The 55,841-nt window shown below is 66.3% G+C and carries 52 protein-coding genes, 4 tRNA genes and 1 pseudogene (1 of these 57 only partly in view); 34 read left to right on the top strand and 23 right to left on the bottom strand.

Annotated features, from left to right (window positions below; translation table 11 throughout):
* Positions 1–368: 368 nt before the first annotated feature.
* Entirely contained in the window at positions 369–620 is a 252-nt protein-coding gene (locus tag ACFULV_RS20290; protein WP_378658711.1) for a hypothetical protein, read from the bottom strand.
* Positions 621–1,062: 442 nt separating this feature from the next.
* Here ACFULV_RS20290 and ACFULV_RS20285 point away from each other — a divergent pair, with 442 nt between their 5' ends.
* The 3 genes from ACFULV_RS20285 (at position 1,063) to ACFULV_RS20275 (ending at position 4,028) form a co-directional block, all read left to right on the top strand.
* Positions 1,063–1,992, top strand: a complete 930-nt coding sequence (locus tag ACFULV_RS20285; RefSeq protein ID WP_378658709.1) for a hypothetical protein — start codon at positions 1,063–1,065, stop codon at positions 1,990–1,992.
* 39 nt (positions 1,993–2,031) lie between these two features.
* On the top strand, positions 2,032–2,751 hold the full coding sequence (locus ACFULV_RS20280) for an abortive infection system antitoxin AbiGi family protein (protein ID WP_378658707.1): 720 nt from the start codon (positions 2,032–2,034) through the stop codon (positions 2,749–2,751).
* Positions 2,752–3,167: 416 nt separating this feature from the next.
* Positions 3,168–4,028 carry a tetratricopeptide repeat protein gene (locus ACFULV_RS20275; RefSeq protein ID WP_378658705.1) on the top strand — a complete coding sequence of 287 codons (861 nt, stop codon included), beginning with the start codon at positions 3,168–3,170 and terminating at the stop codon, positions 4,026–4,028.
* A 9-nt stretch (positions 4,029–4,037) separates the two neighbouring features.
* On the opposite strand, the gene ACFULV_RS20270 is transcribed toward ACFULV_RS20275, so the two are convergent.
* The 3 genes from ACFULV_RS20270 to ACFULV_RS20260 form a co-directional block, all read right to left on the bottom strand.
* Positions 4,038–4,688 (bottom strand): hypothetical protein, encoded by a 651-nt coding sequence (locus ACFULV_RS20270; RefSeq protein WP_378634197.1) that lies wholly within the window; start codon positions 4,686–4,688, stop codon positions 4,038–4,040.
* A gap of 80 nt (positions 4,689–4,768) precedes the next feature.
* Positions 4,769–4,960 carry a hypothetical protein gene (locus ACFULV_RS20265; protein WP_378634199.1) on the bottom strand — a complete coding sequence of 64 codons (192 nt, stop codon included), beginning with the start codon at positions 4,958–4,960 and terminating at the stop codon, positions 4,769–4,771.
* A 114-nt stretch (positions 4,961–5,074) separates the two neighbouring features.
* A complete protein-coding gene (locus ACFULV_RS20260; protein WP_056814442.1) occupies positions 5,075–5,284 on the bottom strand; it encodes a BldC family transcriptional regulator in 210 nt (69 codons plus the stop codon).
* A 163-nt stretch (positions 5,285–5,447) separates the two neighbouring features.
* Between ACFULV_RS20260 and ACFULV_RS20255 the strand changes: the two genes are divergently transcribed.
* The 5 genes from ACFULV_RS20255 to ACFULV_RS20235 all read left to right on the top strand — a co-directional run bounded on the left by ACFULV_RS20255 (position 5,448) and on the right by ACFULV_RS20235 (position 8,204).
* Positions 5,448–5,774, top strand: a complete 327-nt coding sequence (locus tag ACFULV_RS20255) for a DUF4229 domain-containing protein (RefSeq protein ID WP_358061030.1) — start codon at positions 5,448–5,450, stop codon at positions 5,772–5,774.
* Positions 5,771–6,856 carry a PLP-dependent cysteine synthase family protein gene (locus tag ACFULV_RS20250; RefSeq protein WP_378658704.1) on the top strand — a complete coding sequence of 362 codons (1,086 nt, stop codon included), beginning with the start codon at positions 5,771–5,773 and terminating at the stop codon, positions 6,854–6,856. Before ACFULV_RS20255 ends, ACFULV_RS20250 begins: the two co-directional genes overlap by 4 nt.
* Positions 6,857–6,948: 92 nt before the next feature.
* Positions 6,949–7,170 (top strand): hypothetical protein, encoded by a 222-nt coding sequence (locus ACFULV_RS20245; protein WP_019049431.1) that lies wholly within the window; start codon positions 6,949–6,951, stop codon positions 7,168–7,170.
* Positions 7,170–7,745 (top strand): Clp protease N-terminal domain-containing protein, encoded by a 576-nt coding sequence (locus tag ACFULV_RS20240; RefSeq protein ID WP_378658702.1) that lies wholly within the window; start codon positions 7,170–7,172, stop codon positions 7,743–7,745. The genes ACFULV_RS20245 and ACFULV_RS20240 overlap by 1 nt, the downstream gene beginning before the upstream one ends.
* Before the next feature lie 63 nt (positions 7,746–7,808).
* Positions 7,809–8,204 (top strand): phage holin family protein, encoded by a 396-nt coding sequence (locus ACFULV_RS20235; protein ID WP_378634206.1) that lies wholly within the window; start codon positions 7,809–7,811, stop codon positions 8,202–8,204.
* Here ACFULV_RS20235 and ACFULV_RS20230 read toward each other — a convergent pair.
* A complete protein-coding gene (locus ACFULV_RS20230) occupies positions 8,201–9,073 on the bottom strand; it encodes a 1,4-dihydroxy-2-naphthoate polyprenyltransferase (RefSeq protein ID WP_378634208.1) in 873 nt (290 codons plus the stop codon). The two genes, ACFULV_RS20235 and ACFULV_RS20230, sit on opposite strands and share 4 nt — an antisense overlap.
* 78 nt (positions 9,074–9,151) lie before the next feature.
* On the bottom strand, positions 9,152–9,616 hold the full coding sequence (locus tag ACFULV_RS20225) for an SRPBCC family protein (RefSeq protein WP_378634211.1): 465 nt from the start codon (positions 9,614–9,616) through the stop codon (positions 9,152–9,154).
* A gap of 114 nt (positions 9,617–9,730) precedes the next feature.
* Between ACFULV_RS20225 and ACFULV_RS20220 the strand changes: the two genes are divergently transcribed.
* On the top strand, positions 9,731–13,318 hold the full coding sequence (locus ACFULV_RS20220) for a BTAD domain-containing putative transcriptional regulator (protein ID WP_378658699.1): 3,588 nt from the start codon (positions 9,731–9,733) through the stop codon (positions 13,316–13,318).
* Positions 13,319–13,372: 54 nt separating this feature from the next.
* Here the strand turns inward: ACFULV_RS20220 and ACFULV_RS20215 are convergent, their stop codons facing one another.
* The 5 genes from ACFULV_RS20215 to ACFULV_RS20195 form a co-directional block, all read right to left on the bottom strand.
* Complete coding sequence (locus ACFULV_RS20215; protein ID WP_378634216.1) at positions 13,373–14,197, bottom strand: ABC transporter permease; 825 nt, start codon at positions 14,195–14,197, stop codon at positions 13,373–13,375.
* The gene (locus ACFULV_RS20210; RefSeq protein ID WP_378634218.1) at positions 14,194–15,180 is read right to left on the bottom strand and encodes an ATP-binding cassette domain-containing protein; all 987 of its coding nucleotides are present in this window, start codon (positions 15,178–15,180) and stop codon (positions 14,194–14,196) included. The genes ACFULV_RS20215 and ACFULV_RS20210 overlap by 4 nt, the downstream gene beginning before the upstream one ends.
* Positions 15,181–15,238: 58 nt before the next feature.
* Complete coding sequence (gene menE, locus ACFULV_RS20205; RefSeq protein WP_378658719.1) at positions 15,239–16,363, bottom strand: o-succinylbenzoate--CoA ligase; 1,125 nt, start codon at positions 16,361–16,363, stop codon at positions 15,239–15,241.
* Between the two features lie 355 nt (positions 16,364–16,718).
* Positions 16,719–17,111 (bottom strand): VOC family protein, encoded by a 393-nt coding sequence (locus tag ACFULV_RS20200; protein ID WP_378634221.1) that lies wholly within the window; start codon positions 17,109–17,111, stop codon positions 16,719–16,721.
* A 13-nt stretch (positions 17,112–17,124) separates the two neighbouring features.
* Complete coding sequence (locus tag ACFULV_RS20195; protein ID WP_194826848.1) at positions 17,125–18,018, bottom strand: 1,4-dihydroxy-2-naphthoyl-CoA synthase; 894 nt, start codon at positions 18,016–18,018, stop codon at positions 17,125–17,127.
* Positions 18,019–18,159: 141 nt separating this feature from the next.
* Here ACFULV_RS20195 and ACFULV_RS20190 point away from each other — a divergent pair, with 141 nt between their 5' ends.
* The 3 genes from ACFULV_RS20190 (at position 18,160) to menD (ending at position 21,116) form a co-directional block, all read left to right on the top strand.
* A complete protein-coding gene (locus tag ACFULV_RS20190; RefSeq protein ID WP_056814402.1) occupies positions 18,160–18,606 on the top strand; it encodes a DUF6918 family protein in 447 nt (148 codons plus the stop codon).
* A 363-nt stretch (positions 18,607–18,969) separates the two neighbouring features.
* Positions 18,970–19,227 carry a hypothetical protein gene (locus tag ACFULV_RS20185; protein WP_378634224.1) on the top strand — a complete coding sequence of 86 codons (258 nt, stop codon included), beginning with the start codon at positions 18,970–18,972 and terminating at the stop codon, positions 19,225–19,227.
* Positions 19,228–19,484: 257 nt separating this feature from the next.
* Positions 19,485–21,116, top strand: a complete 1,632-nt coding sequence (menD, locus tag ACFULV_RS20180; RefSeq protein WP_378658696.1) for a 2-succinyl-5-enolpyruvyl-6-hydroxy-3-cyclohexene-1-carboxylic-acid synthase — start codon at positions 19,485–19,487, stop codon at positions 21,114–21,116.
* A gap of 59 nt (positions 21,117–21,175) precedes the next feature.
* Here menD and ACFULV_RS20175 read toward each other — a convergent pair whose 3' ends face one another.
* A complete protein-coding gene (locus tag ACFULV_RS20175) occupies positions 21,176–21,427 on the bottom strand; it encodes a hypothetical protein (RefSeq protein WP_378658693.1) in 252 nt (83 codons plus the stop codon).
* A gap of 179 nt (positions 21,428–21,606) precedes the next feature.
* Between ACFULV_RS20175 and ACFULV_RS20170 the strand changes: the two genes are divergently transcribed.
* On the top strand, positions 21,607–22,197 hold the full coding sequence (locus tag ACFULV_RS20170; RefSeq protein WP_378658690.1) for a TIGR03086 family metal-binding protein: 591 nt from the start codon (positions 21,607–21,609) through the stop codon (positions 22,195–22,197).
* Positions 22,198–22,222: 25 nt separating this feature from the next.
* Here the strand turns inward: ACFULV_RS20170 and ACFULV_RS20165 are convergent, their stop codons facing one another.
* Positions 22,223–22,852 (bottom strand): TetR/AcrR family transcriptional regulator C-terminal ligand-binding domain-containing protein, encoded by a 630-nt coding sequence (locus ACFULV_RS20165; protein WP_378634232.1) that lies wholly within the window; start codon positions 22,850–22,852, stop codon positions 22,223–22,225.
* An 82-nt stretch (positions 22,853–22,934) separates the two neighbouring features.
* Between ACFULV_RS20165 and ACFULV_RS20160 the strand changes: the two genes are divergently transcribed.
* Complete coding sequence (locus ACFULV_RS20160; protein WP_378658688.1) at positions 22,935–23,981, top strand: aldo/keto reductase; 1,047 nt, start codon at positions 22,935–22,937, stop codon at positions 23,979–23,981.
* A gap of 5 nt (positions 23,982–23,986) precedes the next feature.
* Here ACFULV_RS20160 and ACFULV_RS20155 read toward each other — a convergent pair whose 3' ends face one another.
* From ACFULV_RS20155 to ACFULV_RS20140, 4 genes are all read right to left on the bottom strand, one after another.
* Positions 23,987–28,240 (bottom strand): molybdopterin-dependent oxidoreductase, encoded by a 4,254-nt coding sequence (locus tag ACFULV_RS20155; protein WP_378658685.1) that lies wholly within the window; start codon positions 28,238–28,240, stop codon positions 23,987–23,989.
* A 198-nt stretch (positions 28,241–28,438) separates the two neighbouring features.
* Positions 28,439–29,152, bottom strand: coding sequence for a demethylmenaquinone methyltransferase (locus ACFULV_RS20150; protein WP_101465554.1), 714 nt, complete (start codon positions 29,150–29,152; stop codon positions 28,439–28,441).
* Positions 29,153–29,203: 51 nt separating this feature from the next.
* Positions 29,204–30,346 carry a glycosyltransferase family 4 protein gene (locus ACFULV_RS20145; RefSeq protein ID WP_378658683.1) on the bottom strand — a complete coding sequence of 381 codons (1,143 nt, stop codon included), beginning with the start codon at positions 30,344–30,346 and terminating at the stop codon, positions 29,204–29,206.
* A gap of 72 nt (positions 30,347–30,418) precedes the next feature.
* Positions 30,419–30,859 carry a DUF3592 domain-containing protein gene (locus ACFULV_RS20140; protein WP_378634244.1) on the bottom strand — a complete coding sequence of 147 codons (441 nt, stop codon included), beginning with the start codon at positions 30,857–30,859 and terminating at the stop codon, positions 30,419–30,421.
* 85 nt (positions 30,860–30,944) lie between these two features.
* On the opposite strand from ACFULV_RS20140, the gene ACFULV_RS20135 reads away from it, so the two are divergent.
* Positions 30,945–31,442, top strand: a complete 498-nt coding sequence (locus ACFULV_RS20135) for a DUF2505 domain-containing protein (RefSeq protein ID WP_378658681.1) — start codon at positions 30,945–30,947, stop codon at positions 31,440–31,442.
* A 43-nt stretch (positions 31,443–31,485) separates the two neighbouring features.
* Here the strand turns inward: ACFULV_RS20135 and ACFULV_RS20130 are convergent.
* Positions 31,486–31,794 (bottom strand): annotated as a pseudogene (locus tag ACFULV_RS20130) (VOC family protein); the annotation flags it as partial.
* Between the two features lie 157 nt (positions 31,795–31,951).
* Positions 31,952–33,217, bottom strand: a complete 1,266-nt coding sequence (locus tag ACFULV_RS20125) for a geranylgeranyl reductase family protein (RefSeq protein ID WP_378634248.1) — start codon at positions 33,215–33,217, stop codon at positions 31,952–31,954.
* Between the two features lie 145 nt (positions 33,218–33,362).
* On the opposite strand from ACFULV_RS20125, the gene ACFULV_RS20120 reads away from it, so the two are divergent.
* Both ACFULV_RS20120 and htpX read left to right on the top strand, forming a co-directional pair.
* Complete coding sequence (locus ACFULV_RS20120) at positions 33,363–34,385, top strand: polyprenyl synthetase family protein (RefSeq protein WP_378634250.1); 1,023 nt, start codon at positions 33,363–33,365, stop codon at positions 34,383–34,385.
* A 173-nt stretch (positions 34,386–34,558) separates the two neighbouring features.
* Entirely contained in the window at positions 34,559–35,422 is an 864-nt protein-coding gene (htpX, locus tag ACFULV_RS20115; RefSeq protein WP_378634252.1) for a zinc metalloprotease HtpX, read from the top strand.
* 18 nt (positions 35,423–35,440) lie between these two features.
* Here htpX and ACFULV_RS20110 read toward each other — a convergent pair whose 3' ends face one another.
* Positions 35,441–35,932, bottom strand: a complete 492-nt coding sequence (locus tag ACFULV_RS20110; RefSeq protein WP_378634254.1) for a YajQ family cyclic di-GMP-binding protein — start codon at positions 35,930–35,932, stop codon at positions 35,441–35,443.
* 176 nt (positions 35,933–36,108) lie between these two features.
* On the opposite strand from ACFULV_RS20110, the gene ACFULV_RS20105 reads away from it, so the two are divergent.
* The 11 genes from ACFULV_RS20105 (at position 36,109) to ACFULV_RS20055 (ending at position 41,766) form a co-directional block, all read left to right on the top strand.
* Positions 36,109–36,191: transfer RNA gene (locus ACFULV_RS20105), tRNA-Tyr, on the top strand.
* A gap of 243 nt (positions 36,192–36,434) precedes the next feature.
* Positions 36,435–36,507 (top strand) — tRNA-Thr (locus ACFULV_RS20100).
* Positions 36,508–36,566: 59 nt separating this feature from the next.
* A tRNA-Met gene (locus ACFULV_RS20095) sits at positions 36,567–36,642 on the top strand.
* Between the two features lie 36 nt (positions 36,643–36,678).
* Positions 36,679–36,849, top strand: a complete 171-nt coding sequence (rpmG, locus tag ACFULV_RS20090; protein ID WP_056814348.1) for a 50S ribosomal protein L33 — start codon at positions 36,679–36,681, stop codon at positions 36,847–36,849.
* A gap of 163 nt (positions 36,850–37,012) precedes the next feature.
* Positions 37,013–38,086 carry a fused (3R)-hydroxyacyl-ACP dehydratase subunits HadA/HadB gene (locus tag ACFULV_RS20085; RefSeq protein WP_378634504.1) on the top strand — a complete coding sequence of 358 codons (1,074 nt, stop codon included), beginning with the start codon at positions 37,013–37,015 and terminating at the stop codon, positions 38,084–38,086.
* 194 nt (positions 38,087–38,280) lie between these two features.
* Positions 38,281–38,353, top strand: a tRNA-Trp gene (locus tag ACFULV_RS20080).
* Positions 38,354–38,384: 31 nt separating this feature from the next.
* Positions 38,385–38,765 (top strand): preprotein translocase subunit SecE, encoded by a 381-nt coding sequence (secE, locus tag ACFULV_RS20075; protein WP_378634257.1) that lies wholly within the window; start codon positions 38,385–38,387, stop codon positions 38,763–38,765.
* A 112-nt stretch (positions 38,766–38,877) separates the two neighbouring features.
* Complete coding sequence (nusG, locus tag ACFULV_RS20070; RefSeq protein WP_378658716.1) at positions 38,878–39,669, top strand: transcription termination/antitermination protein NusG; 792 nt, start codon at positions 38,878–38,880, stop codon at positions 39,667–39,669.
* Between the two features lie 215 nt (positions 39,670–39,884).
* Positions 39,885–40,319 carry a 50S ribosomal protein L11 gene (rplK, locus tag ACFULV_RS20065; RefSeq protein WP_019049397.1) on the top strand — a complete coding sequence of 145 codons (435 nt, stop codon included), beginning with the start codon at positions 39,885–39,887 and terminating at the stop codon, positions 40,317–40,319.
* Between the two features lie 79 nt (positions 40,320–40,398).
* Positions 40,399–41,112, top strand: a complete 714-nt coding sequence (gene rplA / locus ACFULV_RS20060; RefSeq protein ID WP_301903705.1) for a 50S ribosomal protein L1 — start codon at positions 40,399–40,401, stop codon at positions 41,110–41,112.
* 114 nt (positions 41,113–41,226) lie between these two features.
* The gene (locus tag ACFULV_RS20055; protein ID WP_378658678.1) at positions 41,227–41,766 is read left to right on the top strand and encodes an NADPH-dependent FMN reductase; all 540 of its coding nucleotides are present in this window, start codon (positions 41,227–41,229) and stop codon (positions 41,764–41,766) included.
* A 40-nt stretch (positions 41,767–41,806) separates the two neighbouring features.
* Here ACFULV_RS20055 and ACFULV_RS20050 read toward each other — a convergent pair whose 3' ends face one another.
* On the bottom strand, positions 41,807–43,423 hold the full coding sequence (locus ACFULV_RS20050; protein ID WP_378634262.1) for an MFS transporter: 1,617 nt from the start codon (positions 43,421–43,423) through the stop codon (positions 41,807–41,809).
* Between the two features lie 416 nt (positions 43,424–43,839).
* Between ACFULV_RS20050 and rplJ the strand changes: the two genes are divergently transcribed.
* The 5 genes from rplJ to ACFULV_RS20025 all read left to right on the top strand — a co-directional run bounded on the left by rplJ (position 43,840) and on the right by ACFULV_RS20025 (position 54,367).
* The gene (gene rplJ, locus ACFULV_RS20045; RefSeq protein ID WP_062988862.1) at positions 43,840–44,403 is read left to right on the top strand and encodes a 50S ribosomal protein L10; all 564 of its coding nucleotides are present in this window, start codon (positions 43,840–43,842) and stop codon (positions 44,401–44,403) included.
* A gap of 62 nt (positions 44,404–44,465) precedes the next feature.
* Positions 44,466–44,852 (top strand): 50S ribosomal protein L7/L12, encoded by a 387-nt coding sequence (rplL, locus tag ACFULV_RS20040; protein WP_056814330.1) that lies wholly within the window; start codon positions 44,466–44,468, stop codon positions 44,850–44,852.
* A gap of 231 nt (positions 44,853–45,083) precedes the next feature.
* Positions 45,084–46,163: an ABC transporter ATP-binding protein gene (locus ACFULV_RS20035; protein ID WP_378634266.1), complete on the top strand. Its 1,080-nt coding sequence runs from the start codon at positions 45,084–45,086 to the stop codon at positions 46,161–46,163.
* 644 nt (positions 46,164–46,807) lie between these two features.
* On the top strand, positions 46,808–50,308 hold the full coding sequence (locus ACFULV_RS20030; protein ID WP_358060948.1) for a DNA-directed RNA polymerase subunit beta: 3,501 nt from the start codon (positions 46,808–46,810) through the stop codon (positions 50,306–50,308).
* Positions 50,309–50,413: 105 nt separating this feature from the next.
* Positions 50,414–54,367, top strand: coding sequence for a DNA-directed RNA polymerase subunit beta' (locus ACFULV_RS20025; RefSeq protein WP_378658675.1), 3,954 nt, complete (start codon positions 50,414–50,416; stop codon positions 54,365–54,367).
* 55 nt (positions 54,368–54,422) lie between these two features.
* Here the strand turns inward: ACFULV_RS20025 and ACFULV_RS20020 are convergent, their stop codons facing one another.
* Entirely contained in the window at positions 54,423–55,226 is an 804-nt protein-coding gene (locus ACFULV_RS20020) for a hypothetical protein (RefSeq protein ID WP_378658673.1), read from the bottom strand.
* A gap of 194 nt (positions 55,227–55,420) precedes the next feature.
* Between ACFULV_RS20020 and ACFULV_RS20015 the strand changes: the two genes are divergently transcribed.
* Entirely contained in the window at positions 55,421–55,765 is a 345-nt protein-coding gene (locus ACFULV_RS20015) for a hypothetical protein (protein ID WP_378658670.1), read from the top strand.
* Between the two features lie 21 nt (positions 55,766–55,786).
* On the opposite strand, the gene ACFULV_RS20010 is transcribed toward ACFULV_RS20015, so the two are convergent.
* Positions 55,787–55,841 carry the end of a formate/nitrite transporter family protein gene (locus ACFULV_RS20010; RefSeq protein WP_378658668.1) on the bottom strand. The gene runs 785 nt beyond the window's last position, so only the last 55 of its 840 coding nucleotides appear in the window; its start codon lies off the right edge, out of view; it ends in the stop codon at positions 55,787–55,789.

Raw genomic sequence — 55,841 nt, 5'->3', positions numbered from 1 at the left:
CGCTGTCAGAGAATCAGGAACAGGGAGGGGGTGGTTCAAGGTGGGTGGGTGGTTGGGTTTGTTAGAAAGTAACTGTGAGTGAAGAAGTGAGAAGAGAAGAAGTGAAGGGAGGACCATAAGAGATAGGCCAGGTTGGGGGAGCGGTTGCGCTGGGGAGCGCCGGTCGTATCGACGAGCTTGGGTGATGGGTGGCGTGCGTCGCGGCGGCTGCGGTGTGGGACGCGGTTTGCGAGTTGGTCGGAGTGCAACGCGGCGGCAGTAAGTTGCCGCTTAAGAGGTGACCACAAATTGTGGGTCCGCCGGGTTGACGCGTAAGCGTCAAGCTCGATGAGCAGCAAGATGGCACGCCGTTTGTTGATGCATAGGCGTCAACTTCGGGCGCTAGGGCGACGCCTGCGACGTGGGCGATGCTCGGACTCCTTGGCGACGCTTTCTAGGCGTGTGCCGTCGGGGTAGTCGATCACTTCCTGGTAGATGTCATCGGTCTTGTTCACAAATCGGTGGACAACGAACCATTCCCGCCAACGACGATTGAAGCTGTCGCCGGTGCTGACCTTTACGAGGATCTTGCCGCCGTCCTCATCGAGGACGGCGTGCCCTGCAGAGTCCCGCGGCTCCATCGGCTCATTGTCTGGAACGATCCTGTTCAGCGATCCGCACCGTGGGCAAGCCGGTCGGTCTCTGATGACTGTGCGTCCGCAATCTCTACAGCGAGGGGTTGCGGACTCCTCTCGGGGTTGTTTCGCGACCCTCCGCCGCGAAGCGGCGACGGAGACTTTGATTTCACCTTCGTGTTGATCGCACAGGTACCAGGTGCTAGTAGGTTCCGGCGGCGCTTCAACCCGGACCATGTGTGTCGCGCGATTGGGGCATCCAGGTTCCTGGCAGGCACAGTCCGGCAAGTCCATACGTCGTAGTCTGGCGCCGTAGGCGGTCGCACCACGGCAGGCATCGCGATGGGTACACAATCGGTACGCGGCGAGGTCCAAGGGCGACGTTGTTGGCCGAACGCCGACTACCGGACGCCACTCGAGACAGGTTCGACTCTGGGATGATCGCTTCGTGCGGATGCAAGTAATCGAGATCGTTCAGAACTCGCCTGCCTGGTGGCAGGCATGGCTGCCTCTCCTCGGCTCGATAGTGGTGGCATCAGCGGCATTCACGGGGGTGCTGGTGAGCAATCGAACAAATCGGAAGGCGATTGCGGCTGCGGATGCGAGAGATGCCCGACAGTGGCAGAAAGAGAAGTGTCACGAAGCGGCTGTTTCTCTGATCGAGCATTCGGCATTCCTGCTCCGCAATTTGCAAAGATTTCATGGCGACTTGATACTCGATATTCGGCATTTCGGCGACCTGAATCAGCTGGATAACGCTACCAGTTTCGACTTCTTCTTCAAAGACTCGCATTCTGCTCTGAAGACTATCGCTGACCGGATGATGTCGATTTATGACGCGGAGGCATCGCTGCAGGTTGTGGCGCCTGACCCCGTTGTAGAGGCTGCGGGTGACTTGGTGGCCATAATTCGTCGCGCCGAGGCGTCTCAGCGTGCGGGGATGAGACACTACTATTTGTTGTTGGTGTCGGACGCAAAGGGCAAATCTGATATCAAGCATAAGGATAAATGGCTATTCCATGAGGGTAAGTACCTTGAAATGATCAAGCAGGGGTTCTTGGCCTGTCAGGAATTCGTTACTATTTTTCGAGAGGCTGTCTCCGATGTTGAAGCGCTGAAACGTGCGGCTTCTCTGGTGGAAGACCCTCGTAAGCTTGTCGATGAATTGGAAGCGTCGTATGTGTTCAATCATGGATTCATTCATAGCGTGCGGGTGAGCGGTCCTTCCGGGAGGCCTGCGGAGGCGGAAGGTGCTGCAGGGGTCGGGCCTGCGGAGGCGGAAGGTGCTGCAGGGGTCGGGCCTGCGGAGGCGGAAGGTGCTGCAGAGGTCGAGCCTGCGGAGGCGGAAACTGCTGCAGGAGCCACGCCCAAGGGATAGCGCATCATGAATTGGCCAGGCAGGCACTAGAATCAACAGATGGCCGACCGTATCCAGGATCTGCTCTATCGCCGATCTGATTTGAGCACGTTCCTCGTGCATTTCACCCGAGGCACGGACTACGAGGCCTTCACCAACCTGTTCAACATGCTCCGAGACCAAGTAATCGAGGCCCGTACCTCCTACGGCATGGCGACGATGCTCGACGATCGGACGAGGGCCGACCCGAGCGTCACACAACGGACGGTCTGCTTCACGGACACACCGCTTGAGCATTGCTGGATGATGGTCCGCGAGATTGACCGGCGCGGCTGGCAGTTCAGACCTTACGGGATTGCGTTCACGAAGGGGTACGCGCGAAGTCGGGGATGTAACCCGGTTTGGTACATGGATCAAACCCCCGGATACACCTGGCTAACAGGAGCCGTGAACCAAATGGTTGAAGCTGCGCGAAGGCAATGTGACAATCCGTTTCAGGATGCTGCCGAGCTGGAAATCCTCAAGATCACGCCGTTCTTTGAACAAAGCGGCCGGGGCAAAGACTTCGCCTGGGAGCGTGAGTGGCGCCACCGGGGTAACTTTCGCTTCCAGAGCCCCTACAACGTCATGGCTGTGTTCGCTCCAGACAGCTTGCATCCAGCCTTGAGGGACGTCATCGCTAGCATCTCGCCAGTCTGGAAGGAGCGAAGGGTTCCTGTCCTCGACCCAGAATGGGGTCTGGAGCGGATGTTGGTTGCTATGTCAGGGGTCGCTGGCTAGGACTCGGGCAAACGAGCGAGTACGCAGCCGATACGCAGCACGGTCAGGGCGGTTCAACAGAATCAACCCAAACAACATCACTACCTGCGGTTATCTATCTTCTCCAGCCAGAGTCAATCTTGGCAAACAGCTGGATAGGTGTTCATCATCAACATGGTGATCAGCGGTCTGCACAGCTACGCGGGTCTGAACTGAGCGGCTGCTACATCCGATATAGCATGTCTGCATAGCTTCGAGATGAGACCATAGGTCTTGTGGCGCAAGATCTTCGGCTGTCCGGTGTGACCTACAGCGCGCGGGATCGCTCCGGGGGATCGGCTGGGCATGCGGGGAAGTTGAGTTTCTCGCGTTCGGGAATCCGGTGGCGACGATCGGTGCGCTCGGCGTTCGCGGTCGGCTGGCGTGAGGTGACGGGCGTGGATGTACGCACGCCGGATCTTCTCGAAGTGATCGGTGCCGGAGTCGGGTGGGCCGACGGCTCCGTGATTCGCCTGGATGTGGCGGGGGCTACCCACCGATTCCACGTTGCGGGCACGCAGCCCGAGCAGCTGCGAGAAATGCTGATGGCATGGGTCGTTCGTGAGGCGCCGCCGTCGAAACCGTGGCCCGTCGCGCCTGCCCATCCAGCGGTGGCGGGGGGACCGGTCGATGTCGCGTACGCGGCGGCGGCGATCTGGCGAGCCGACGGCCTGGGACGCGCACCGTTTTCCGAGATCACTACGGTGTCGTATCGGGTGGCGGTCGCGGAGAATCATCGCGACAGCGGGCGCTACCGGGAAGCTATCGCGGTGTTGGAGCCGCTCGCGCAACAGTGCGCGGAGAAGTTCGGTGCCGACCAGCGCATCACGTTGCAGGTGCGAAATGCCCTCGGCCGGTCGTACTGCGATGCGGGCTACGTCTCCGAAGGACTGGAGGTGCTCGACGATATCGTGTCGATCGCCGAGCATGTTCTCGGCGTCGACGACGAAATGACGCTCACCCTCCGCAACAATCTGGCATTGGGATATTCCGCTGCCGGTGAGTATCTTCAGGCCCTCGACCTACTCGACCTGAACGTCGATTACAGCGAACGGAAACTCGGCGACGACAGTCTCGAAACTCTCGGGCGTCGCAACAACTTGGCGGCGACCCAGGCGCTGGCCGGGTTTCGGCAACGGGCTGCGGCCTCGTACTGGAGCATCCTCGATCGGATGTATCCCGACAGTGATGTGCACAGCCTCGCGGTCACCGCACGCCAGAACCTGGCCATCTTGCACAACCCGCGGTGGCAGCCCTGAGGCGCCTGATCAGCAGTAGTAGCAGATCTTGTTGGCGGGAAGCTCTACGTGGCAGTTGAGGCAGACCGGCTTGCGGACCGGTTCGGGCTTGGGGATGGCGGCCACGGTCCGGCGGGCGGCGGAGGGGCGTTTGACGGCTGCCTCGGCTGCTTCGGCGGTGGCCAGGTCCGCGGAGGTGGACTGGCGGATGGCCGCGACCTTCGGGGGGAGGGTGGGCAGACCGCCGTCGGCGGGGAGGTCGGTGGCGTAGTGCTGATAGCACTGCCAGCGGGCCGCGGCCGCGTGCATTTCGAGATCGTCGGGGATGGGCAGGCCCGCGAGTTCGAGGATGTAGCGGTAGCCGGTGCCGACGGTCTGGTTCTTTCGCACGCACAGCGCGCTCAGCGGCGGCTCGTTGTTCTTGTGACAGTGCTCGGCGACCTTGTCCAGCACGACCGGAAGCCAGTGCTGCCACTTCACCGCGGTGCGGATCCCGGATTCTTCCTGGACCAGCTCGGCCAGCTCGGTGTTGACGATGAAGTTGTTGAACCGGGTAGCGGTGTCGGCCAGCACCTCGTGTGCGGCGCGAGTCCACTCCGACCGTGCCTCGGTGAACGTCACGGCGCTGCCGTCGGCCGCGCGCCAGGTGGTCGGGACAGAACCCTGCTGCACATCAATCACCGGAATACGTTATCTACCCAGCTCTTTCGACGCGCAACGGGGGTATGTGCGTCAGCTCACGGCGACGCACTTCGTGAGGGTCACTCGGCGGGGCCGGAGTCGTCACGTGGTTGTTTGCCGAGGCGCCAGAGGAATTCCGGATCATCGTCGGGGCCGAGAACCGGTCTGCGCGAGGGCGGGCCGGGATTCGGGCGTTGCATTTCGGGGCCGAACGCCTTCCAGCACAACACCGCGATGGCCACGATCGCGATGAGTGCCAATAGGTACGTCACGTCGCTCACCTCCTGCTATCGAGGGTAGCCGTGTCCGCGCCGTGTGCACATCCGCAACGGGAGGGAAATTTTTGGCGAACGCGAGCCCGCGGTGGGCTCGCGTCGGCCGGTGAGTCAGCGGGGTGCTGCCTCGGTGGTCAGTGATCTGAGCAACTGCAGGACCTCGGACTCGCGGAAACGGCGATGTCCGCCCGGTGTACGCAGTGAGCCGAGTCTGCCCGCATGGGCCCACCGGGTGACGGTCTTGGGATCTACGTGGAACATGGCGGCCACTTGGCCTGGTGTCAGCAGAGTGTCCTGAAGGCCGACGGTGATCGCAGTCATAGCTAACCTCTCCGTTCTCGACAGTTCCCTCATCAGTGGCGTCATCGTCGCACTGCGACCCCCATGTAGTCGAACCACCTACTGTTGGTAAAGGGGAAGTAATAGACAAAAGCCGCGAACGGGGCCGCATCGGAGACGATTCCGCCGGGGCTACGCTGTAGTCGTGAGTGAAGCAACAGGTCAGCAGGGTCCTGGCGCAGGGAAGCGGCTGGTCCGCAATCTCGCGCTCTACACGCTGGCTCGTCTCGGGCTGGTCGTGGTGATCGCCGCGTTGATCGTAGGCGTGGCCAAGCTGATCGGTGTCGACGTGCCGATCATCGTCGCGGCACTGTTCGCGCTGATCGTCGCGATGCCGCTGTCGCTGACGTTGTTCAAGAAACTGCGGGTGAAGGTGAACGAGGACATCGCCGTGGTCGACGCGCGCCGCCGCCAGGACAAGGCGCAGCTGCGGGCCCGCTTGCGGGGTGACGACGACGGCGCGTCGGCGTGAAATACCTCGACCGCAGCGCCCCGCGTGACTGGGTCGACAATGCCGTCCGGCTGATCGACGCCGATACGCAGCGCTCCGCCGACACCCACCTGCTGCGGTATCCGCTGCCCGCCGACTGGCCGGTGCAGCTCTACCTCAAGGACGAGTCGACCCACATCACCGGCAGTCTCAAGCACCGGCTGGCGCGGTCGCTGTTCCTGTACGCGATCTGCAACGGCTGGGTGACCGAGGGTACGACGGTGGTCGAGGCGTCGTCGGGTTCGACGGCGGTGAGTGAGGCGTACTTCGCGAAGCTGCTCGGTCTGGACTTCGTCGCGGTGATGCCCGCGAGTACGTCGCCGCAGAAGGTCGCGCTCATCGAAGCGCAGGGCGGCCGATGTCATTTCGTCGATCGACCACCGGACATGTACACCGAGGCCAAGCGTCTCGCCGCCGAATCCGGCGGACATTTCATGGATCAGTTCACCCATGCCGAGCGGGCCACCGACTGGCGTGGCAACAACAACATCGCCGAGTCCATCTTCGAACAGCTGGCGCTGGAGAAGCACCCGGTGCCGGAGTGGATCGTGGTCGGTGCGGGCACCGGCGGCACCAGCGCGACGATCGGTCGCTACATCCGGTATCGCAGGCACGCGACGCGTCTGGCCGTAGTGGACCCGGAGCATTCGGCGTTCTACGGCGGCTACGAGACGGGCGACGCGGGCTACGAGACCGGAATGCCGTCGCGCATCGAGGGGATCGGCCGTCCTCGGGTGGAGCCGTCGTTCGTTGGCCAGGTGGTCGATCGGATGATCGTGGTTCCCGACGCGGCCTCGATCGCCACCGCCCGTCATGCGAGCGCCGCACTGGGCCGCCGCGTCGGCGGTTCGACCGGCACGAACCTGTGGGGCGCGTTCCATCTGGTCGCCGAGCTGGTCGCGGCGGGTCGCAGTGGAAGCGTGGTCACGCTGCTGTGCGACGGCGGCGACCGGTACGCGGGCACCTATTTCGACGACGACTGGGTGGCCGCCCAGAACATGGATCTGACCGGCCCGGCCGAGATCCTCACCGAATTCGCCACCACCGGCAGCTGGAACGGCTGACAACCTCCGCCACACCCTTTCCGGGCCTGTTCGCGCTCGGCGATGTCAATTTTTGTTGACAAACATGGCCGACGTCAATCAAAATTGACGGTATGACCGATGCAACAACCCTCGCCTCAGCGGCAGGCAACCCCGACCCCGCGGTCGGGCTGCGCGCGGTGCTCGCCCTGCGCAGGCTGGCCGACCGACTCGAAACCATCCAGGTCGCCAATGCCAGAGCCAACGGCTGGTCGTGGCAGGCCATCGCCGAGGCGCTCGAGGTGAGTAAGCAAGCGGTCCATCAGAAACACAACCGGAAAGGTGGAACCCGCTGATGTTCGAAAAATTCAGCCGCGAGGCCAGAACCGCGGTGGTCGGTGCCCAGGACGACGCCAAGGAGCTGGGCGCGAAGCGGATCGGGCCGGAGCATGTGCTGCTCGGCACCGTGTCGAACGCCGAACCGGAGCTGCGCGCGGTGCTCGACGCGCGCGGCATCACCGCCGGCGGTGTGCGCGCCGCCCTCGTCGCCCGCACGAGCGAGCCGCCGCTGGGCGCCGACGACGCGCAGGCCCTGCGCTCGATCGGCATCGATTTGGATGCCGTGCAGGCCAGCATCGCCGACAACTTCGGCCCGCAGGCCTGGGATCAGGCCGAACCGGAGGCCAAACGCGGCATGTTCGGCCGACTGCTCGGCTCCGGGCACATCCCGTTCACGAGCACGGCCAAGAAGTCACTCGAACTCGCGCTGCGCGAGGCGATCCACCGCAAGGATCGCGAGATCTCCTCGACCTACCTGCTGCTCGGCATCCTGCGCGGGGCAGACCCGGCCACCACGGACCTGCTCGGCGGCCGCGACGCGGTATCGGGCCTACGCGCCGATCTCTACGCGATGCTCGACCGCGCCGCGTGAATTCCACATCGGGTGTGTGTCAGACCCGCCGCAATGTCCGTTTCCCGGCCTAGCATTGCGTGCATGCAACTAGCAATCCGGTTGGTCATCAACGCCATAGCCATCTGGGCTGCGGCCGCGTGGATCGACAAGATCGATATCTACGTGCCGCCCGAGTGGTCAGCGGAGTGGGGCAACTGGGGCAAGGCCCTGGTCCTGCTCATCGTCGCGCTCGTGTTCACGGCGGTCAATGCCGTGATCAAGCCGATCGTGAAACTCCTGTCGCTGCCGTTCGTGATCCTCACCCTCGGCCTGTTCCTGCTGGTGGTGAACGCGGGGATGCTGTGGCTCACCGCCAAGATCACCGAGCTCACCGACTACGGCCTTCGCGTCGACGGCTTCTGGGCGGCGCTGTGGGGTGGCTTGATCATCACGCTGGTCAACTGGGTGCTCGGCATTCTGGTGCCCGACGGCGACTAGCCCGCGAGCCCGACGGCCAGCGCGCTCAGCGCCGACCAAGCCAGCAGGGCGAGCCCCGAATCGCGGAGGGCGGGAATCAGTTCCAGCCCGCCCTTACCGGTGCGCACAGGGGCGTTGGCCCGGATCGCCAGCGGCAACGCGAGCAGTCCGGCCAGCGCCCATGGCGTGCGCGCGATCAGCGCGAGGCTGATCACGAACGGCGCCGCGAGCAACACCAGGTGCAGGGTGCGGGTGCGCGCGTCGCCGAGTTTCACCGCGAGCGTGACCTTGCCCGACTCGGTGTCGGTCGGGATGTCACGCAGGTTGTTGGCCACCAGCACCGCGCTGGAGAACGCGCCTACGCCGATCGCGAGCAGCAGGCCGACCCAGTCGACCCGCAGCGCCTGCACGTACTGGGTGCCGAGCACCGCGATCAGCCCGAAGAACACGAACACGGCGATCTCGCCGAAACCGCTGTAGCCGTACGGCTTGCTGCCGCCGGTGTAGAACCATGCGCCCGCCAGGCACAGCGCGCCGATCAGTACCAGCCACCACGCGGTGGTCACGGCCAGCACGAGGCCGGCGACCGCGCCGATCGCGAGACTGAGCACCGCGGCGGTGCGAACAGCTTCGGGGGAGGCCAGCTTCGAGCCGACCAGGCGCAGTGGGCCGACCCGCACGTCGTCGGTGCCGCGAATGCCGTCGGAGTAGTCGTTGGCGTAGTTCACCCCGACGATCAGCGCCAGTGAAACCAGCAGCGCCAGAATCGCTTTCCACCAGACGGCCCCGTCTACCGACGCGGCGGCGCCGGTGCCCGCGAGTACCGGCGCGATCGCGTTGGGCAGCGTCCGCGGTCGGGCGCCCTCGATCCATTCCGCTGCTGTAGCCATGGATCGAAGCCTAATCCGACACGGGCGCTCCCCGCTCCTGGAGCCCCTCGCGCTCGGCCGGAGGGCGCCTGATCGCGGTCAGGCCGGGGTGGACTCGGCGACCGTCTTGAGCCGGGCCAGTCCCTTGTCGAAGTCCTTGCCGATGAGGTTGTCGATCGGGAACACCTTGCCGAGCACGCCCATCAGCCCGGAGTGGGTGCCGGTCATCTGCCAGGTCACCTCGGTGCCACCGGCAACCGGAGCGAGCGTGAAGGTGACGAAATTGGTGGCTTTGAAAGGTTTCTCGAAGGTGAGCTCCACGCCGATCTCGCGTTCGGCGTCGGCCTTGATCTCCATCACCCCCGCACCGGCTTTGCGGTTGCCCCGCCAGGCGTAGCGGGCGCCGACGCCGGCTTCCGGGCCGGTGTAGGTACGGGCGAGCTGCGGATCGGCGTCTTCCCACGGCGACCACAGCCGCCACTGGCGGAAGTTGTCGATCAGTGCGTGGATCCGTGCCGGTTCAGCGGCGATGACGGTGCGCCGCGACACCTCGAAGTTGCCCATGTGCGTGAGCCTAAAGCGAGGTGGGGACAAAATCGCGGGACACAACGTCGGCGGTGTCGCGCCGAGGCGCGAACCGGGAACCCGTCACCGCCCTCGCCTACGATGACATCCGGCATGTCTGTACAGCATCGCGGCCCCGAGGGGTCGCCCTCCGAGGCACTCTCCCGCGTTGTCGTGGGGGTGCTCGGCGTGATCGCGATCCGCCGCGACGACGCCATGATCGCGCTACCCGGCGCCCGCGCCAGGTTGCTGCTGGCCGCGCTCGCGGTGCATCCGGGCCGGGCTCGCAGCGCGCAAACGCTGATCGACGAGGTGTGGGGCGAACAACCACCACGCGCCCCGATGAACGCGCTGCACACGCAGGTCTCGCGCCTGCGGGCGATGCTGCCCGACGGCGCACTGGAGATCGGCCCGGCCGGTTACCGGCTGAGATTGCCCGCCGACAGCGTCGACCTCACCGCGGTCACCGCGCTGGCCCGTCGAGCCGACGACGATCTGACCGCGGGAAACACCACCGACAGCCTCGCGACGATCGCGCTGGCCCGCACCCTGTGGCGCGGCGAGCCGGGCGCCGATCTTCCTGATTCCGCCCCCGCCGACGATCTGCGCGCGGCCGCCACTGAGCTCCGCCGCCACCTCGATCAGACCGAACTCACCGCTCGCACCAGCTTGCGCGACTTCACCGCCGCCATCCCGCTGGCTCGCGCGGCCGCGGCGACCAACCCCCTGGACGAATCCGCTCACACGACCCTGATCCGTCTTCTCGCTGCCGCGGACCGAACCAACGAAGCCCTCGAAGTCTTCGCCACGTACCGGCTGCGCCTGATCGAAGAACTCGGCGCCGACCCAGGGCCCACTCTTCTCGCCCTCAACACCGCCATTTTGCGCGGCGAACCGATCGAGCTCCCCGGAACCCGTAACAGCAAGGCCGCCCCGGTCGCCGCTGGTAGGGCAGGCTTCGACACTGGGGATGGCGACGGACCCGGGCAAACCGACGGGCACTACTCGCCTGTTGGCACCTGGACACACGGCAGCGGAGCCGAGGCAGAAACGGTCGGCCCATCGACGACGTCCAGCGACGGTGGCCCCCAGCGCACCGGCGCGTCGACCACCGTGGGGTCGGGCGAACAGCGGGCGAACACGCTGTCGGTCGAAGCGGCGAACAGCAGCACCCCTGACCGACGAACGGCAAACCGCACCTCGATGACCCGCACGGCAGTCGGGCTGCGTGCGGCGCCCAATGAATTGCTCGGTCGCTCGGCGGATCTCGACGCGATCACCGATCTGGCGCACCGCTCCAGAGTGACCACCGTCCTCGGTCCCGGTGGCACCGGCAAGACCAGAATCGCCAACGCGGTGGGCGAACGGCTGGCTCGTTCGGTGCCGGTGGTGCTCGTCGAACTGGCTTCGGTGCAGCCCGAATCGGAGACGGACGGCGAATCGCGCACCGGCATCGAAGTCGTGATCGGGCAGGTGATGGGCCTGGGTGAGGTGATCCGTGACCCGGGAGCCATCCGGCAGGGCAGGCAGATCGATGCGCGCACCCGCCTGCGTGAGGCGCTCGCGGAGCGGCCGATGGTGCTGATTCTGGACAATTGTGAGCACGTGATCGATGCCGCGGCGGAGGTGGTCGCCGATCTGGTCGGTAGTTGCGCCCAGCTGACGGTGCTCACCACGAGCCGCTCGCCGCTGGCGATCACCGCCGAATCCGTGTATCCCCTCGCTCCTTTGGCGATCGACGCCGCCGGTTCGCCTGCCACGGAACTGTTCTCGGCACGTGCCAGGGCGGTACGTCCCGACGTGCGGCTCGATCCCGACACCGTGGCCCGGCTGTGTCGCACTCTGGACGGCCTCCCGCTGGCGATCGAGCTCGCCGCCGCGCGGGTGCGCACGATGAGCGTCGCCGAGATCGAGACCAGGCTCGAACATCGTTTCGCCCTGTTGCGCAGCGGTGATCGGTCCGCGCCGCATCGGCATCGCACACTGCACGCGGTGATCGCCTGGAGCTGGAACCTCCTCGACCCCGATCAGCAGGTGACCCTGCGCAGGCTGAGTCGTTTCGCGGCCGGATTCACCTTGTCCGCGGCCGAGATCGTGGCCGCCGGAGCGGATGTCGCCGCCGCGGTCGACGGGCTGGTCGGGCAGTCCCTGCTCACGGTCCTGGACGACCCCGACGGCGCCGGCATCCGCTACCGCATGCTCGAAACGGTCCGTGAGTTCGGCGCCGAACAGATCGCCGCCGTCGACGCGGTGACCGCCGGTGCCGAATCCGCGCTCGTTCTCGACCGGATGTTCTGCTGGGCCAGGAAATTCGCGCTGGACGCGTTTCGCGGCTACCGCGACGGCGATCAAGTGGCGTCGGTGCTGGCGGTGAGTGCCGATCTGGACAACCTGGTCGCGGTGCTGCGCACTGCCGTCGACCGCGCCGACGCGCACACCGCGTACTCGGTCTTTCCGGTGGTCGCGATGGTGTGGGTGATGCGTGGCGCGCACCTGGAATTCACCGGGTGGGCCATGCGATTGGTCGTTGTCGCGCCGCCGACGCCGGGCTCGGGGGAGGCCGCCGACCTCCAGATGATCACGCACCTGCTGACCTGCCTGCACATGCTGTTCCTCAAGGACGGTGGCGTCCGGGCGACGGGGATCGTGCGCATGCGCGCGAGGCGGTTGCTGGCGAACCCCGATCTCGATCCCGGCCTGTCCTTCCTGGGTACGGTGATCACCGTGCAGCCCAAGCGATTCCGGTTGGGCAGGCTGTTCGCGCGGGGCGCGCGATCACGTCATCGACAAGTCCGGCTTGCCGCGTGGGTGGCCCGTTCCAACTTCTGGGAGAACGGCGGCAACGTCGCGGGCTCGACCCTCGACTCCTTGCGCGCACTCGACGACATGGACGCGGCGGAAGTCTGGGGCCGGGCGACGGTGTGCCAGCACCTGGCTCAGTTGTGCGGCCAGTCCGCGCGCTATGACGAGGCCGTGACGTACTACCGCAGCGCGCTGGAGCTGATGGGCCGGCTCCGGGTGCACGAGGAGATCATGGAGAGCCGCTGCTACCTGGCCGCGGCCCTGGTGGGGGGTGGTCAACTCGAGCAGGCGCGTGCCGAACTCGACTTCGCGGTGCGACCGAATGATTCGGGCGTCAGCCCGGTCGACGACCCCGCGGTCCGCCGCAACCACCGCCTGGCCAACGCCGCGACGGCCATCGCCGAACTCGAACTCGCCGAGGGTGATATCGACGCCGGGCTCGGCCACTACCTTCGCGGGCTGGAACTGCTCGGCTGGCCCGATTTCGAACCGACGCCGGGCCCCGGTTCGCTGATGGTGGCGGCGGCCACCATCAGTGCCCATGTGCTGCACGGCCGGGCCTCCGCTGCCGCCGGCCTGGTGGCGCAGCTGATCGAGACCGCCGATCAACGCCTGGCGCAGTACGTCGACCTGCCGCAGATCGGCGCGGTCGCGTGCGGACTCGGTTCCTATCTGCTCGCCACCGATCCCATGAGCGCCGAGGGGCTCGAACTGCTCACCCTCGCAAGGACATCGGTGGCCAGGCAGGACGGCCCGTCGATGGAACTGACCGCCCACATCGCCCTGCACCGAGGTGCCGTCGGCGACGCCGCGATGGACGCGGCCCTGCATCGCGCGGCGGGAACGCGTCGTCTCGACGCCGCGACGCGCATCATCGAGATCATCTCCGGACTGCGCTGACACGACAACGGCACCCGACCCGGTGGATCGAATGCCGTTGCGGAAGAGCGGTGTTCAGGCGCGGCGCATGTAGGCCCGCACCGCCAGCGGCGCGAAGATCGCGATCACCACGAGCGACCCGACCAGCGACCAGACGAGGTCGGTGCCGTAACTGTTGGTGTTCATCAGTTCTCGGCAGGTGTTGACCATGTAGTACACCGGGTTGGCGTGGTTGAGCCCCTGCATCCAGCCCGGCATGGTGCTCACCGGGGCGAAGGCGCCGGACATGAACGTCAGCGGGAACATCACCATCATCGAGATGCCCTGCACCGACGCGGCGCTCTTGCCGGTGACACCGACCAGCGCCCAGATCCAGCTGACCGCGAACGAGCACACCACGACCACCAGGCAGGCCGCGACCACGCCGACCAGACCACCGCCGGGCCGGTAGCCGAGCGCCAGCCCGACCAGCACGGTCAGCGTCGAGGCGATGGCGTAGCGCACCATGTCGGCCAGTAGCGCACCGGACAGCGCCGAGACCCGGGCGATGGGCAGGGATTTGAAGCGGTCGAACACGCCCTTGTCCATGTCCTCGCGCAACTGCGTGCCGGTGACCACCGAGGTCAGCACCACGGTTTGCACGAGGATGCCCGGGATGAGCACCGGCAGATAGCCGGACACGCTGCCCGAGATCGCGCCGCCGAAGATGTAGGTGAACAGTGCCGTGAACAGGATCGGCTGCACCGTCACGTCGAAGAGCTGTTCGGGATTGTGTTTGATCTTGAGCAGGCCGCGATAGGCCATCGTGAACGAGGTGGAGATCGTGTCGCGCAGGCTGATTCGGTCGCTGGCCTGGGGAATGTCGTCGATGGTCGGGGGAGCGGTGAGAACTGCGGTCATGCCGCGCTCCGTTCGGTGTCGTCGGATTCGTCGGCCGGGTGGCCGGTGATGGTGAGGAAGACTTCGTCCAGCGTCGGCTTGCTGACGGTGATCTCCTCGACCCCGACCTCCCAGTCGCGCAACCGGATCAGCAGGTCGGCGGTGAGATTCGGGTCGGGCAGCGGTGCGGTGAGCCTGCCCGCTTCGGGGCTGATCTGCGCGCTCACGCCGAGGAAGTCGCCGACGATGCGGCGGGCCTCGTCGAGCTGCTCGGGATCGACCAGGGTCAGGTGGACCGATGCGCCGCCGATGGAGGCCTTGAGCTCGTCTGCGGTGCCGTCGGCGATCACCTTGCCGCGGTCGATCACCGCGATCCGGTCGGCCAGCTGGTCGGCCTCGTCGAGGTACTGGGTGGTGAGCAGCACCGTCGCGCCCTCGCGGACCAGTCTGCGGATGGTGTCCCACATCTGCGCGCGGGTGCGGGGATCGAGGCCGGTGGTCGGCTCGTCGAGGAACAGCAGCGGCGGGGTGGAGATGAGGCTGGCAGCGAGGTCGAGGCGCCTGCGCATCCCGCCGGAGAAGTTCTTCAACGGCTTGGACGCGGCCTCGACGAGGTCGAATTCCTCGAGCAGCTCGACGGCTTTGCGCCGGGCATCGCCCCTGCTCAGGCCGAGCAGGCGGGCGAAGATGATCAGGTTCTCGGTGGCGGTGAGTTCCTCGTCGACCGAGGCGTACTGACCGGTGACACCGATCAGCGAGCGCACCGCGTTCGGTTCGGCCACGACGTCGCGGCCGAAGATCCGGGCGCTACCGCCGTCGGGGCGGAGCAGGGTCGCCAGCATCTTGATGGTCGTGGTCTTGCCCGCGCCGTTCGGTCCGAGCACGCCGTACACGGCGCCGCGCGGCACCGTCAGGCTGACCCCGTCGACCGCCCGCTGCTTCCCGAACACCTTGACCAGCCCGTCCGCCTCGACGGCGAGGGATGAAGTGGGTGTGTAAGTCATGAGCGCTACCGTGCCCACCCCGACTTGCACGCCCCTTGCACAGCGCTGTCGCCGGCGGCTACTCGGCCAGCAGGAGCTTGCGCAGGGCCGCGCGGTCGGGCTTGCCGGGGCCGCGGAGCGGGATTTCGGACAGGACGGCCAGTTCCCGCGGTGCGGCGATCGAGTCGAGTTCGGCCACCACGTGGGCGCGCAGCTCGTCCAGCGTCGGCGCGGCACCGGGTGTCGGCACGATCGCGACCGCGACCCGCTGACCCAGCCGTTCGTCGGGCAGGCCGAGCACGATGCATTCGCGGATACCGGGGTGGTTGGCCAGCACAGCCTCCACCACCTGCGGAATCACCAGCAGCCCGCCGGTCATGATCGCCTCGTCGAGGCGGCCCGAAATCGAGAGCACACCGTTGTCGAAGGAGCCCGCGTCCTCGGTCCGGAACCAGCCGGGCTCGGCGAAGGCCGGGTGATCGGGCAGATTGCGGTAACCGCGCGCGATCATCGCACCGCCCAGAATGACGCGACCGTCCTCGATCCGTACCTCGGTGCCGTCGAGCGGCACGCCCTCGTAGACGCACCCGCCACAGGTCTCACTCATCCCGTAGGTGCGAACCACCGTGATACCGAGGTCGCGCGCCCGGTCCAGCACCGGCGCGGGCGTGGCCGCACCGCCGACCAGGACTCCGTCGAGTTCGGCGAGCGCCTTGGCCGCGATCGGCGAATCCAGCGACTTGATCAGCTGTGTGGGTACCAGCGCGGTGTAGCGACGCGGTCCGCGCATCGCGCCGACAGCGCCGGCCAGCGCCTCGGGCAGGAATCCGCCCGACACGTCGAGCACGGTCGGTTCGGTACCGGCGAGAATGCTGCGCAGCAGCACCTGGATACCGGCGATGTGATGGGTGGGCAGCGCCAGCAGCCAGCTACCCGGACCGCCGAGGCGGTCGTGGGTGGCGTTGCCACTGGCACGCAGTGCCTCGGCGCCGAGCAACGCGCCCTTGGGGATACCGGTGGTGCCCGAGGTCGTCACGACCAGCGCGACATCGTCATCGATCGGATCGCCGGGTTTGAGCGCGTCGGAGAGTCTGCGCGCCTCCCGGCGGTCGGTGGTCGGGATCGGTAGCCACGCCGGGCCGCTGCCGTCGAGGGCTTGGCGCAGGTGGGGCATCACTTCGCTGACCCCTGCACCGGTCGGCATCTGCAGCGTCCGCAGGGTTCTGCTCACGCCGCGGCCTCGCTGGCGCTCGGCCGCACCGTGCGCATTGCGCGCTGGCACTTGATTCGCTCGCTGCGCTCCCTCATGCCCACCACCTCCGGAAACAGCTTGCCGCGCGCCCTCACGGCTTCGATCGTGTCATGCGACCGACAAGACCCGGCCAACGGGTCGGTTTGTCGGGAAACGGGTCGGAAAAGCCAGGCATAGCGACTGCGATTCAGTAGATGGACACCACTCGCACGGCGGTCCGGACGGCGTCGGTCGGGCGCTTGCTCGCAGCTATCGTGCGCGGCCGAGCCGTCATCGGCAACTCGGCTCGGCCGCGTGCACAGCTCACTCACTCCGCTGACCAGCGCGGATCCCGCCGGATCGGATGTTCGGCGGGCACCTGGACCAGTACGATCGCGACCCCGTCCGGATCGCGCACCCACATCTCCCACAGACCCCACGGCTCGAGCACCGGTGCTCGCTCGATCTGAATTCCCTTCAGCGCCAACTCCGCTGCCGCGTCCTCGACATCGCGCACCTGCAACCAGATCGCGCCGTCGAAGCTGCCCGCCTGCCCGCTGCCACCGTGTGCGGCAACCTCGAGCAGCGACTGCCCGGCGAAGAACACCGTGCCACCCGGGTACTCCCGTGCGATCGCCAAGCCGAGGCTGTCGCGGTAGAACGCCAGCGTGCGACCGTAATCGCTGGGACGCACGATGATCCGGCTGTTGAGAATCTCCATGGGGTGTCCGTTCTCAGAAGTACCAGGGGTAGGGCGTCCAATCGGGCTTGCGCTTCTCCAGGAACGAGTCTCGGCCCTCGACCGCTTCGTCGGTCATGTACGCCAGACGGGTCGCCTCGCCCGCGAACAGCTGCTGACCGACCAGACCATCATCGAGCAGGTTGAACGCGTACTTCAGCATGCGCTGCGCCTGCGGCGATTTGCCGTTGATGTCGGCGGTCCACTCGAGCGCGACGTTCTCCAGCTCGTCGTGATCGACGACCTTGTTCACCGCACCCATCTGGTGCATCTCCTCGGCCGTGTACGGCCTGCCGAGGAAGAAGATCTCGCGGGCGAACTTCTGGCCCACCATCTTCGCCAGATACGCGCTGCCGTAACCACCGTCGAACGAACCCACGTCGGCGTCGGTCTGCTTGAACCGCGCGTGCTCGCGCGAGGCGAGCGTCAGATCGCACACCACGTGCAGGCTGTGCCCGCCACCCGCGGCCCAGCCGTTGACCAGCGCGATCACCACCTTGGGCATGAAACGGATCAGCCGCTGCACCTCGAGGATGTGCAGTCGGCCCGCGCGCGCCGCGTCGACCGTGTCGGCGGTCTCGCCGTCGGCGTACCGGTAGCCGTTGCGGCCGCGGATGCGCTGGTCACCGCCGGAACAGAACGCCCAGCCACCGTCCTTCTCGCTCGGACCGTTGCCGGTGAGCAGCACCGCGCCCACATCGGGGCTCATCCGCGCGTGATCGAGCGCGCGGTACAGCTCGTCGACGGTGTGCGGACGGAACGCGTTGCGGACCTCGGGCCGGTCGAACGCGACCCGCACCGTGCCCTGCTCGATATGGCGGTGATAGGTGATGTCGGTCAGGTCCTCGAACCCGGGGACGGGCTGCCACAGCTTCGGATCGAAAGTCACGAACACGATTATTGCCCTACCTTCCGGCGCCGCGGTACGAGGTCGTAACACCGCAGCTCGAGCGGTCGCCGCATACTCTGAGCACCCGGTGCGTATAGTTGCGCCTGCTCGTACATCGAACCGATCCGGAGGAACCTGAAAGTGGTTGCAGCACTGTCTGAATCCCTGCTCGACGACGCCAAGCGTCCGGCTTTCCTTGCTGACGCCGTCGAGGTGCTCGACGCCGAGGTCTCGGACAAAGGTGGTGCGTCCGGCCTGGCCGTGAAGGGTGGCTACGCGGCGGTCAAGAAGATCAGCCCGACCATCGTTCCCGACGGCCTCGCGTCGCTGGCGCCGAAACTGCTCGATCAGCTCCAGCCGTACTGGGCTGAATTCACCACCTCCGGCACCGGCACCTTCGCCGATCTGCTGGCCGCGAAGTCCGATGAGGTAGCCGAGTCGCTGCTGGCCGTCACCGACGCCCGCGCCGAGTCGTCCACCCGGCCTGCGCTGAAGAAGGTGTACTCGTCGATGCGTGGTTCGGCCAAGAAGCACGTCATCGAGGCACTGCCGCGCGTAGGCGATCTGGTGCAGAAGCACGCGGGCTGAGCGGTACGGCGAGGTAGCCCTCGCCACGATCGTCCGATTGGGCCGGTGCGAGTTCGGGTAACCGAATCGCACCGGCCTTTTCGCGTTCGGGGTGACCACCCTCACGCAACAGGGGTGCGCGGTGGTGGCGGACACATCGATTCCCGGTCGGCGGTAAATTCCGGGTCGGCCTGTGTGAGGAATGTAACCGCTCCGGTGAACGCCAGGATAATTGCGGGTTGCCACGAATTCGTCATATGCGCGTGCATCGTCTTCGCGATTGACAACTACCCTGCCTTATCGGTTACGTTGCCAATCAAGCGATTCGGAATATGAATTGCTTCAAGTGACTGCATTGCACAGGTCGAAAGGAAATTTGCTCACATGATCTCTCGCAAGACCCTCGCCGCCACCGGTGCTGCCGCTGCCGCCGCTGTCATGTTCTTCGGTCCCGCCGTCGCGAGCGCCGACACCGGCTCCGCCGAGGCGTCCACGGGCTCGGCTGACGTGCTGACCGGCTCGTCCGCGGGTTCGGGTGTGCTCGAGTCGGGCAGCGCCGCTGTGGACAGCGCCACCTCCGCAGTCCTCAACATCATCGAGTCCGTCACGGGCATCCAGGATCTCACCGCCCCCGCGGAGTGAGCTGACTCTTCGTTCGGCCGGCCTTTTACCGGGTTGGCGGAAATCCGGCGGCGGGCGTCCTGCTCGTCGCCGGATTTCTTTCTTTTGTTGTTCTCTTTGCGATTTCATGAATATCGGTTGCCGCTGGATATGAATAGCTGTCCGGCTCTTCGGTAATTGGTTGGGGCGTTCGTATATCGGTACGCCGTCCGGCTCGGTGACGCACGCAACGCGGGCCGGGGGCAGACGGGTGCGCGCCCGTCTGACAGGCTGTGATTGTGAATCCGTCTACTGCGCAGGCTCGAGTGGTCGTCGACGAGCTCGTCCGCGGCGGCGTCCGCGAAGTGGTGCTGTGCCCCGGATCGCGCAACGCGCCACTGGCCTTCGCGCTGCAGGCGGCGGACGCGGCGGGCGAGCTGCGGCTGCACATGCGCGTCGACGAGCGCACCGCGGGATTTCTCGCGATCGGTCTCGCGGTGTCGTCCGGGCGGCCGGTTCCGGTCGTGATGACCTCCGGCACCGCGGTGGCGAACCTGGGCCCGGCGGTCCTGGAGGCCAACTACGCGCGGGTGCCGCTGATCGTCGTCAGTGCCAACCGGCCCTACGAGATGCTCGGTACCGGCGCCAATCAGACGGTGGAACAGCTCGGGCTGTTCGGCTCTCAGGTGCGCGCCACGATCAGCCTCGGGCTGGCCGAAGCCGAAGCGGGGGAGTCGGCCTACCCGCGACAGAACAGTGTGTGGCGCTCGTCGGTGTGCCGGGTACTCGCCGCCGCGCGCGGAACCCGTTCCGGCAACGCGGGCCCGGTCCAGTTCGACATCCCGCTGCGGGAACCGCTGGTCCCGGAGCTGTCCGACGACCCGCTGCCCCTCGGCCGCGAGGGCGACCGGCCGTGGACGGCAACCCAGTACGCCACGCTCGACGTGCCGCTCGACATCGATCTGACGCCCGACACCGTCGTCATCTCCGGCCACGGCGCCCGGATGCTGCCCGAACTCGCCGCACTGCCGACGGTGGCCGAGCCGACCGCGCCGATGCACGGCCCCGCCCTGCATCCGCTCGCGCTGTCGCTGCTGAAGCCCACCCAGGCGATCATCACCGGTCGCCCGACCCTGCACCGGCAGGTCTCGCGCGTGCTGGCCGATCCGGACGTCACCGTGTTCGCGCTCACCACCGGTCCGCGCTGGCCCGATGTCTCCGGCAATGTCGTGGGCACCGGCACTCGCGCGGTGACCACCGGTGTGCCCGCGCCCGCGTGGCTGGCGCGCTGCGCCGAACTGAACCAGCAGGCCGAATCGGTGGTGCGGGCCGAGCTGGCCGCGCATCCCAAGGCGACCGGCCTGCATGTGGCGGCCGTGGTCATGGACGGATTACGAGAAGGCGATCAGCTGCTGCTCGGTGCGTCCAACCCGGTGCGCGACGCCGCCCTGGTCTCGCATCCACGGCCGGGTATCCGGGTGCTGTCCAATCGCGGCGTCGCCGGGATCGACGGCACGGTCTCCGGTGCCGTCGGTGCCGCGCTGGCGCATCCGGGCCGCACCGTGGCGCTGATGGGTGACCTCACCTTTCTGCACGATGCGTCCGGCCTGCTGATCGGTCGTGGCGAACCACGTCCGGACAACCTCACGATCGTCGTCGCCAACGATGACGGCGGTGGCATCTTCGAGCTGCTCGAACAGGGCGATCCGCAGTACGCGGGCGTGTTCGAGCGGGTGTTCGGCACACCGCACGGCATGGATCTGGCTGCGCTGTGTGCCGCCTACCGCATCCCGCACCGTCAGCTCGATCCCGCCGAATTGGCCGTGGAACTGGCCGCCGACGCGCACGGTCTGCGCGTGCTCGAGGTGGCGACCGAGCGGTCCAGCCTGCGTGAACTGCACGCGGGTCTGCGGACGAAGATCGCCGGTTAGGCGAACCTCCGCCCTCGCCGTGGCCGTGCGCGAACGGCGATCGAACGCTGGCGCGCCCGTCAGCCTTCCTCGGCGACGGTGAACTCCTCGCCGCCCTCGTCGAAGGGGACGGGGATGATCTGTTCGATCACGTCCGCCGGATTCGCGGTCTCGGCCTCACGGGCGATGGTGGCTGCCATCTCGTCGGTGTAGTCGGCGTCGGAGTAGGCGGGATCGTCGCGTTCGTCATCGCGGAAGGCGGACTGTTCCTGTTCGACGCGATCGGCCTCGGGGACCTCGTCCAGTGGGCGAGAGCTTTCGTAGTCGATCATCGGTGCTCCTCGTTCGTCGGCCTGCTCGATCGGTTGAGCCTCGGACGTGATTGACGTCGATCGGGTCCTGCGCTGTCCAGGGTGCGCCCATCCGGTGCCCGCGGCAACCCGCACCGATGACTTTCCGGCGACGGTGTCGTCTGCATCAGTGCAGCCATTGCCATCGCTGAGGAGCGCTCATGGAACCACAGTTCGATTTCGAACCAGCCGCCCGATCGCTGGCCCTGGTCGTCGACGGCATCACCGACGACCAGCTCGCCGACCCGACGCCGTGCGCCGAGTCCACGGTGCGCGATCTGCTCGCCCACGTGGTCGGGCTGACCGAGGCGTTCCGCCAGGCCGCGACCAAGGAGTCGATCGGCCGGTCCGTGCCACCGCCCGCCGGTTCCGACAGCCCGCTGCCCGATGACTGGCGCACCCGCATCGCCGCGCAGCTCGAGACGCTGACATCGGTGTGGCGCGTGCCCGAGGCATGGGAGGGTGACACCGAGGCCGGTGGAGTGGAGCTGCCCGCCGCGGTCATGGCGATCGTCGCGCTCGACGAGATCACCATCCACGCGTGGGATCTCGCCGTCGCCACCGGACAGCATGTGACCGTCGCCGCTGCGGATCTCGCGATCCTGCACGAGTTCCTGCGCGAGACCGATCCCGCCGGCACTCCCGGCCTGTTCGGCCCGGTTGTCGAGGTCTCGGCCGGCGCTCCCGCCTTCGACCGACTGCTCGGTCTCACCGGTCGCGACCCGGCCTGGCGTTCCCCGGCGGTCGCCTAGCACCGCGCTCAGTCGTCCACTGCGTTCAGTCGTCGAGCTTCTCGGCGATGACGAATGTTCCCGCGGCGGCGGCGATGGCGGCGGCCCGGGCCGATCGGTCGGCGATGTCGTCGTCGATGGGATCGCCGCTGGCCAGTAATCGGTAGTAGAGCGGCGCGGAAACGGCGGACAGCACGGCGCGCGGGTCGGTGCCGACGGGCGCCTCGCCACGGATGACGGCGGCCTCGACACACGGCGCCCATTCGTTGAGCCGGGTGTCGTAGAACGTGTGCAGCGCGGCGGCGGTGGCATCGTCACAGGTGGCGGCGGCGATGACCGCGCGAAAGAGGTTGCTCTGGCGACCGTCGGCGAGAGTCTTCGCCACCAGGCGGGCGTTCGCGGTCAGATCGTCGAGCAGCGAGCCGGTGTCGGCGCGAGGCAGTGACTGCTCGGCCATGTCGACGAGCAGATCGGCGACCAATCCCGCGGGGGTGCGCCAGCGGCGGTAGACAGTCGTCTTGCCGACCCCGGCGCCGGTGGCGACCTCGGTCAGGTCGAGGTGCGCGAATCCGCGGTCCGCCAGCAGATCACCGGCCACTTCCAGGACGGACTCGCGCACCCGGGCGGTGCGTCCACCAGGCCGGACGGAGCCCGGCCAAGCGATGTCGTGGTCCATAACGGAACTCCTGTTTCATTTAGCGCGGATCGGGTGTACTGTCGATCGTGTTAACGACACTATAGACCCTTTAGGAGCTCTCATGGAGTACCGACGGCTCGGCGCATCTGGTCTTCTCGTTCCGGCACTCGGCTTCGGCGCGGGTACTTTCGGCGGTCGTGGTGCGCTGTTCAGTGCATGGGGTGATACCGATGCCGCGCAGGCCAGGCGCTTGATCGACATCAGCGTGGAGGCCGGCGTCACCCTGTTCGACACGGCCGACGTCTATTCCGACGGCGCGTCGGAGGAGGTACTCGGCGCGGCGATCAAGGGCAGGCGTGAGCAGGTGCTGCTGTCGACCAAATCGGCGCTGCCCACCGGTCCCGGCCCTCACGAGGCGGGCTCGAGCCGCGCCAGGCTGATCCGCGCCGTCGACGCCTCGCTGCGCCGCCTCGGCACCGACTACCTCGACCTGTTCCAGCTGCACGCCTTCGACGCGGGCACACCGCTGGCGGAAACACTCACGGCCCTGGACGATCTGGTGCGGGCAGGCAAGATCCGCTACCTCGGCGTCTCCAACTTCGCCGGCTGGGAACTGATGAAAACACTCGCTACCGCCGAGGCTCTCGGCCTGGAAAGGCCGGTGGCGCACCAGGTCTACTACTCGCTGGTCGGTCGCGACTACGAATGGGAACTGATGCCGCTCGGTGCCGACCAGGGCGTCGGCTCTATCATCTGGAGTCCGCTCGGCTGGGGCAGGCTCACCGGCAAAATCCGTCGCGGACAACCGCTTCCGGCGGGAAGCAGGCTGCACGAGACGGCTCAGGCGGGTCCGCCCGTCGACGATGAACGGCTCTACGACGTTGTCGAGGTGCTCGATCGTATCGCCGCCGAAACCGGCCGCAGCGTCCCGCAGATCTCGCTGAACTGGCTGCTCACCCGGCCCACGGTCGCCACGGTGTTGATCGGCGCCCGCAACGAGGAGCAGTTACGCCAGAACCTCGGTGCGGTCGGTTGGCAGCTCGACCCCGAACACCTGACCGCGCTCGATGCGGCGAGTGCGACGACACCCCCGTACCCCTACTACCCGTACCACCGGCTGCCCGACTTCGCCCGGCTCAACCCGCCGACGATCCCCGCGGCGGCCTGATCGGATCAGTACACGTCGCGCACGTACCGCTTCTCGGCGACGAGCTGCTTCTTGAAGGCCAGCGCGCCGGCCTCGTCCAGCTTTCCGTGGATCTGGGCGATCCGCAGCAGGGTGTCGTCGACATCCTTGGCCATCCGGGCGGCATCACCGCAGACGTAGAAGTGGCCGCCGTCGCGCAGCCACGACCACAGCTCGGCGCCGTGCTCGATCATTCGGTGCTGGACATAGACCCGCTCGCGCTGATCGCGGGAGAAGGCAAGGTCGAGCCGGGTGAGGAAACCGGAGCGGAACATGTCTTCGAGCTCGGCGCGGTAGTAGAAGTTCTGGGCGGCGTGCTGGTCGCCGAAGAACAGCCAGTTGCGACCGGTCGCGCCGATGGCCCGGCGCTCGTGCAGGAAACCGCGGAAGGGAGCGATACCGGTACCCGGCCCCACCATGATCATCGGGGCGTTCGGGTCCAGCGGCGGACGGAAATGCGGTGCCCGCTGCAGAAAGATCGGTACTTCGGTCGTACCCCGGTCGGCCAGGAACGTCGAGCACACCCCACCCCGACGCGCCGAGGTGCCCACCGGGTCGCCGTAGCGGACGACACCGACCGTCAGCTGCACCTCGTCGGGCGTGGTCAACGGGCTCGAGGAGATCGAATACTGGCGTGGTTGCAGCTTTTTCAGTGCGCTCAGCCAGTCGACGAGATCGGTGCGTACCGGGAAGTCGCGCAGCACGTCGACCGCCTGGCGGTCCCACAGGTAGGAGGCGAGCTCATTGCGATTGTCGCGGCGCAGCAGCTTGGCCAGCTGTGGGTGTGGGTTGCGCTCGCCGATGAAGCCGAGCAGGTCCTGGCTCACCTTGGTGATGTCGTAGTGGGTGCGCAGGGCATCGGTGAGCGTGAGTTCGCGGTCGTCGACCTCGATCACGCGCCGACCGTCGAGTCCGGTGCATGTGAGCCATTCGTCGACCAGATCCGGACAGTTGGCGGGCAGTACGCCCAGCGAATCGCCCACTTCGTACCCGGCGTCGAGGTCGTGCAGGTCGAAACCGAAGCGCCGCACCTCTTTCGGTGAGCCGGGTGCACTGAGGATCTCGTTGCGCATCAGGGTGGCGCGGACCGGGGACTGGCGGGTGAACGGAGCGGTGGTGGCGCGCTTCGCTCGGGCGGGCGCGAGTTGCCGGTCGAGCACGGTCGTTCCACCGCGACCGGCCGGTGACGGCGTCGCACGGCCCGAATCGGCGTGCCGGGCAACGTTGCTGGTGCCGATCGAATCGCGGCCGTTCGACGCGCCGACGAGCGAGGCATCGCGGCCGCGCGGAGCGCCACCGGTCGCACCGCCGTCGTCGGGCGATCCGCTCGTGATCGCGATCAGGACATCGTCGAGCCACTGATCGGCGGTGTCGGCGAAATCGGGCTCGCTGTCCACCCGCGCCAGCAGTCGCTTCGCGCCACGTTCGGCGAACAGGGTGTCGAGCTTGCGGCCATGGCCACAGAAGTCGTCGTAGGAGGAATCGCCGAGCGCGAACACCGCGTACCGAACACCGTTGAGGCGAATGATGCTGTCTTCGAGCCTGGTCCAGAAGTCGGCACCGTTGTCCGGCGGGCCACCGTCACCGAAGGTGCTGGTGACGATGAGGACGTCACCGGTGATCGAGGTCAGCTCGCACGAATCCATGTCGAGCAACGACGGCGTGAGGCCCGCCTCCGAGAGACGAGCCGCGACGGTGGCGGCCAGTTCTTCGGCGTTGCCGGTCTGGGAGGCCCACAGGACGGTGACCGGGTGGGAGTCGGGGCTGTCGGCGGCTTCGGTGGCGGCGCCGGCGTTGCGGGAGTACATGCCGGCCAGCAGCCCGTCGACCCACAGGCGTGACTGTGTCGACAACGGTGCGCTCACCGGAAGCACCGGCTGCCCGGTCACCGGTAGCGACTGCAGAGCAGCGAGGTAACCGCCGAGATAGATGCGCTCGGTCTCGCTGAGCGTGGGGGAGATGCCGGCGTCGAGGCCGAGGATCCCGGCCAGTGGATGCGCGGCCGGTTGTGCGGGCAGCTGCGCGGGGTGCGGGGGTGCTTGCTCGGGTGTGGCGGCCGGGCCGACCCGGCGCAGCGCCACCGCGCACGCCTTGAACTCCGGCTGCAACGAGGCCGGATCCACCGCGTCGTTGGTGACCGCGTTGATCGTCAGATATTCGCCCTGTTCGTCATTCCAGTGGAAAGGAGCAAAACAATCACCAGGTCGCACCCGGTCGCTGATCCGCACCGGCAGCACAGCACGGCCCCGGCGCGACGCGATCTCGAGCTGATCGCCCGGCTTCAGATCGAGCTTCTCGGCGTCGGTGGGATGAACTTCGACGAACGGCTGGCCGTTCAGCTTCGTCAGCTTGGCGACCTTGCCCGTCTTGGTCATCGTGTGCCACTGATGTTGCAGCCGACCGGTATTGAGCAGGAAAGGGTAGTCGTCGTCGGGCAGTTCGGCGGCGGGCATATGCGGGCGGGGGAAGAACACCGCGCGCCTGCTCGCTGTAGCGAAAGCGAGCCGCGGGGTGGTGCCGTCGGCCGCCGTGTGCAGCGGCTGATGGGCGCCGTCGTTGATATAGCGGATCGGGTTGCGCGGGGTGTCCGCGTCATTGCACGGCCACTGCATCGGCCCCTGTGCCAGGCGCTCGTAGCTCATGCCGCTGAGGTCGTAGCCGGTGGCCGGGTTGGTGAATTGCCGCAGCTCGGCGAACACCTCCGCGCTGGAGGCGAAATCGAAGCCCGGGAAACCCATCGCCGTGGCGACCTGGGCGATCAGCAGCCAGTCCGGTCGCGCGTCGCCGATCGGGTCGACCGACTGCTGCAGCAGGGTGACGTTGCGCTCCGAATTCACCATCACCGCATCGGCTTCGGCCCACAGTGCGGCGGGCAGCAGCAGGTCGGCGTAGGCGTTGGTCGCGGTCTCGGCGTAGGCATCCTGCACCACGACCAACTCGGCCGCCTCGAGGCCCGCGATCACCGTTTTGCGATTGGCTACGGTGGCCACGGGATTGGTGCAGATGATCCACGCGGCCTTGATCTCACCGTCGGCCAGCCCGCGGAACATGTCGATCGTGCCGGGGCCCGACTCGGTGCGCAGGGTGCCGTCGGGCAGATCCCATGCGGTCTCGACGAAGGTGCGGTCGGCGGGGGAGAGCAGGCTGCGTTGCCCGGGCAGGCCGGGGCCCATGTAACCCATCTCGCGGCCACCCATGGCGTTGGGCTGGCCGGTGAGCGAGAAGGGCCCACTGCCCGGCCTGCAGATGGTGCCGGTGGCCAGGTGCAGGTTCACCAGGGCGTTGGTGTTCCAGGTGCCGTGCGTGGACTGATTGAGCCCCATCGTCCACAGCGACATCCACTCGCCGGCTTCGGCGATCATCCTGGCCGCGGTGCGGATATCGGCCTCGGCGAGGCCGGTCAGTTCCGCGACACGGTCCGGGGGATAGTCGGCGAGGAACTCGGGCATCGCGTCCCAGCCCTCGGTGTGCTCGGCGATGAAGTCGGTGTCGATCGCACCGTCGGCGACCAGCAGGTGCAGCAGCCCGTTGAGCAGGGCGAGGTCGGTACCCGGTGCGATCTGTAGGAACAGGTCGGCGCGCGCGGCGGTATCGGTGCGGCGTGGATCGACCACGATCAGCTTGGCGCCCGCCTTGAGCCGGTCGGCCATGCGCAGATACAGGATCGGGTGACAGTCGGCCATGTTCGCGCCGCTGACCAGGAACAGGTCGGCGTGTTCGAAGTCGTCGTAGGAACCGGGCGGCCCGTCCGCGCCGAGCGACTGCTTGTAGCCGGTGCCCGCGCTGGCCATGCACAGGCGCGAGTTGGCCTCGATGTGTTTGGTCCGCAGGTAGCCCTTGGCCAGTTTGGTGGCCAGGTACTGGGCTTCCAGCGACATCTGCCCCGAGACGTAGAGGGCGATCGCGTCGGGGCCGTGCTCGTCGAGGATCGCGCGCAGGCGGGTGGCCGTTTCGTGAACGGCCTCGTCGACCGGCAGTGGAACGGGGACCTGCCCGCGTTCGGGGCGCCGGTAGGCGGTGTCCATCCGGCCGGGCGCGGCCATCATCTCCGCGTGGGTGGCGCCCTTGGTGCACAGTCTGCCCGCGTTCGCCGGATGCAGCTTGTCGCCGCTGACCTTCGCGATCACTCGCGCACCAGACTGATCAGTCTTTGTCTGGACGTTTATGCCGCAGCCGACGCCACAGTACGAGCACTGTGTACGCACAGTGTCCGTGCCGCGGCTGTCCGCTTCCCCTGTCATGACTCGATCATCCGCATTGGTCGTTGCGCTCGATTTACCGAACGTTATGTCCAGGTGACAATCGACCTCACAAGACGAAATCTCGACGGTGAGGATGCGGCCCGAATATCACCCCTGATCAGGGCGCATTCCGGGCTGTCGGCGCGCGACCGCGGACGAGTCGGGGTGACCGGACTCACCCCCGCCGCCGAGGGTGTTTCAGCCCAGTTTGTAGCCGCGGTGCAGTGCCACCACACCACCGGTGAGGTCACGCCACTGCACCGAGTCCCAGCCGGCGTCCGCGATCCGGCGAGCCAGCCTGCGCTGGTTCGGCCAGGCACGGATCGACTCGGCCAGGTACACGTACGCGTCCGGGTTGGAGCTCACGGCGCGCGCCACCCGGGGCAGCGCCTTCATCAGGTACTCCATGTACACGGTGCGGAACGGTCCGAACACCGGTGTGGAGAACTCGCAGACCACGACCCGGCCGCCCGGTTTGGTCACCCGCAGCATCTCGCGCAGTGCCAGATCGATGTCGGCGACATTGCGCAGCCCGAACGAGATGGTCACCGCGTCGAACGAATCATCGGCGAACGGCAGCGCCATCGCATCGCCGGCCACCATCGGCACCTGCCGGAACCGGCCCGCCGCGAGCATTCCCTGGGAGAAGTCGGCGGCCACGCACCAGGCGCCGGACTTGCCGAGCTCCACGGTCGAGACGCCGGTACCCGCGGCCAGATCCAGGACCCGCTCGCCGGGACGCAGCGCGAGAGCACGTCGCGTCGCCCACCGCCAGTACCGATCCTGGCCACCGGAGATGACCGTATTGGTGAGGTCGTAGCGCTTCGCCACACCGTCGAACATCGACGCGACCTCGTGGGGTTGCTTGTCCAGCGAAGCCCGAATCGGTTCTCGCTGCTCTGTTGTCGCCACGCACCGAGCTTAGAGTTTTTTCGCCGCGATAGCGCGGGTGGGTTGCGCCACTCAGGCCGTGCGCGGCAATCGCTCGCGCATCCCGGTGACGTCGGCGTAGTGACCCATCAGCTCGGTGCAGACCGCGGGCCAGGTGCGGTGCAGCACCGACTTGCGCGCCGCCGCCGCGAACCGGCCGCGCTGGCCCGCGTCACGCAGGGCCGACACCGCGCTCGGCAGCAATTCCGCGAACCGGTCGACCGGCAGCAGATACCCGTTGCGGCAGTGCGAGATCAGATCCCGTGGCCCACCGGCATCGGGCCCGATCACCGGCACACCCGAGGACAGCGCTTCCTGCACGCCCTGACAGAACGTCTCGTGCTCGCCGGGATGCACCATCACGTCCAGGCTGGCGTAGTGCGTGGCCAGCTCGCTGCCACCCAGTTCGCCGGTGAACACCGCGTCCGGCATCAACCTGCGCAGCCGGGCCCGTTCCGGTCCGTCGCCCACCACGACGAGCTGGATCGACGGGTCACCGGCCAGTGCGGCCAGCCGTTCCACGTGCTTCTCCGGTGCGAGCCTGCCCACGAACCCGACAACGAGCCGGTCACTGGAACCGAGCCAGCTCGCCCGCAGCTCGGCACTGCGCGCGGCCGGGTTGAACCGGGCGATGTCCACGCCACGCCCCCAGCGGTGCACCCGGGGAATCCCGTGCTCGGCGAGATCGTGCGCGGCCGCCGACGACGGTGCCAGCGTGCGGGTGGCACCCTCGTGGATCCGGCGAGTCCACGCCCACGCGGCCCGTGCGGCCAGCCCGAGCCCGTAACTCTTGGCGAACCCGGCCACATCGGTCTGGTACACCGCGACCGTCGGCAGGTCCAAGCGCGTCGCCGCGGCGAGCCCGCCCGCGCCGAGCAGGAACGGCGAGGCCAGGTGCACCACATCGGGATCGAATGCGGCGATGGCGGCGGTGATGCCCGGTTGTGGCAGGCCCACCGGCAGCGAACTCACCTTCGGCACCATCATCGCGGGCACGCGGTGCACCGGGAATCGGCCGTGGAAACGAGGTGCGGGTGGGGCGCCGCGCAGGGAATCGGGCGCCACGATCATCGCGTCGTGACCGTGCTGGTCCAGGTGATCCAACACCCGCAGCACGGAGTTGACGACGCCGTTCATGTTCGGCAGGAAAGACTCCGAGACGATGGCTACGCGCACTCTTCCAGGGTGACCGTCCCACCGCGCGACACCCCCACACCGACGTGAAGCCGGGACGAACAGCAAACGAAGTTACGCCTCGCGCTGCTTTCGGCGCACGATCCACAGCACCGGCAGGGCGAGCGCCCACGCCACGAAGATCACCGACGCTGCCGGGATGATCGCCACCCGTGCGTCGCGTCCGGCCACCCGGACCAGGTCGGGGTCGCGCGTGCTGTACTCCACGTTGATCCGCTGACCAGCGGTCAGATTCGTCGGATACAGGATGCCGACCTTCGGATTGTGGGTCACGCTGTCGGGCGTCACATAGATCACCGCCGAACGCAACCGGCCCGCGGACAGCACCTCGCCGGAGGTCACGCCACGATGCCGCTCGATTTCGAAGTCGTTGCGCCAGGCCGCGAGGACCAGCAACACCATCAGCACGCTGACCACGGTCGCCGCCCCGACCACCCACACCCGAACCCGGCGCAGGCGCTTGTTCCGCCGCTCCGACAGGCTGGTTTCCGACACCCGCCACACAGTACCGGTCACCTCGGGGACCGGAAGTTCCTGCACGCACCGACGCCTCACGAGCCCCTCCCCTAACATTCCCGCTATGTCCCGCAAATTCAGCTTCACCGTGCCCTACACCGTCCCGGTCGAAGAGCTTCACCGGGCACTTGTCGACGACGCCGTCTGGCAGGCGCGTTTCGCCGGCGCCGAGACCGCGACCATCGAACTCTCCCATCCCGACGGCCCCGATTCGATCACCATCCATATGACCGAAACCCCAGGTAAGGACAAGGTTCCCGCTCTGGTGCGCAAGGTGCTCAAGAGCGATCTCGTCCTGGTCCGCACCGACAACTGGCAGCCACTGGCAGGCGAGGTCGCCAAGGGCAGTTTCACCGGCAACACCAGCGGCATCACCACCGAGATGTCGGGCACCTATGAACTGCGGCCCACCGCCGAGGGCAGCGAGATCGAGGTCGTCGGCACGGTCAAGGTGAAGGTTCCGCTGGTCGGCGGCGCGATCGAGCCGCTGGCCGAACAGTTGCACCAGCGCGTCCTGAACAGCGAACGCAAATTCATCGAGAACTGGTTCGCCAAGCTCTGAGCCGACAGCGAGGGGTGCCGCTCCACTGAGCGGCACCCGCGCGTCAGCCGCGGTTCTCGACCAGCACCAGCCTGTTGCCCGAGTTGTCGCGAATGATCGCCTCGGTGCCGTACGGACGTTCGGACGGCGGCTGAATGAACTCGACACCCTTCGCGGTGAGTTCCTCGTAGGTCTTCTGGCAGTCGGCGGTGCGCAGCCCGAGGGCGCCGTGGGTGCCGTCGGCCAGTGCCCGCCGGATCGCGTCGGCGAGGTCGTCGGTAAGCGGTGGTCCCGGGATCATCAGGGTCACCTCGAGCTCGCGATGATCGGGGTGGGCGATGCTCACCCAGCGGAAGCCGTTGTCGCCCATGCTGTCCCGCCTCCCCGTGATTTTGGCCGGACTCAGGTGCGGGTTCGCTCCCGTTGGCGGCCGGCGGAACCAGGGCGGCTGAGTTGGCTGCGGCAGCAGCGCCGGCACCGGACGACGCGCCGCCTCGCTCGCGACCGTTCCGCTCGCCCGCGCTCGGTCATCAGCTGAAGGGCTGCAGTTCGTCGGCGCGCAGAGAGGCCCGTCCGGCGGCCCGCCAGGCGCGGGCCGTGAGGTCGAGGTCCTCGTCGGTCACCAGATTGCCCATCACGCGAACCGCCGTGCGCTGCAGATACTTCGAGCGCATCACCGGCGGCCCCCCGAGTGGGACCATCCTCGGCTGGGTGGCCAGGCCGGCCAGCCTGCGCGCCACGGAGAAGGTGCGTCCGTAGTGGTCGCGCAGCAACTGCGGCCACGCTCGGCTCAGATCGGGTTCGTCGAGCAGGTCCGCGAGCATGTGCCCGCCTTCCAGGCCGTAGTCGATGCCTTCGCCGTTGAGCGGGTTCACGCAGCCCGCGGCGTCACCGACCAGCACCCAGTTCGGGCCCGCCACGTTCGAGACCGCGCCGCCCATCGGCAGCAGCGCCGAGGCCACCGCGCGCAGTTCGCCCTCGAGTTCCCATTCCTCGCGACGCAGCTGGGTGTAGTGCTCGAGCAGCGGCTTGAGGGCGACGTGCGAGGGCCGCGCCTCGGTGGCCAGCGAGCCGACGCCGATGTTCACCTCGCCGTTGCCGAGCGGGAAGATCCAGCCGTAGCCGGGGACCAGCTCGTCGGCGGCATTGCGCAGTTCCAGATGGGAGGAGATCCACTGATCGTCGCTGCGACCGGACTTGATGTAGGCGCGGGCCGCGGTTCCGTAGGCGTAGCGGCGATGCCAGGTGCGACCCAGCTGTTTTCCGACGGGGGAGCGCACGCCGTCGGCCACCACCAGTACCCGGCAGCGCACCGTGTGGGTGGACGCGCCGATCCGCACCGTCACCCCGGTGACCCGCTCGCCCTCGCGCAGCACCTCGGTGACCTTCGCGCCGTCGACCATCCGCGCACCGGACTTGATCGCGGTCTCGCGCAGTTTGTCGTCGAGTTCGGTTCGTGGAACCGCACTTCCGTACGTCGGGAACGACCCACCCGGCCACGGCAGCAGCGCCTCCTTGCCGAAACCCGCCATCCGCAGGCCGTGGTTCACGGTGTGCGCGCGCAACCATTCGCCGAGACCCAGATGTTCCAGCTCGGCGGTGGCGCGGGGCGTCAGCCCGTCACCACACGTCTTGTCGCGCGGGAAAACCGCCGAATCGAGCAGGAGCACATCGCGTCCGGCGCGCGCGGCCCACGCCGCCGACGCGGAACCGGCGGGCCCTGCCCCGACGACCAGCACCTCGACGGTGGCAGGCAGCGGAGCACGGTCGGCAGGGGTGAGATCCGGTGAACCCATGGCTCAATACTGGCACTGTCGGCCGCTGTGCGAGAGTGTCGGGTACACCGGGAATTGTCACTGTGTGACGGGGTTCATCGGCCATAGTGCCGGGACACGCTAGGTTGCTACCCGTCGGGGTCGGACGCATCGCTGGGAGAAGATAATGAGCACATCGGCTGTGAGCGACGAAAGCACCGTGGTTGCCGGGGTAGATCTCGTCGATCCCGAACTCGCCGTCACCGTGCGCGACGGACTGGCCGCGGTCGAGAAACTGCTCGTCGACGAACTCTCCGACGGTGAGGAATTCCTCCAGGAGGCGGCGCTGCACCTGGCAAGGGCGGGCGGCAAGCGGTTCCGGCCGTTGTTCACCGTGCTCACCGGCCAGCTCGGACCCAATCCGACCGACCCGGCGCTGATCACCGCGGGCACGGTCGTGGAACTGGTGCACCTCGCGACGCTCTACCACGACGACGTCATGGACGAGGCGACGCAGCGTCGTGGCGCGGAGAGCGTCAACTCGCGGTGGGGTAACAACATCGCGATCCTGGCGGGCGATTACCTGTTCGCCCACGCCTCGCGCCTGACCTCCACCCTCGGTCCCGACGCGGTCCGCATCATCGCCGAGACCTTCGCCGAGCTGGTCACGGGCCAGATGCGGGAAACCATGGGCGCCAAGCAGACCCAGGACCCCGTCGAGCACTACCTGCGCGTGGTGTGGGAGAAGACCGGCTCGCTCATCGCCGCCGCGGGCCGTTTCGGCGGCACCTTCTCCGGCGCCGGCCTCGAGCATGTGGAACGCCTGGCGCGCCTCGGCGACGCGGTCGGCACGGCGTTCCAGATCTCCGACGACATCATCGACATCTCGTCCTCGGCCGAGCAGTCGGGCAAGACGCCGGGCACCGACCTGCGCGAAGGCGTGCACACCCTGCCGGTGCTCTACGCCCTGCGCGAGACCGGCGCCGACGGGGACCGACTGCGTACTCTGCTGGCGCGCCCGCTGGAAACCGACGCCGAGGTCGACGAGGCACTGGAACTGCTGCGCCGCTCGCCCGGCATGGCGCTGGCCAAGGAAAAGCTGGCCGAATACGCCGACCTCGCCGATACCGAACTCGCCGCGCTTCCCCCTGGCCCCGCCAACGACGCCCTCACCCGCCTCGTCCGCTACACGATCGAACGCGTCGGCTGACCAGGAACCAACACCACCCGGCGCACGTTGTCTTGTCGCGACGAAACAACAGATTTCGACAGCACATGGGTAACTCGCCGGGTACGCCCAGAACCGTTCCCGTTGTCCACCGCAGGCCCGATGCCTGACGAACGCAGCGCCTGACGACCGGCACAAGGCGCGGGGAGGCGGAAATGCCCAATGGGATCAAAACGTTCGGTTTGATGGTGGGCATGTCGGCGTTGATCGTCGCCATCGGGGCGATGTTCCGCAGCCCGACGATCTTGATCATCTCGATCGTGCTGGCCGTCGGCATGAACGCCTACGCCTACTTCAACAGCGACAAGCTGGCCTTGAAGGCGATGCACGCGCAACCGGTGAGCGAACTGGAGGCGCCGGTCATGTACCGGATCGTGCGCGAGCTCGCGACCACGGCGCGCCAGCCGATGCCGCGCCTCTACATCAGTCCCACCAGCGCCCCCAACGCGTTCGCGACCGGCCGCAATCCCCGCCACGCCGCGGTCTGCTGTACCAGCGGCATCCTGCAATTGCTCGACGAGCGCGAGCTGCGCGCGGTGCTCGGCCACGAGCTGTCCCACGTCTACAACCGCGACATCCTGATCTCGTCGGTGGCGGGCGCGATGGCCTCGGTCATCACCGGTCTGGCGAACATGGCGTTCTTCGCGAGTTCGTTCGGCAGCAGAGACGGCAACGGACCGAACATCATCGGTGTGCTGCTGGTCTCACTGCTCGGGCCGATCGCGGCGGGCTTGATCAAGATGGCGGTCTCGCGATCGCGGGAGTACCAGGCCGATCAGTCCGGCGCCGAGCTCACCGGCGACCCGCTGGCCCTTGCCTCGGCCCTGCGCAAGATCGAACGCGGCGTCCAGGCGGCCCCGCTTCCGCCGGACCCCAAGATCACCAGCGAATCGCATCTGATGATCGCCAACCCGTTCCGCGCGGGCGACCGCGTCGCCCGCTGGTACTCCACCCACCCCCCGATGGACGAGCGCATCAAGCGTCTGGAGGAGATGGCCGGCGGCACCCATCACCATTGAGTGCCGCCCACACCGGACCTATCGGTAGTTGACGAACTGCAGGGCGATTCCGAAGTCCTCGCCCTTGAGCAGCGAGATCACTTCCTGCAGGTCATCACGCTTCTTGCTGCTGACCCGCAGCTCCTCACCCTGGATCTGCGCCTTGACGCCCTTGGGGCCCTCGTCGCGGATCTTCTTCGAGATCTTCTTCGCCTTCTCGGTGTCGATACCCTGCACCAGCGTGCCGGTGATCTTGAAGATCTTGCCCGACGGCTGCGCCTCGCCGGCGTCGAACGCCTTCAGCGAGATGTCGCGACGGATCAGCTTCTCCTTGAAGACGTCGAGCGCCGCCTGCACCCGCTCCTCGGCATTGGCGGTCAGCACGATGGCCTCCTCGCCCGACCATGCGATCGACGCATCGGTGCCCTTGAAGTCGTAGCGCGAGTTCAGTTCCTTCTCCGCCTGATGCAGAGCGTTGTCGACCTCCTGTCGATCGACCTTGCTCACGACGTCGAATGACGAATCAGCCACACTGCGCTCCTGTCCTGTGAAGGTCCGGCGAACTCCGGGGCCGGGATGTGCCGGCCACCGAGACAGTTGTACCCGCATCGGGGGACGACCGGTGCTCGCAGGGGGTCTGTGCAGGCGTTTTGATAGTCCGGGTGGGTACGTTGTAAGCTGCTCAGCGCACCGGAAACGGCGCACACGGCAGATTGCCCGAGCGGCCAATGGGAGCGGACTGTAAATCCGTCGGCTTATGCCTACGTAGGTTCGAATCCTACATCTGCCACATCGAACCCCCGTCGATCATGAAGATCGGCGGGGGTTCCTTGGTTCTGCGGGTCGTTCCCGCGCGGATCCGGGTAGCCTCGATGTGAGCGGGTCGGAACCAGCGATATGAAACCCCGTGAAAATGCCCTTTGAGCTGCCGATTTGGTGCTCTGGCCGGGGAGTGTGTAATCTCGTTCAGGACGCCGGAGCACGGGGTCACGCTGATCGGCTTGCCGATACAGACTCTGTGCCACGTAGTCATGCCCCCTTAGCTCAGTCGGTAGAGCGTTTCCATGGTAAGGAAAAGGTCAACGGTTCGATTCCGTTAGGGGGCTCGCCGGATTGCCGGTGGTGAGCGGCTTACCGCGGCATCATCGGGATATTAGTCCGCCGTGGCGGTGTAGCTCAGTTGGTAGAGCAAACGACTCATAATCGTTGTGTCGCCGGTTCAAGTCCGGCCATCGCTACCAATTTCAACTCAGCCCAGACCGGAAAGAAGGCAAATCGTGGCCGCGAAGTCCACCGATGTCCGGCCAAAGATCACCTTGGCCTGCGACGAGTGCAAGCACCGCAACTACATCACCAAGAAGAACCGGCGTAACGACCCGGATCGCCTCGAGCTGAAGAAGTTCTGCCCGAACTGCGGAACTCACCGGGCGCACCGCGAGTCGCGCTAGTTTTCAGAAGCATCTGCCGAAGGCCGGACGAGAGTCCGGCCTTTGTGCTTTTCCCGGGAAGTTCATGGAAAGTTCGGGGCCGATACAGCACTCGGACGCATCACGTTTTACACCGGTCGACTTCGGTGGTGTCTTACGAGTGAGTAAGGTCCACGTTGTGACAGTGAACACCGGAACTCACGAAGCGGTCCCTGCCGCAGCCGCCGAATCCTTCGATCCCGCCGCCCACGCGGCGTCGATGGTCGGCCACCACTACCGCGTCGACGACTACTACGAGGTCGGCCGCGAAAAGGTGCGCGAATACGCCCGTGCGGTGCAGGATTACCACCCGGTGCACTGGGAGGAAGACATCGCGCGCGAGTACGGCCACCAGGGTCTGCTCGCCCCGCTCACCTTCATCTCCCTGGTCGGCATCCTCGCCCAGCGCAAGCTGTTCGAGCGGATCGTGACCGGTTACGACCTCAGCCAGATCATGCAGACCGATCAGATCCTGGAATTCCACCGCCCGATTCGGGTCGGCGACCAGCTGACCTGTGATGTGTATCTGCATTCTTTCCGGCAGGCCTTCGGTGGCGACATCATCGTGACCAAGAACATCGTCACCGCCCAGGACGACGAACTGGTGCTCACCACCTACACCACCCTGATCGGCCGCAGCGGGGGCGACATCGATCCCCAGATGTCGGACGCGGTCCGCAACGTGTTGATGCACGGCCTCGGCGAGGAGGAACCCGCTCATCACGCGCCGGCCGAGCTGTCCGTCGGGACCACGTCCGACCCGATCACCAAGCAGCCGGAGCCGACGGTCAGCGTGCACGCGCTGTCCTTCGACAGCGTGTCGGTCGGCGACGAGCTGCCCACCCGCGTTGCGCGACTCACCCGCGGCGACCTCGTCAACTACGCGGGCGTGTCCGGCGACGCGAACCCGATCCACTGGAGCGACGAGGTCGTGAAGCTGGTCGGCCTGGACAACGTGGTCGCGCACGGCATGCTCACGATGGGGCTCGGCGGCGGTTTTGTCACCTCGTGGCTGGGTGATCCCGGCGCGGTGAAGGAATACAACGTCCGCTTCACCAGCCCGGTCTACGTCGGTTCCGATGTCCCGGCGGAGGTCGAATACACCGGCAAGGTGAAATCGGTCGATCCGCAGACCCGCACCGCTGTTGTCGCCATCACGGCGAAGTCGGCGGGCAAAAAGATCTTCGGCCGCGCCACGGCAACCGTTCAGCTGTCCTGACCTGGTCGAGTGTCCCGGATTGGCGATAACCGCGCGCGGTGACGTATAGTCGGGTCTCTGGGGTCACGAGATGCTGCGCGCTGATCTTCCCGAGGGGTTATCCCCTCATGGAAGCGGCGCGCGTGTTGTGTGACACTGGGGACAACTGAATATCGAATGTGGTTGGGCACTACAGCTCAGGCTGGTCCAACCGAAGGGGCGTAGCTCAATTGGCAGAGCAGCGGTCTCCAAAACCGCAGGTTGCAGGTTCAAGTCCTGTCGCCCCTGCCCTGAATGCCAGCGACGAGAGAGGATCGACGTGAGCGACGAGCGGGATACTCGCGGCGAAGACGGCGAGGACACCGCCGCTGCCACTCGACCGAGTGGCAAGCGGTCTGCTCGTCGTGTGCGCGCGTCGGATGCTCCGGCAGACAACGGATCCGTGGCCACGCTCGATCGGCCGTCGGGCTCGCGCAAGGCAGACAAGACCGCCGGTAAGGCAAAGACGGGCAACCCGTTCAAGCGGCTGCTCAAGTTCCTGCGAGAGGTCATCGCGGAACTGCGCAAGGTGATCTGGCCCAACCGGAAGCAGATGGTCACCTATACGGCCGTCGTTCTGGTGTTCGTGGTCTTCATGGTCGCGTTCATCGCCGGGATCGACGTGGCGTTCGTCAAGGGTGTCGACTGGCTGTTCGGCTGATCGCCGACACCCACGCCGGTAGCCGATCGCGGGTCGGAACGGCGGAGTGTGCCTCCGCGCACCCGACCCGGCCCAGAGGATGTACGTGACGACACAGGAAGCGAGTGCCTCAGTGAGCACCCCGGAGAACGACACCAACGACGAGTTCCCGGTTGACGACGCTGTCGTGGCGGAAACCGCCACCGACGAGGTCGAGGCCGCCGAGCTCGCCGATGCCGACGATGCCGTGATCGAAGAAGTCGCCACCGAAGACGACCCCGAGGCCGACCCGATCGAGTCGATGAAGACCAAGCTGCGCCGCGTGCCCGGCGACTGGTACGTCGTGCACTCCTACGCGGGCTACGAGAACAAGGTCAAGACCAACCTCGAGACCCGTGTGCAGAACCTCGGACTCGAGGACTACATCTTCCAGGTCGAGGTGCCGACCGAAGAGGTCACCGAGATCAAGAACGGCCAGAAGAAGAACGTCAACCGCAAGGTGCTGCCGGGCTACATCCTGGTCCGGATGGAACTGAACAACGAGTCGTGGGGCGCGGTGCGCAACACCCCCGGCGTCACCGGTTTCGTCGGTATGACCGGCGGTGGCCCCGGCGCCAAGCCGACCCCGCTGACCATCAACGAGGTCGTGAAGTTCCTGGTTCCGGCCGGTGCGCAGGCGCAGAAGAAGGCCGCCGCGGCCGCTGCCGGTGGTTCGGATACCGGTAGCGCGGCTTCGGGCAAGCCCACCATCGAGGTCGACTTCGAGGTCGGCGAGTCGGTCACCGTCATGGACGGCCCGTTCGCGACGTTGCCCGCCTCGATCTCCGAGGTCAACGCCGAGCAGCAGAAGCTCAAGGTGCTCGTGTCGATCTTCGGTCGTGAGACCCCGGTCGAGCTGAACTTCACCCAGGTCTCCAAGATCTGAGTTCTCTCGCTTTCGCAAACGGCACCGCTCACCGGCGGTGCCGTTTCGCGTTTGTGCTGGTCGCTACCCGATTGCCGGGTCACGGGTCGAGTCAAGTAGAGTGTGATGGTTCGTGTTCTGACTTCCCCGCAGTACTTGTCGGGGCCTAGTCGTGCGCGGATACGAGGCTTACGGCAACCGTAAGGAACCGAACCCCAGAAAGCCAAGGAAGAAAGATGCCCCCCAAGAAGAAGAAGCTCGCCGGGATCATCAAGCTGCAGATCCAGGCCGGCGCAGCCAACCCGGCACCGCCGGTCGGCCCCGCGCTCGGTCAGCACGGCGTCAACATCATGGAGTTCTGCAAGGCGTACAACGCCGCGACCGAGTCGCAGCGTGGCAACGTCATTCCGGTCGAGATCTCGGTGTACGAGGACCGGACGTTCGACTTCAAGCTGAAGACCCCGCCTGCCGCTCGTCTGCTGCTCAAGGCCGCCGGTGTGCAGAAGGGCTCCGCTGAGCCGCACAAGACCAAGGTCGCGAAGGTCACCATGGACCAGGTCCGGGAGATCGCCAAGACCAAGGCCGAGGATCTCAACGCCACTGATCTCGATCAGGCCGCGAAGATCATCGCCGGTACCGCGCGTTCGATGGGTATCACCGTCGAAGGCTGAGCGAATCTCGCTCTCATGTGGGAGGGCCGGCCAGGCCCGACAACCACATCTGAACTCGAAACTTTAAGGACAGAAAATCATGGCAAAACGAAGCAAGGCGTACCTCGCCGCTGCTGAGAAGGTCGATCGCGACAACCTGTACTCCCCGCTGGCCGCCGCGCGCCTGGCGAAGGAGACCGCGACCACCAAGACCGACGCGACCGTCGAGGTCGCCGTCCGTCTCGGCGTGGATCCCCGCAAGGCCGACCAGATGGTCCGTGGCACCGTCAACCTGCCGCACGGCACCGGTAAGACTGCCCGCGTCATCGTGTTCGCCGCGGGCGAGAAGGCTTCCGAGGCCGAGGCCGCAGGCGCCGACGCCGTGGGCGCCGAGGACCTGATCGAGCGGATCCAGGGCGGCTGGCTCGACTTCGACGCCGCGATCGCCACCCCGGATCAGATGGCCAAGGTCGGCCGCATCGCGCGAGTCCTGGGCCCGCGTGGTCTGATGCCGAACCCGAAGACGGGCACCGTTACCAACGATGTGACCAAGGCCGTCAACGAGATCAAGGGCGGCAAGATCAACTTCCGCGTCGACAAGCAGGCCAACCTGCACTTCGTCATCGGCAAGGCGTCCTTCGACGACGCCAAGCTGGTGGAGAACTACGGCGCCGCGCTGGACGAGATCCTGCGTGTGAAGCCGTCGACCGCCAAGGGTCGCTACGTCAAGAAGATCACGGTTTCGACGAACACCGGACCGGGCATCCCGGTGGACCCGAACCGCACCCGCAACCTCCTCGACGAGGATGCGTGAGCTTCGGCTGACAGCTAGCTCCTGAGAGCAACTCGAGGGTGGGAACGCATGGCGTTCCCACCCTCGAGGTTTTCCGGGGGACTAATCGCCCCGACATCCCGGTTGCGCACAGGTGTGATCAGGATTCTGCTGATCTCCGGCAGCACCAGAGCCGGATCTACCAATACCGCCGCCCTCCGCACCGTGGCCGGGCTCGCGCTCGACGGAATGCGCGCCGACCTCTACACCGGCCTGCGTGAGCTGCCCGCTTTCGTTCCCGGCGACGATCCGGACGACTATCCCGCGGTGGTCGACCTACGCGCCGAGCTCGCCACCGCGGACGCGGTACTCATCTGCACCCCCGAATACGCGGGGACGCTGCCCGGCAGCTTGAAGAACCTGCTCGACTGGACCGTCGGTACGGCGGACCTGCACGAGAAGCCCACGGCCTGGTTGTCGGTGGCTCAACCGGGCCGCGGCGAGGGTGCGCTGGACACGCTGTCCACGGTGCTCGGTTATGTCGGCGCCGATGTCGTCGAGCGGGCGTGCCTGCGGGTGCCGGTGCTCGGCGCCGAGGTCGACGAGAACGGTCTGGTCGCGGATCGGGAGCTTCCGCTGAACGCGTCGATCGCACTGGTCGAGCTGGCTGCTCATCTCCGTCGAATCGGAGTGTGACGTGCGCGCACCGGGCCGCGACGGCCCGGTGCGCGTTAAGTCAGTTCTTCGTCTCGGTGTCCTCGGTCTCGCGCCAGCCGAGCAGTACGGACTCTCCGTCATGCGGCCGCCAGGGCAGGAAGATCGCGACGATCACCGCGCAGACGAGCACCGCGACGGTGGCGACCAGGGACGCGGCGTGGGCGCCCTGGAGCGTCGCGGCCTTCATGGCGACGATCAGGTTCTCGCGTTGGGTCTCGAAGAACGGCGCGAGCTCACGTTTGCGCAGTTCCAGCACGCTCAGCGGACTGGCCTTGACCAGGCTCTTCTCGTTGTCGTTCATGATGCCCATCGGGATGGCGTCGATGCGTGCGCCGATCCGGCTGGTGTAGTACGAGGCCACGATCGAGCCGAGCACCGCGACACCGAGCGTGCCGCCGATCTCGCGCGTCGTGTCGTTGACCGCCGAACCCGCCCCCGCCTCGTTCAGCGGCAGTGAGGACATGATCGATTCGGTGGCCGGTCCCTGCACGATGCCGAGACCCAGCGCCATCAACACCATCGAGGGCAGGACGCCGATCAGATAGCTGCTGTCGACGGTGACCTGTCCGCCGAGGTAGAGGCCCGCGCCGATGAGTAGCAGGCCGATCACCAGCACCGCGGTGGTGCCGACCCGTTGTGCCAGCAGCGTCGCGACCGGTGCGCCGATGGCGACGGAGAAGGCGAACGGCAATGAGGCGATGCCGAATTCGAGCGGCGTGTATTCGCGCACGCCCTGGAAATACTGGGTGATCAGGAAAAGGAAACCGAACATCGAGAAGTAGCCGATGGCAATTGCCAGCGCGGGCAACGAGAATCGGCGGTTGCGGAACAACCGCATGTCGAGAATCGGTGCGGCAGTGCGCAATTCCCAGGTGACGAAGGCAGCGAGCAGGACGGTGCCGAGCGCCGCGGTGCACAGTGTGGTGAGCGAGAGCCAGCCATTGTGCGGCGCTTCGATGATCGACCACACCAGCAACGTGATCCCGGCGATCGAGAGCGCGATACCGACGAGATCGAGCTTGCCGATGTGGTCGGCGCGGGATTCGGGCACCCAGATCAGCGTCGCGACCAGCGCGACCAGCGCCACCGGCACGTTGATCCAGAACACCGAATGCCAGCTGAAATGTTCGAGCAGCCAGCCGCCGGAGATCGGGCCGATGGCGATCGCGAACCCGGCCATCGCGGTCCACGCGGCGATGGCCAGCGCGCGTTCGCGCCGGTCGGTGAAGATATTGATGATGAGGGCGAGGGTGGCGGGGAAGACCGCGGCGGCGAAGATGCCCATCGCGGCTCTGGCGACGATGACCTGCGTCATCGTTTCGGCGAGTGCGCCGCCGACCGACATCACCGCGATGCCGACGAGGCCGACGGTCATGATCCGGCGGCGGCCGTAGCGGTCGCCGAGGTTGCCCGCCGCCAGCAGCAGGCCGGCGAAGGTGAGGGTGTAGGCGTCGACGACCCACTGCAGGCCGGAGACTCCGGTCCGTAGTTGGACGCCGATCGAGGGGAGGGCGACATTGACGATGGTGTTGTCGAGCACCACCAGCAATTCGGCCAGACAGATGACGGCGAGCGCGAGAAACCGCTGCGAACGCCGGTCCAGCAGCACTGATGGAGCGACTATGGAGGTTGCCATAGCATTGGAGTGAATCAGATTACTGTCACTCTGCGTAACACCTTCTCGGTAGGATCACTGCCACATTGCGTTGCGGAAGTGGTCTGCATCACAGTCAATCCGGCCGAATCGGACCGGAGGACACCCGTTTTGGCAGATGGGGGAGGTGCGGGTACAGTGGTCAACGGTCATGCGGGATGTGCATACATCCGGCGAAAACCACACCCATTCGTTCTACCGAAGACCGTTGGTCGTTGATGCCGAATTTCACGGTGTCGATCGAAGGTCCGGCGACATTGCCGGCGACCCACGCAGGGAGAGCTGAGGCCGAAGATATTTTGCGCCCCGGTACGCCTTGCGTCCGGGGCGTTCGTTTTGTCGCCGGCCCCTGATTCGGTAGTGCACCAACGAAACCGACATCAGAGAGGAGGCGAAGTATGGCGAAACCTGAAAAGGTCACCGCTGTCGCGGAGATCGCGGAGCAGTTCAAGAACTCCACGGCCACTGTTGTCACGGAATACCGTGGCCTGTCGGTCGGCAAGCTCACCGAGCTGCGTCGTGCGCTCGGCGCCGACGCCACGTACTCCGTCGCCAAGAACACCCTGGTCAAGATCGCTGCCGGCGAAGCCGGTGTGGCGGGTCTCGACGAGCTGTTCGTCGGCCCGACCGCTATCACCTTCATCCAGGGTGAGCCGGTCGATGCCGCCAAGGCGCTCAAGCAGTTCGCCAAGGACAACAAGTCCCTGGTCATCAAGGGCGGATACATGGACGGCCGCGCGCTGTCCGTGTCCGAGGTCGAGCGTATCGCTGACCTCGATTCGCGTGAGGTGCTGCTGGCCAAGCTGGCCGGTGCGTTCAAGGCCAAGCCTTCGCAGGCTGCCGCCCTGTTCGCCGCTCCCGCTTCGCAGGTCGCCCGGCTCGCCCAGGCGCTGCTCGAGAAGCGCACGAGTGCCGAAGGCGCTCCTGCTGCCGAAGAAGCACCCGCGGCTGACGCCGAATAAGACATCTATTACCCGCCTCGGGGTGCGTATGCGCTGCGAGGTACACCACGAAAGGAACCACCATGGCAAAGCTGAGCACCGAAGAACTGATCGGCGCCTTCAAGGAGCTGACCCTGCTCGAGCTCGCTGAGTTCGTCAAGGTCTTCGAAGAGACCTTCGACGTCACCGCCGCCGCCCCCGTCGCGGTCGCCGCCGCCGGTGGCGCTGCTGCGCCGGCCGACGCCGCCGAAGAGCAGGACGAGTTCGACGTCATCCTCGAGGGTGCCGGCGACAAGAAGATCCAGGTCATCAAGGTGGTCCGTGAGATCGTCTCGGGCCTGGGCCTGAAGGAAGCCAAGGACCTGGTCGAGGGCGCCCCGAAGCCGATCCTGGAGAAGGTCGCCAAGGATGCCGCCGAGGCCGCCAAGGCGAAGCTCGAAGAGGCTGGCGCCAAGGTTTCCGTCAAGTAATTCGGAACCAGTGCTGTTGTGAACGGGCGGTCCTTTCCGGGCCGCCCGTTTGCTATTTGTCCGGACATGCGAAAGTGATCCGGGTCGTAGTAGCCGCGCCAGGTTACTCTTCAGTCATGTAGGGGTGTGCCCCGTCTCACTGATGGGTTACAGTGACCGGACCCACAGAGTCGTAGCGCACCGCCGTGATGTGAGCGCGCGGGAACGCGGGTGGGGTGCTCGCAGGGATCAATGGAGGTAGCAGTGGGCGTCGAGGTCAGGACCGAGGGTGTAACAAAATCCTTCGGTTCACAGCGAATTTGGCAGGACGTGTCGATCACGCTCCCTTCGGGTGAGGTCAGTGCATTGCTCGGCCCATCGGGTACGGGTAAGTCGGTGTTCCTGAAGTCGCTCATCGGTCTGCTGCGGCCCGAGCGCGGGTCGATCTTCATCGATGGCACCGACATCATGACCTGCTCCAACAAGGAGCTCTACGAGATCCGCAAACTGTTCGGCGTCCTTTTCCAGGACGGCGCGCTGTTCGGCTCGATGAATTTGTACGACAACATCGCGTTCCCGCTTCGTGAGCACACGAAGAAGTCGGAATCCGAGATCCGCCGCGTGGTCATGGAGAAGCTCGAGCTGACCGGTCTGCTCGGCGCCGAGGGCAAGCTGCCCGGCGAGATCTCCGGCGGTATGCGCAAGCGCGCCGGTCTGGCCCGCGCGCTGGTCCTCGACCCGCAGATCATCCTCGTCGACGAGCCCGACTCGGGCCTCGACCCGGTGCGTACCTCGTACCTGGCGCAGCTGCTGCTCAACATCAACGCGCAGATCGACGCCACGATCCTGATCGTGACGCACAACATCAACCTGGCTCGTACCGTGCCGGACAACATCGGCATGCTCTTCCGCCGCAACCTGGTGATGTTCGGCCCCCGTGAGGTGCTGCTCACCAGCGAGGAGCCGGTGGTCAAGCAGTTCCTCAACGGCCGCATGATCGGCCCGATCGGTATGTCGGAGGAGAAGGACGAGGCGCAGATGGCGCGCGAGCAGGCGCTCGTCGACGCCGGTCACCACCACGGTGGTGCCGAGGAGATCGACGGCATCATCCCGCAGATGAAGGCCGAGCCCGGCATGCCCGCCCGCCAGGCCGTGTTCCGTCGCCAGGCGCGCGTGCGCGAGATCATCCACACCCTGCCGCACGCGGCGCAGGTGGCGATCCGCGAGTCGCTGGATTCCTCCGATGACACTCAGGTGATGGCTGCCTACGGCGGCAACGATCAGCCCACCGAAACGTTCAAGACGGTTCCGCACGGCCAGATCAACGGCTGAGCGACTTTTACGCCTCGGATGAGCCCCGGCCTACGGCCGGGGCTCTTCTGTGTGACAGGGCGGAAAACAACTGCTGACCGGCCGTCGCCGGGGTGGCGCGCACGGCGTGTCGCGAGTAAAATGACCGCGGCACGGGGTGGGGGATCCTCAGCGCGCCAGGCGATCTCGCATCGCGAACAGACCTTCGCGCGCCACTTGACGAGGGGCCCGCAAACCGTCACCCTATTCACAGCAGCGTGAGCTGTTGAGGGGCATCAACGCCAGCGAGAATTCGGCCCAGCACCAGCTGACAGGGGTCGGCGCCAGTTGAATAGAGAGCTCAGCGCCAAGCGAGCAGTCGGCTCGGGGGAGTCGGCGGCAGGGCGCGCAGCGGTGAAGGAACCCGACGCGGCCAGCGTCCAGGGCTTCGGCGCGTTATCCCGTGCGTGCGGTCACACGGATGGTATGTTGACACTCCCTTGTCTAGGGGTGTAAGTTTGGACGTTGCGCTGGCTGCCTCCTGTCCACACCTTGATTCGCACTCGAAAGTTCCACCCTTCCGGTGTTACTTCCGCTGCTGCTTGTTCTGGTTTCGTTCGGGCTGTAACCAGCGGAATTCGTAGCAGACAAGCGACGGTCGCGGACCACCACGCGACGCGCGTGAGGTGCTGGAAGGACGCATCTTGGCAGTCTCCACCCAGACCAAGGCTGGTATCCCCGGAGCCCCTTTGAGGGTTTCGTTCGCGAAGATCCGAGAGCCCTTGGAGGTGCCCGGACTTCTCGACCTACAAACGGACTCGTTCGCCTGGTTGGTCGGTACTCCCGACTGGCGTGAGAAGGCGGCCGCTCGCGGCGACGTCGGTCTCGCAGGCGGCCTCGAGGAGGTGCTCGAAGAGCTCTCACCGATCGAGGACTTCTCCGGATCCATGTCCCTGTCGTTCTCTGATCCGCGCTTCGAAGAGGTCAAGGCCTCCATCGATGAGTGCAAAGAGAAGGACATGACCTACGCGGCGCCGTTGTTCGTCACCGCGGAGTTCATCAACAACAACACCGGCGAGATCAAGAGCCAGACGGTGTTCATGGGCGATTTCCCCATGATGACCGACAAGGGCACCTTCATCATCAACGGCACCGAGCGTGTCGTCGTCTCGCAGCTGGTCCGTTCCCCGGGCGTCTACTTCGATCACAACATCGACAAGACCACCGAGAAGGACCTGCACAGCGTGCGCGTGATCCCGTCGCGCGGCGCGTGGCTGGAGTTCGACGTCGACAAGCGCGACACCGTCGGTGTCCGTATCGACCGCAAGCGTCGTCAGCCGGTCACCGTGCTGCTCAAGGCGCTGGGTTGGACGACCGAGGAGATCGTCGAGCGTTTCGGCTTCTCCGAGATCATGATGTCCACCCTGGAGAAGGACAGCACGCCCGGCCAGGACGAGGCGCTGCTCGACATCTACCGCAAGCTGCGTCCGGGCGAGCCGCCGACCAAGGAGTCCGCGCAGACTCTGCTGGAGAACCTGTTCTTCAAGGAGAAGCGCTACGACCTGGCCCGCGTCGGCCGCTACAAGATCAACAAGAAGCTCGGCATCCACGTGCACGAGCCGGTGACCTCCTCGGTTCTCACCAAGGAAGACATCGTGGACACCATCGAGTACCTGGTGCGCCTGCACGCCGGTGACCGCACGATGACCGCCCCCGGCGGTGAAGAGGTCCCCGTCGAGATCGACGACATCGACCACTTCGGTAACCGTCGTCTGCGCACCGTCGGTGAGCTCATCCAGAACCAGATCCGTGTCGGTCTGTCTCGTATGGAGCGCGTGGTTCGTGAGCGGATGACGACTCAGGACGTCGAGGCGATCACGCCGCAGACCCTGATCAACATCCGCCCTGTGGTCGCCGCGATCAAGGAGTTCTTCGGAACCTCCCAGCTGTCGCAGTTCATGGACCAGAACAACCCGCTGTCGGGTCTGACCCACAAGCGCCGCCTGTCGGCGCTGGGCCCCGGTGGTCTGTCCCGTGAGCGCGCCGGTCTGGAAGTTCGTGACGTCCACCCGTCGCACTACGGCCGCATGTGCCCGATCGAGACCCCGGAAGGCCCGAACATCGGCCTGATCGGTTCGCTGTCGGTGTACGCGCGGGTCAACCCGTTCGGCTTCATCGAGACGCCGTACCAGAAGGTTGTCGACGGCAAGGTCACCGACGAGGTCAAGTACCTGACCGCCGACGAGGAAGACCGCTACGTTCGCGCGCAGGCCAACTCCCCGGTCGACGCCGAAGGTCGCTTCCTCGAGGAGAAGGTCCTCGTCCGCCGTGCGGGCGAAGAGGTCGAGTTCGTGACGCCGGCGCAGGTCGACTTCATGGACATCTCGCCGCGCCAGATGGTGTCGGTCGCGACGGCCATGATCCCGTTCCTCGAGCACGACGATGCCAACCGTGCCCTCATGGGTGCGAACATGCAGCGTCAGGCCGTGCCGCTGATCCGTTCCGAGTCCCCGATCGTGGGTACCGGCATGGAGCTGCGCGCAGCCGTCGACGCCGGTGACGTCGTCGTGAACGAGAAGCCCGGTGTCGTCGAAGAGGTCTCGGCCGATTACGTCACCGTGATGGCCGACGACGGCAGCCGCAAGTCCTACCGGATGCGCAAGTTCAACCGGTCGAACCAGGGCACCTGCTCGAACCAGCGTCCGATCGTGGACGAGGGCGATCGGGTGGAGAAGGGGCAGGTCCTCGCGGACGGCCCCTGCACCGAGAACGGTGAGATGGCGCTGGGCAAGAACTTGCTCGTCGCGATCATGCCGTGGGAAGGCCACAACTACGAGGACGCGATCATCCTGTCGCAGCGCCTCGTGGAAGAGGACGTTCTCACCTCGATCCACATCGAAGAGCACGAGATCGATGCCCGCGACACCAAGCTCGGTGCCGAGGAGATCACCCGGGACATCCCGAATGTCTCCGACGAGGTCCTCGCCGACCTCGACGAGCGCGGCATCATCCGCATCGGTGCCGAGGTCCGCGACGGCGACATCCTGGTCGGCAAGGTCACGCCCAAGGGCGAGACCGAGCTCACCCCGGAAGAGCGTCTGCTGCGTGCCATCTTCGGTGAGAAGGCTCGCGAAGTGCGCGACACCTCGCTCAAGGTGCCCCACGGTGAGTCCGGCAAGGTCATCGGCATTCGCGTGTTCTCGCGCGAAGACGACGACGATCTGCCTCCCGGTGTGAACGAGCTGGTCCGCGTCTACGTGGCCCAGAAGCGCAAGATCCAGGACGGCGACAAGCTCGCCGGTCGCCACGGCAACAAGGGCGTCATCGGCAAGATCCTCCCCATCGAGGACATGCCGTTCATGCCCGACGGCACGCCGGTCGACATCATCCTGAACACCCACGGTGTGCCCCGTCGTATGAACATCGGCCAGATCCTGGAAACCCATCTCGGGTGGATCGGTAAGGCCGGCTGGAATATCGACGTGGCCGCGGACGGCACCCGCCCCGAGTGGGCGGCGACGCTGCCCGAGGAGATGCTGGCCGCGCCGGCCGACTCGAACATCGCCACGCCCGTCTTCGACGGCGCCAAGGATGACGAGCTGACCGGTCTGCTCGGGTCGACCCTGCCCAACCGTGACGGTGAGCGGATGGTCAACGCCGACGGCAAGTCGACGCTGTTCGACGGTCGTTCGGGTGAGCCGTTCCCGTACCCGGTCGCGGTCGGTTACATGTACATCCTGAAGCTGCACCACCTGGTCGACGACAAGATCCACGCCCGTTCGACCGGTCCGTACTCGATGATCACGCAGCAGCCGCTGGGTGGTAAGGCGCAGTTCGGTGGTCAGCGATTCGGTGAGATGGAGTGCTGGGCCATGCAGGCCTACGGTGCGGCGTACACGCTGCAGGAACTCCTGACCATCAAGTCCGACGACGTGGTCGGCCGCGTGAAGGTCTACGAGGCCATCGTCAAGGGCGAGAACATTCCGGAGCCGGGCATTCCGGAGTCGTTCAAGGTGCTCCTCAAGGAACTCCAGTCGCTGTGCCTCAACGTCGAGGTGCTGTCTTCGGACGGCGCCGCGATCGAGATGGGCGGCGGCGAAGACGAGGATCTGGAGCGCGCGGCCGCGAACCTGGGCATCAACCTGTCCAGGAACGAAGCCGCCACCATCGACGATCTGGCGAACTAGGTGGTAAGCGGTGCGGTCGCTGTGGAAGCGACCGCACCGCGCACCGCGCTCGACAACTAGTGAACTTTTGCTCGAATTCGACCCGAATAGGGGAAAGGAAGTTACGTGCTAGACGTCAACTTCTTCGATGAACTCCGGATCGGCCTTGCCTCCGCCGATGACATCCGCCAGTGGTCTTTCGGCGAGGTGAAGAAGCCGGAGACCATCAACTACCGCACGCTCAAGCCGGAGAAGGACGGGCTCTTCTGCGAGAAGATCTTCGGTCCCACCCGGGACTGGGAGTGCTACTGCGGCAAGTACAAGCGTGTCCGCTTCAAGGGCATCATCTGTGAGCGCTGTGGCGTCGAGGTAACTCGTGCCAAGGTGCGTCGCGAGCGGATGGGCCACATCGAGCTGGCCGCTCCGGTTACTCACATCTGGTACTTCAAGGGCGTTCCGTCGCGCTTGGGTTACCTGCTCGACCTGGCTCCGAAGGATCTCGAGAAGATCATCTACTTCGCCGCCTACGTCATCGTCGGTGTCGACGAGGAGCTGCGTCACAACGAGCTCTCCACGCTCGAAGCCGAGATGGAGGTCGAGAAGAAGGCTGTCGCCGATCAGCGCGACGCCGACCTCGAGGCCCGCGCGCAGAAGCTCGAAGCCGATCTGGCCGAGCTGGAAGCCGAGGGCGCCAAGTCCGACGTGCGTCGCAAGGTCAAGGACGGCGGCGAGCGCGAAATGCGTCAGCTGCGCGACCGCTCGCAGCGTGAGCTGGACCGCCTCGACGAGATCTGGACGACCTTCACCAAGCTGTCGGTCAAGCAGCTCATCGTCGACGAGGTGCTCTACCGCGAGCTCGTCGACCGCTACGGCGAGTACTTCACCGGCGCCATGGGTGCGGAGTCCATCCAGAAGCTGATGGAGAACTTCGACATCAACGCCGAGGCCGAGAGCCTGCGCGAGACCATTCGCTCCGGCAAGGGTCAGAAGAAGCTGCGCGCGCTCAAGCGTCTGAAGGTCGTCGCGGCCTTCCAGACCAACGGCAATTCGCCCATGGGCATGGTGCTCGACGCTGTCCCGGTGATCCCGCCGGAGCTGCGTCCGATGGTTCAGCTCGACGGTGGCCGTTTCGCCACCTCCGACCTGAACGACCTGTACCGCCGCGTGATCAACCGCAACAACCGTTTGAAGCGACTGATCGATCTGGGTGCGCCCGAGATCATCGTGAACAACGAGAAGCGGATGCTGCAGGAGTCGGTCGACGCACTGTTCGACAACGGCCGTCGTGGCCGTCCGGTCACCGGACCGGGTAACCGCCCGCTGAAGTCCCTGAGCGATCTGCTCAAGGGCAAGCAGGGTCGTTTCCGTCAGAACCTGCTCGGCAAGCGCGTCGACTACTCGGGCCGTTCGGTCATCGTGGTCGGTCCGCAGCTCAAGCTGCACCAGTGTGGTCTGCCGAAGCTGATGGCGCTCGAGCTGTTCAAGCCGTTCGTCATGAAGCGTCTGGTCGACCTGAACCACGCGCAGAACATCAAGTCCGCCAAGCGGATGGTCGAGCGTCAGCGCGCTCAGGTGTGGGATGTCCTCGAAGAGGTCATCGCCGAGCACCCTGTGCTGCTGAACCGCGCGCCCACCCTGCACCGCCTCGGCATCCAGGCCTTCGAGCCCCAGCTGGTCGAAGGCAAGGCCATTCAGCTGCACCCGCTCGTCTGTGAGGCGTTCAACGCCGACTTCGACGGTGACCAGATGGCCGTGCACCTTCCGCTGTCCGCGGAGGCGCAGGCCGAGGCACGCATCCTGATGCTGTCGTCGAACAACATCCTGTCCCCGGCGTCGGGTCGCCCGCTGGCGATGCCGCGTCTGGACATGGTGACGGGCCTGTTCTACCTGACCCGTCTCGACGAGAACGGTGTCGGCACCTACAAGGCCGCCGCCAAGGACGAGCCGGAGTACGGCGTGTACTCCTCGCCCGCCGAGGCACAGATGGCCGTCGATCGTGGCGAGCTGACCGTGCGGTCCACCATCAAGGTGCGACTGACCGAGCAGCGCCCGCCGCGGGACATCGAGAACGAGCTGTTCCCGGACGGCTGGAAGCGCGGCGAAGCGTGGCTGGCCGAGACCACCCTCGGTCGCGTGATCTTCAACGATCTGCTCCCGGCGGACTACGCGTTCATCAACGAGCCGATGCCGAAGAAGCGTCAGGCCACGATCATCAACGATCTGGCCGAGCGCTACCCGATGATCGTCGTCGCGCAGACCGTCGACAAGCTCAAGGACGCCGGCTTCTACTGGGCCACGCGTTCGGGTGTCACCGTCTCCATGTCGGACGTGCTCGTTCCGCCGGAGAAGCCCGAGATCATGGAACGCTACGAGTCGATGGCGGACCTGATCGAGAAGAAGTACCAGCGTGGCGCGCTCGATCACTCCGAGCGCAACAACGCCCTGGTCAAGATCTGGCAGGAAGCCACCGAGGAAGTGGGCGCCGCGCTGCGTACCCACTACCCGCCGGACAACCCGATCATCACGATCGTCGACTCCGGCGCCACGGGTAACTTCACCCAGACTCGTACCCTCGCGGGTATGAAGGGCCTGGTGACGAACCCGAAGGGTGAGTTCATCCCGCGCCCGATCAAGTCCTCGTTCCGTGAGGGCCTGACCGTGCTCGAGTACTTCATCAACACCCACGGCGCTCGTAAGGGTCTGGCCGACACGGCGCTTCGTACCGCCGACTCGGGTTACCTGACCCGTCGTCTGGTCGACGTGTCGCAGGACGTCATCGTCCGCGAAGAGGACTGTGGCACCGAACGCGGCATCCTGGTGCCGATCGCGGAGAAGCTGGCCGACGGCACGATCATCCGTGACGCGCACGTCGAGACCTCCACCTACGCCCGGACGCTCGCGTCCGACGCGGTGGATGCCAAGGGCAATGTCGTCGTGTCGAAGGGCGCCGACCTCGGCGACCCCGCGCTCGACGCGCTGCTCGCGGCCGGTATCACCGAGGTGAAGGTCCGCTCCGTGCTGACCTGCACCACCGGCACCGGCGTCTGTGCCACCTGCTACGGCCGTTCGATGGCCACCGGCAAGCTGGTCGATATCGGCGAGGCCGTCGGCATCGTCGCGGCCCAGTCCATCGGTGAGCCCGGTACCCAGCTGACCATGCGTACCTTCCACCAGGGTGGCGTCGCGGGCGACGACATCACCGGTGGTCTGCCGCGTGTTCAGGAGCTCTTCGAGGCCCGTGTCCCCAAGGGCAAGGCGCCGATCGCGGAGGTCTCGGGTCGGGTGCGTCTCGAGGACGACGACCGCTTCTACAAGATCACGATCATCCCTGATGACGGGTCGGAAGAAGTCGTCTACGACAAGCTCTCGAAGCGTCAGCGTCTGCGTGTCTTCAAGCACGACGACGGCTCCGAGCGTCTGCTGGCCGACGGTGACCACGTGGAGGTGGGTCAGCAGCTGCTCGAGGGCGCTGCCGATCCGCACGAGGTGCTGCGCGTGATGGGTCCCCGTCAGGTGCAGGTCCACCTGGTCCACGAGGTCCAGGAGGTCTACCGCTCGCAGGGTGTGTCGATCCACGACAAGCACATCGAGGTTATCGTTCGCCAGATGCTGCGTCGTGTGACGATCATCGATTCGGGTGCGACCGAGTTCCTGCCCGGTTCGCTCACCGAGCGCGCCGAGTTCGAGAACTCGAACCGTCGCGTGGTGGCCGAAGGCCGCGAGCCGGCCTCGGGCCGTCCCGTGCTGATGGGTATCACCAAGGCGTCGCTGGCCACCGATTCGTGGCTGTCGGCGGCTTCCTTCCAGGAGACCACCCGAGTGCTGACGGACGCGGCCATCAACTGCCGCTCCGACAAGCTGATCGGCCTGAAGGAGAACGTGATCATCGGTAAGCTCATCCCGGCCGGTACCGGTATCAACCGTTACCGCAACATCCAGGTGCAGCCGACCGAAGAAGCCCGTGCCGCGGCGTACGCGGTGCCGTCCTACGACGACACCTACTACTCCCCGGACAGCTTCGGCTCCTCCACCGGCGCAGCGGTGCCGCTGGACGACTACGGCTTCAGCGACTACCGCTAAGCAGTAACCCGAACGCCCCGTTCCTTCTCGGAGCGGGGCGTTCGTCGTGTCCGGGTCAGCGCACTCGCCGGTAGGGTTTACCCGCGATATGACAGCGCTCCTCGAAGCCTTGCGGTAACCAGGAACCGCTGATCAGTTGCGGGTGATGGGGGAATCTCGCCTGACTGGCGATAAGGAACGCCGGCGCCGCCCATGGCGTCGCCAATTCGAGGTAATGCGATGTGGTCGCTTCGGTGAATCGGATTCGCAGCCGGTCGGGTTGGGTCAACTCGATGTGCTCCAACGCCGTGAACGGGATCGGGGACGAGCGATATTGGTTGGCGAGGTGGATTCGACGATTCGTGAGGGTGATGCGGCCGCTCGGCTCCGGTACCCAGCGTGGCAGAGCCGCCTGTTCGCGAGCCGCTGCTGCCGCGGCGTTTGCCACGCGTGCGGCCTCGGCCGCCGCCTGAACCATCTGAACCGCCATACGCTCGCTTCGTTGTCTCGCGTTGAAGGCCGCGGCGTTGGCTGCCGTGCGGGCTCGCTGGATATCGCGGCGCGAGCTGCCGCGTGGTGGAACAAAAACTGGAGTTGACGGCGGGACGGCCGCGACCACCGATGGGGCAATTGTCGGCGGCGGTGTCGGCGGCAGCTCAGGGCTACGAAACGCCGCCCACATGCCCTGGCCTTCACCGAAGCAGGTCTCCTGCTCCTCCATCACGATCGATGTCGGGTACGGCTCCAGCGCCGCGATGCCGCCCGCCCGCAACCGCGACAGCATCTCGCAGGCGTACAGCAGGTGGTCGTCGACCCAATTCCAGCCGACCTGCGCGGCCAACGCCCGTTCGACATCTGCCATCGGATCGTGCACCGTCACCGCCTGGATTGTTGCCGCATAGGGGGTCATTCAGACTAGCGGCCTCGCCCGCATAGTAGAACCGCTCGCGCGAGGTCAGCTACCCCGCTGGGCGACTACGGCTTCAGCGGTTGCCGCCAGCTCGTAGGTAGCCAACAGATTTCGGCCCCCGCTCTTTCGAGAGCGGGGGCCGTTTTCTGCGTACAGTCGCCTGCGTGAAGTCTCAGATAGTCGTGGTCGTGCTGGCGGTGATCGGTGTGCTGGCGTCCGCGTTCACCGCCTATCGAGTCGCTACCAGCGTGATGTCGGACCAGGTAGTAGTCAGCTGCCGCCCTGACCCTGGCAGGTCGTACTGCGTGTACCACCGAACAACGCCAGGGCTGCTGGCCACCGAGTACGTGATCCATGTCGGAATCGCGCCCAATCGCGGCTTGTTCTACGACATTCCGTACCCGGCAGGCGACGTCGCGGCCACCTGGAATCCGGACACAGCCCTCCTGACGATCACGATGCCGGGTACGGAGCTGAAGATCGCAGAAGCGGAGTACCGCGACCGGTAGTGGTCACCTTCTCGGCGAACTTCATTCCGCCACAGCGGATTCTGTGGGCTCGGGCCGCCGGCGTGACGGGGCGGTG

It is taken from the genome of Nocardia sp. NPDC057272 (assembly GCF_042668615.1).
In the GTDB taxonomy this organism is placed as follows: Bacteria; Actinomycetota; Actinomycetes; order Mycobacteriales; family Mycobacteriaceae; genus Nocardia.
Note: the sequence above shows the minus strand (reverse complement) of the source record. Positions and strands in the feature narration are given on the sequence as shown.

Excerpts from the sequence above, each read along its gene's own strand:
- ACFULV_RS20165 (WP_378634232.1), bottom strand. The coding sequence starts at position 22,852 with ATGGACCACGACATCGCTTGGCCGGGCTCCGTCCGGCCTGGTGGACGC.
- ACFULV_RS20240 (WP_378658702.1), top strand. The coding sequence starts at position 7,170 with ATGTTCGAAAAATTCAGCCGCGAGGCCAGAACCGCGGTGGTCGGTGCC.
- ACFULV_RS20200 (WP_378634221.1), bottom strand. The coding sequence starts at position 17,111 with ATGGAGATTCTCAACAGCCGGATCATCGTGCGTCCCAGCGATTACGGT.
- rplA (WP_301903705.1), top strand. The coding sequence starts at position 40,399 with ATGGCAAAACGAAGCAAGGCGTACCTCGCCGCTGCTGAGAAGGTCGAT.
- ACFULV_RS20260 (WP_056814442.1), bottom strand. The coding sequence starts at position 5,284 with ATGACTGCGATCACCGTCGGCCTTCAGGACACTCTGCTGACACCAGGC.
- htpX (WP_378634252.1), top strand. The coding sequence starts at position 34,559 with ATGCCCAATGGGATCAAAACGTTCGGTTTGATGGTGGGCATGTCGGCG.
- ACFULV_RS20280 (WP_378658707.1), top strand. The coding sequence starts at position 2,032 with ATGGCCGACCGTATCCAGGATCTGCTCTATCGCCGATCTGATTTGAGC.
- ACFULV_RS20210 (WP_378634218.1), bottom strand. The coding sequence starts at position 15,180 with ATGACTTACACACCCACTTCATCCCTCGCCGTCGAGGCGGACGGGCTG.
- ACFULV_RS20050 (WP_378634262.1), bottom strand. The coding sequence starts at position 43,423 with ATGGCAACCTCCATAGTCGCTCCATCAGTGCTGCTGGACCGGCGTTCG.
- ACFULV_RS20225 (WP_378634211.1), bottom strand. The coding sequence starts at position 9,616 with ATGGGCAACTTCGAGGTGTCGCGGCGCACCGTCATCGCCGCTGAACCG.
- ACFULV_RS20235 (WP_378634206.1), top strand. The coding sequence starts at position 7,809 with ATGCAACTAGCAATCCGGTTGGTCATCAACGCCATAGCCATCTGGGCT.
- ACFULV_RS20035 (WP_378634266.1), top strand. The coding sequence starts at position 45,084 with ATGGAGGTAGCAGTGGGCGTCGAGGTCAGGACCGAGGGTGTAACAAAA.
- ACFULV_RS20230 (WP_378634208.1), bottom strand. The coding sequence starts at position 9,073 with ATGGCTACAGCAGCGGAATGGATCGAGGGCGCCCGACCGCGGACGCTG.
- rplK (WP_019049397.1), top strand. The coding sequence starts at position 39,885 with ATGCCCCCCAAGAAGAAGAAGCTCGCCGGGATCATCAAGCTGCAGATC.
- ACFULV_RS20170 (WP_378658690.1), top strand. The coding sequence starts at position 21,607 with ATGGAACCACAGTTCGATTTCGAACCAGCCGCCCGATCGCTGGCCCTG.
- ACFULV_RS20245 (WP_019049431.1), top strand. The coding sequence starts at position 6,949 with ATGACCGATGCAACAACCCTCGCCTCAGCGGCAGGCAACCCCGACCCC.
- rplL (WP_056814330.1), top strand. The coding sequence starts at position 44,466 with ATGGCAAAGCTGAGCACCGAAGAACTGATCGGCGCCTTCAAGGAGCTG.
- ACFULV_RS20120 (WP_378634250.1), top strand. The coding sequence starts at position 33,363 with ATGAGCACATCGGCTGTGAGCGACGAAAGCACCGTGGTTGCCGGGGTA.
- ACFULV_RS20175 (WP_378658693.1), bottom strand. The coding sequence starts at position 21,427 with ATGATCGACTACGAAAGCTCTCGCCCACTGGACGAGGTCCCCGAGGCC.
- menE (WP_378658719.1), bottom strand. The coding sequence starts at position 16,363 with ATGCCGACCGGTGCAGGGGTCAGCGAAGTGATGCCCCACCTGCGCCAA.
- ACFULV_RS20220 (WP_378658699.1), top strand. The coding sequence starts at position 9,731 with ATGTCTGTACAGCATCGCGGCCCCGAGGGGTCGCCCTCCGAGGCACTC.
- ACFULV_RS20185 (WP_378634224.1), top strand. The coding sequence starts at position 18,970 with ATGATCTCTCGCAAGACCCTCGCCGCCACCGGTGCTGCCGCTGCCGCC.
- ACFULV_RS20135 (WP_378658681.1), top strand. The coding sequence starts at position 30,945 with ATGTCCCGCAAATTCAGCTTCACCGTGCCCTACACCGTCCCGGTCGAA.
- ACFULV_RS20160 (WP_378658688.1), top strand. The coding sequence starts at position 22,935 with ATGGAGTACCGACGGCTCGGCGCATCTGGTCTTCTCGTTCCGGCACTC.
- ACFULV_RS20155 (WP_378658685.1), bottom strand. The coding sequence starts at position 28,240 with ATGACAGGGGAAGCGGACAGCCGCGGCACGGACACTGTGCGTACACAG.
- ACFULV_RS20125 (WP_378634248.1), bottom strand. The coding sequence starts at position 33,217 with ATGGGTTCACCGGATCTCACCCCTGCCGACCGTGCTCCGCTGCCTGCC.
- rplJ (WP_062988862.1), top strand. The coding sequence starts at position 43,840 with ATGGCGAAACCTGAAAAGGTCACCGCTGTCGCGGAGATCGCGGAGCAG.
- ACFULV_RS20215 (WP_378634216.1), bottom strand. The coding sequence starts at position 14,197 with ATGACCGCAGTTCTCACCGCTCCCCCGACCATCGACGACATTCCCCAG.
- ACFULV_RS20290 (WP_378658711.1), bottom strand. The coding sequence starts at position 620 with ATGGAGCCGCGGGACTCTGCAGGGCACGCCGTCCTCGATGAGGACGGC.